Annotated in this window: 41 protein-coding genes (2 of these 41 cut by a window edge); 11 read left to right on the top strand and 30 right to left on the bottom strand. The window is 70.8% G+C overall.

Translation table 11 applies throughout. From position 1 onward, the window contains the following. The 9 genes from HNR07_RS23050 to HNR07_RS23010 all read right to left on the bottom strand — a co-directional run. Positions 1–1,475, bottom strand: the 5' portion of a protein-coding gene (locus tag HNR07_RS23050) for a WD40 repeat domain-containing serine/threonine protein kinase (RefSeq protein WP_184366762.1). Its footprint begins 628 nt before the window's first position; only the first 1,475 of its 2,103 coding nucleotides appear in the window; it begins with the start codon at positions 1,473–1,475; its stop codon lies beyond the left edge, outside the window. A 107-nt stretch (positions 1,476–1,582) separates the two neighbouring features. After that, entirely contained in the window at positions 1,583–3,688 is a 2,106-nt protein-coding gene (locus HNR07_RS23045; RefSeq protein ID WP_184366761.1) for a WD40 repeat domain-containing serine/threonine protein kinase, read from the bottom strand. A gap of 39 nt (positions 3,689–3,727) precedes the next feature. Next, a complete protein-coding gene (locus HNR07_RS23040) occupies positions 3,728–5,806 on the bottom strand; it encodes a WD40 repeat domain-containing serine/threonine protein kinase (protein ID WP_184366760.1) in 2,079 nt (692 codons plus the stop codon). A 64-nt stretch (positions 5,807–5,870) separates the two neighbouring features. Beyond that, positions 5,871–7,988 carry a WD40 repeat domain-containing serine/threonine protein kinase gene (locus tag HNR07_RS23035; protein WP_184366759.1) on the bottom strand — a complete coding sequence of 706 codons (2,118 nt, stop codon included), beginning with the start codon at positions 7,986–7,988 and terminating at the stop codon, positions 5,871–5,873. Between the two features lie 191 nt (positions 7,989–8,179). Next, a complete protein-coding gene (locus HNR07_RS23030; protein ID WP_184366758.1) occupies positions 8,180–10,225 on the bottom strand; it encodes a protein kinase family protein in 2,046 nt (681 codons plus the stop codon). A gap of 175 nt (positions 10,226–10,400) precedes the next feature. Continuing rightward, a complete protein-coding gene (locus HNR07_RS23025) occupies positions 10,401–12,455 on the bottom strand; it encodes a WD40 repeat domain-containing serine/threonine protein kinase (protein ID WP_184366757.1) in 2,055 nt (684 codons plus the stop codon). Positions 12,456–12,471: 16 nt separating this feature from the next. Continuing rightward, positions 12,472–14,613, bottom strand: coding sequence for a WD40 repeat domain-containing serine/threonine protein kinase (locus HNR07_RS23020; RefSeq protein WP_184366756.1), 2,142 nt, complete (start codon positions 14,611–14,613; stop codon positions 12,472–12,474). Positions 14,614–14,824: 211 nt separating this feature from the next. Beyond that, positions 14,825–16,030, bottom strand: coding sequence for an N-methyl-L-tryptophan oxidase (gene solA, locus HNR07_RS23015; protein WP_184366755.1), 1,206 nt, complete (start codon positions 16,028–16,030; stop codon positions 14,825–14,827). 32 nt (positions 16,031–16,062) lie between these two features. After that, a complete protein-coding gene (locus tag HNR07_RS23010) occupies positions 16,063–16,434 on the bottom strand; it encodes a hypothetical protein (RefSeq protein WP_184366754.1) in 372 nt (123 codons plus the stop codon). 703 nt (positions 16,435–17,137) lie between these two features. Here HNR07_RS23010 and HNR07_RS23005 point away from each other — a divergent pair. After that, positions 17,138–18,349, top strand: a complete 1,212-nt coding sequence (locus HNR07_RS23005) for an MFS transporter (RefSeq protein WP_312894075.1) — start codon at positions 17,138–17,140, stop codon at positions 18,347–18,349. A gap of 71 nt (positions 18,350–18,420) precedes the next feature. Then, entirely contained in the window at positions 18,421–18,597 is a 177-nt protein-coding gene (locus HNR07_RS23000) for a hypothetical protein (RefSeq protein WP_184366753.1), read from the top strand. Between the two features lie 8 nt (positions 18,598–18,605). On the opposite strand, the gene HNR07_RS22995 is transcribed toward HNR07_RS23000, so the two are convergent. Next, positions 18,606–19,037 carry a winged helix-turn-helix transcriptional regulator gene (locus HNR07_RS22995; protein WP_184366752.1) on the bottom strand — a complete coding sequence of 144 codons (432 nt, stop codon included), beginning with the start codon at positions 19,035–19,037 and terminating at the stop codon, positions 18,606–18,608. Between the two features lie 86 nt (positions 19,038–19,123). Here HNR07_RS22995 and HNR07_RS22990 point away from each other — a divergent pair, with 86 nt between their 5' ends. The 3 genes from HNR07_RS22990 (at position 19,124) to HNR07_RS22980 (ending at position 20,835) form a co-directional block, all read left to right on the top strand. Then, entirely contained in the window at positions 19,124–19,948 is an 825-nt protein-coding gene (locus tag HNR07_RS22990; RefSeq protein WP_184366751.1) for an NAD(P)H-binding protein, read from the top strand. Between the two features lie 264 nt (positions 19,949–20,212). Further along, positions 20,213–20,434, top strand: coding sequence for a type II toxin-antitoxin system VapB family antitoxin (gene vapB, locus HNR07_RS22985; RefSeq protein ID WP_184366750.1), 222 nt, complete (start codon positions 20,213–20,215; stop codon positions 20,432–20,434). Beyond that, a complete protein-coding gene (locus tag HNR07_RS22980; RefSeq protein ID WP_184372511.1) occupies positions 20,431–20,835 on the top strand; it encodes a PIN domain nuclease in 405 nt (134 codons plus the stop codon). The genes vapB and HNR07_RS22980 overlap by 4 nt, the downstream gene beginning before the upstream one ends. Positions 20,836–20,991: 156 nt before the next feature. Here the strand turns inward: HNR07_RS22980 and HNR07_RS22975 are convergent, their stop codons facing one another. From HNR07_RS22975 to HNR07_RS22925, 11 genes are all read right to left on the bottom strand, one after another. Beyond that, on the bottom strand, positions 20,992–22,809 hold the full coding sequence (locus HNR07_RS22975; RefSeq protein WP_184366749.1) for an acyl-CoA dehydrogenase: 1,818 nt from the start codon (positions 22,807–22,809) through the stop codon (positions 20,992–20,994). Between the two features lie 233 nt (positions 22,810–23,042). After that, entirely contained in the window at positions 23,043–24,773 is a 1,731-nt protein-coding gene (locus tag HNR07_RS22970) for a thiopeptide-type bacteriocin biosynthesis protein (protein ID WP_184366748.1), read from the bottom strand. After that, positions 24,770–26,164, bottom strand: a complete 1,395-nt coding sequence (locus HNR07_RS22965) for a hypothetical protein (protein ID WP_184366747.1) — start codon at positions 26,162–26,164, stop codon at positions 24,770–24,772. The genes HNR07_RS22970 and HNR07_RS22965 overlap by 4 nt, the downstream gene beginning before the upstream one ends. Further along, the gene (locus HNR07_RS22960) at positions 26,116–27,921 is read right to left on the bottom strand and encodes a TOMM precursor leader peptide-binding protein (RefSeq protein WP_184366746.1); all 1,806 of its coding nucleotides are present in this window, start codon (positions 27,919–27,921) and stop codon (positions 26,116–26,118) included. Before HNR07_RS22960 ends, HNR07_RS22965 begins: the two co-directional genes overlap by 49 nt. Beyond that, positions 27,912–29,540 (bottom strand): hypothetical protein, encoded by a 1,629-nt coding sequence (locus HNR07_RS22955; RefSeq protein ID WP_184366745.1) that lies wholly within the window; start codon positions 29,538–29,540, stop codon positions 27,912–27,914. Before HNR07_RS22955 ends, HNR07_RS22960 begins: the two co-directional genes overlap by 10 nt. Next, entirely contained in the window at positions 29,533–30,681 is a 1,149-nt protein-coding gene (locus HNR07_RS22950) for a lantibiotic dehydratase C-terminal domain-containing protein (RefSeq protein WP_184366744.1), read from the bottom strand. The genes HNR07_RS22955 and HNR07_RS22950 overlap by 8 nt, the downstream gene beginning before the upstream one ends. Before the next feature lie 4 nt (positions 30,682–30,685). Continuing rightward, the gene (locus HNR07_RS22945; RefSeq protein WP_221318905.1) at positions 30,686–33,370 is read right to left on the bottom strand and encodes a lantibiotic dehydratase family protein; all 2,685 of its coding nucleotides are present in this window, start codon (positions 33,368–33,370) and stop codon (positions 30,686–30,688) included. Next, complete coding sequence (locus HNR07_RS22940) at positions 33,367–34,272, bottom strand: ABC transporter permease (RefSeq protein ID WP_184366743.1); 906 nt, start codon at positions 34,270–34,272, stop codon at positions 33,367–33,369. The genes HNR07_RS22945 and HNR07_RS22940 overlap by 4 nt, the downstream gene beginning before the upstream one ends. Further along, positions 34,269–35,237, bottom strand: coding sequence for an ABC transporter ATP-binding protein (locus tag HNR07_RS22935; RefSeq protein ID WP_312893947.1), 969 nt, complete (start codon positions 35,235–35,237; stop codon positions 34,269–34,271). Before HNR07_RS22935 ends, HNR07_RS22940 begins: the two co-directional genes overlap by 4 nt. Positions 35,238–35,323: 86 nt before the next feature. Then, positions 35,324–35,506 carry a thiazolylpeptide-type bacteriocin gene (locus tag HNR07_RS22930; RefSeq protein ID WP_184366742.1) on the bottom strand — a complete coding sequence of 61 codons (183 nt, stop codon included), beginning with the start codon at positions 35,504–35,506 and terminating at the stop codon, positions 35,324–35,326. Positions 35,507–35,700: 194 nt separating this feature from the next. Continuing rightward, complete coding sequence (locus tag HNR07_RS22925) at positions 35,701–35,883, bottom strand: thiazolylpeptide-type bacteriocin (protein WP_017590578.1); 183 nt, start codon at positions 35,881–35,883, stop codon at positions 35,701–35,703. Positions 35,884–36,202: 319 nt separating this feature from the next. On the opposite strand from HNR07_RS22925, the gene HNR07_RS22920 reads away from it, so the two are divergent. Then, positions 36,203–36,805, top strand: coding sequence for a suppressor of fused domain protein (locus HNR07_RS22920; protein ID WP_184372505.1), 603 nt, complete (start codon positions 36,203–36,205; stop codon positions 36,803–36,805). On the opposite strand, the gene HNR07_RS22915 is transcribed toward HNR07_RS22920, so the two are convergent. The 4 genes from HNR07_RS22915 to HNR07_RS22900 form a co-directional block, all read right to left on the bottom strand. Continuing rightward, positions 36,802–38,037, bottom strand: a complete 1,236-nt coding sequence (locus HNR07_RS22915; RefSeq protein ID WP_184366741.1) for an MFS transporter — start codon at positions 38,035–38,037, stop codon at positions 36,802–36,804. The two genes, HNR07_RS22920 and HNR07_RS22915, sit on opposite strands and share 4 nt — an antisense overlap. A 32-nt stretch (positions 38,038–38,069) precedes the next feature. Beyond that, positions 38,070–39,050, bottom strand: coding sequence for a phosphotransferase (locus tag HNR07_RS22910; RefSeq protein ID WP_246420460.1), 981 nt, complete (start codon positions 39,048–39,050; stop codon positions 38,070–38,072). A gap of 335 nt (positions 39,051–39,385) precedes the next feature. Beyond that, positions 39,386–39,580, bottom strand: a complete 195-nt coding sequence (locus HNR07_RS22905; RefSeq protein ID WP_184366740.1) for a DUF397 domain-containing protein — start codon at positions 39,578–39,580, stop codon at positions 39,386–39,388. Positions 39,581–39,588: 8 nt separating this feature from the next. After that, positions 39,589–40,446, bottom strand: a complete 858-nt coding sequence (locus HNR07_RS22900) for a helix-turn-helix domain-containing protein (protein ID WP_184366739.1) — start codon at positions 40,444–40,446, stop codon at positions 39,589–39,591. Positions 40,447–40,927: 481 nt separating this feature from the next. Here HNR07_RS22900 and HNR07_RS22895 point away from each other — a divergent pair, with 481 nt between their 5' ends. The 4 genes from HNR07_RS22895 to HNR07_RS22875 all read left to right on the top strand — a co-directional run bounded on the left by HNR07_RS22895 (position 40,928) and on the right by HNR07_RS22875 (position 45,634). Further along, complete coding sequence (locus HNR07_RS22895; protein ID WP_184366738.1) at positions 40,928–41,443, top strand: hypothetical protein; 516 nt, start codon at positions 40,928–40,930, stop codon at positions 41,441–41,443. Between the two features lie 164 nt (positions 41,444–41,607). Continuing rightward, on the top strand, positions 41,608–42,120 hold the full coding sequence (locus HNR07_RS22890; protein WP_184366737.1) for an ATP-binding protein: 513 nt from the start codon (positions 41,608–41,610) through the stop codon (positions 42,118–42,120). Positions 42,121–42,651: 531 nt separating this feature from the next. Beyond that, positions 42,652–44,700, top strand: a complete 2,049-nt coding sequence (locus tag HNR07_RS22880; RefSeq protein WP_184366736.1) for an acyltransferase family protein — start codon at positions 42,652–42,654, stop codon at positions 44,698–44,700. A 73-nt stretch (positions 44,701–44,773) separates the two neighbouring features. Continuing rightward, positions 44,774–45,634, top strand: coding sequence for an alpha/beta fold hydrolase (locus HNR07_RS22875; RefSeq protein ID WP_184366735.1), 861 nt, complete (start codon positions 44,774–44,776; stop codon positions 45,632–45,634). 78 nt (positions 45,635–45,712) lie between these two features. Here the strand turns inward: HNR07_RS22875 and HNR07_RS22870 are convergent, their stop codons facing one another. From HNR07_RS22870 to HNR07_RS22855, 4 genes are all read right to left on the bottom strand, one after another. Further along, positions 45,713–50,761, bottom strand: a complete 5,049-nt coding sequence (locus HNR07_RS22870) for a DNA repair ATPase (protein ID WP_184366734.1) — start codon at positions 50,759–50,761, stop codon at positions 45,713–45,715. An 11-nt stretch (positions 50,762–50,772) separates the two neighbouring features. Next, the gene (locus tag HNR07_RS22865; protein WP_184366733.1) at positions 50,773–52,818 is read right to left on the bottom strand and encodes a flotillin family protein; all 2,046 of its coding nucleotides are present in this window, start codon (positions 52,816–52,818) and stop codon (positions 50,773–50,775) included. Positions 52,819–53,081: 263 nt separating this feature from the next. After that, entirely contained in the window at positions 53,082–53,723 is a 642-nt protein-coding gene (locus tag HNR07_RS22860) for an OB-fold-containig protein (protein ID WP_184366732.1), read from the bottom strand. Between the two features lie 272 nt (positions 53,724–53,995). Continuing rightward, positions 53,996–54,379: a nuclear transport factor 2 family protein gene (locus HNR07_RS22855; RefSeq protein ID WP_184366731.1), complete on the bottom strand. Its 384-nt coding sequence runs from the start codon at positions 54,377–54,379 to the stop codon at positions 53,996–53,998. 275 nt (positions 54,380–54,654) lie between these two features. Here HNR07_RS22855 and HNR07_RS22850 point away from each other — a divergent pair, with 275 nt between their 5' ends. Beyond that, positions 54,655–57,498, top strand: a complete 2,844-nt coding sequence (locus HNR07_RS22850) for an AfsR/SARP family transcriptional regulator (RefSeq protein ID WP_246420459.1) — start codon at positions 54,655–54,657, stop codon at positions 57,496–57,498. A gap of 4 nt (positions 57,499–57,502) precedes the next feature. Here HNR07_RS22850 and HNR07_RS22845 read toward each other — a convergent pair whose 3' ends face one another. Continuing rightward, positions 57,503–57,671, bottom strand: partial view of a hypothetical protein gene (locus tag HNR07_RS22845; protein ID WP_184366729.1) — the 3' portion only. The gene runs 77 nt beyond the window's last position; 169 of the gene's 246 nt are visible here — the last part of the coding sequence; its start codon lies beyond the right edge, outside the window — the gene reads right to left on this strand; its stop codon occupies positions 57,503–57,505.

Genomic DNA, 57,671 nt, shown 5'->3' with positions numbered 1-57,671 from the left:
GCCAGGGTCGTGCCGTCTGGGGAGAAGGCCACGGACCGCACGTCACGCCCTTCCAAGTGGACGGTGTGCTCCCCGGTCTCCAGCGAATACACGTATGCCCCGTCCTTGGCCCCGTGGGCGAGGAAACATCCATCCGGGCTGAACTCGATCTCCCGGAAGGGGATGGTGCCGGCCAGCCGGATCGCCGCGAGGGCGACCCCGTTCTCCCAGTCCCACAGATGGACGACGTCGGACTTGAGGACTACCGCCAGGACCGTGCCGTCGTTGGAGAAACGGACCGATGCTGGATCTGACGGGAGTGTCGGCTCGGGAGTCGCGGCCTCGACGTACTCGGGGGCCAGATGCACCGAGGGGTCGCACTGCTCACGCCCGGAAACCCCAGTTTCAGTGTCCCCCTCATCTGACGATTCAGCGCCGTTCTCCTCGGCCGCCTCCGTGCTCTCCTCTCCGTCGGCCAGGGAACCGGTCACTGCCCACACCCCGGCACCGGCGATGAGGACGAGGGCGGTCGCCGCAGCACCGATCAGGGCAAGGGTGCGGGCCTTCCCGCTCTTGTGGGGAGGCTGAGGTGCCTCCAGGAAGGGGCGCAGGGCGGCGCGGTGGTCGTGCTCCACCCCGTCCAGGACGGCGACGGCGATTTGTGGGAGCCATGCGCTCGCGGACGCGGCGGGTGCCACGGGGCCGCCGAGGGCCTGGAGGGCCTGGGCGGCGGTGGGCCGACGGGCCGGATCCTTGTCCAAGCATGCGGCGAGAAATCCGCGCAGGGAGGGAGGCACCCCGTCCAGGTCCGGGTCCTGGTGGCTGATCCGGTAGATCACGGCTGAGGGGTGCCCGTCGCCGAACGGCCCTCGGCCGGTGAGGGCGAAGACCAGGACGGCGCCGAGCGCGAACATGTCGACGGGCGGGCCGGAATCCTGCTCCCGTGCGGTCTCCGGGGCCATGTAGCCAGGGGTACCCGCGAACTCTCCGGAGTCGCTACCCGGGGTTTCGTCCATGGCGCGGGAGATACCGAGGTCGATCACCTTGGGGCCCGTGGGGGAGATCAGCACGTTGCCGGGTTTGAGGTCGCGGTGCACCACCCCGGTGGTGTGCAGGTACGAGAGGGTCTGGGCGATCGATCGACCCAGGTGACGAACGGCGGGCTCGGGCAGGGCGCCGATCCGGCGGACCAGTTCCTGGAGGGAGGGGCCTGGGACGAACTCGGTGGCCAACCAGGGGGTGGCGCCGATGGTGTCAGCGTCCAGGATGCGGGGGAGGTCGCCGCCGGTCACCTGCCGGGCGCGGTGGACCTCCCGGGCGAAGCGCTCGCGGAACTCGGGCTCGTAGGAGAACTCCGGGCGCACCACCTTGACCGCGACGGGTTGGTCGGCGGTGCCCAACGCCAGGTGCACGTGGCCCATGCCGCCGGAGCCCAGAGGGGCGACGATCCGGTAGGGGCCGATCCGCTCCGGAGGCTCGGTGAGGGAGGAGGACATGTCAACACTCGCGTTTTCGGTACGGGGTTCTCGCGAAGCCTACTGGGTGGATTCGGGCGTTTACGAGGGGGTTCGGCGGTCGGCTGATGATGCGATCACCGGTTGCCTCAGCTGATCTCGTGGACGATGTCGAAGGTCTCGGTGTCAAGGAAGAGCAGGTCCTGGTCGTCGGCGGTGAGGAGGAGTTCGCCGCCGGGGTGAACGGCGATGCCGTTGTTGAGCAGTGTGGTACCGGAGGTCAGTTCCTCTCCGGTGGTCAGGTCCCAGGCGCGGCCGCCGCTTTCGGATTGGGTCGAGGTGGGGGAACCGCCCGAGTAGAGGGTGTTGCCGTCGGGGGAAAAGGCCAGATCGTAGATGGACGTGGGGGACTGGATCTCCTGAACGACTTCGTTTTCCTCCAGGTCGTACAGGACGATGCCGTTGTCCAGCACGCTCACCGCGATCAGGGGCTCGGTCGGGGAGAAGGCGTACCGGTAGACCTGGAAGTCGAACTCTTCGTCAGGCCCTTCCTCAGGCATCCCCACGACCTCGTCCCAGGTCTGCGTCTCGTGCACCACGGTCCGCGGGTACTGGTCGCGGTAGGAGACGGCCAGGTGGGAGCCGTCATGGCTGAACCGGGTACTGGACGGCATCTCCGGGAGTTCGGCGGTGTGCACGATCGTGTCCTCCTCCCAGTCCCACAGGTAGAGCCGGGAGGTCTCGTCCTGGGACGCGATGGTGAGGGCGACCAGGGAGCCGTCGGGGCTGATCGAGGGGGTGTCGTGGAACAGGATGTCCTGGGGGTTCTCCTCCGCGTGTTCGAAGATGGCGAGGGGTTCGCGGTCGGCGTTCAGGACCGCGGCGGTGTCGGTGTAGGTGGTGACGATGTTTCCGCTGGCGGACAGCGCGATCGAACCGGGGTAGGGGCTGAGCCGCTCCAGCATCTCCCCGTTCTCCCAGTCCCAGAAGGTGGACGCGGTCGCGGTGTGGACGTACAGCCCGCTGCCGTCCGGGGTGAACTGGAGGTCGTAGACGGCTCCCTCGATACCCGCTGCGGTGTCCCCGGGCTCGGCCATGTCGTCCTGGTCGCCGAGGGTCTCGGGGTCGGCTTCCCCGGCTGCTTCGTTGGGCTCGTCCGAATCGGAGCCGGGGGCGGCCGTGCCCTCGCCGCCCTCCCCGTTCTCCCAGGGGGCGACGGCGGCCAGGCCGATACCCGCGGCCAGGACCAGCACCGCCGCCCCTGCCCCGGCGGCGATGAGGCCGGTGCGTCGCTTCCCCTTCCCGGAGCCGCCCGGGGGCTGGTTGAGGGGAGCGGTGGTGTTCTGGAGTGGCCCGCTGGGGGAGGCCTGGATGACCTGGTGCGCCTCGTGTTGGTGGGCGTTGATGGACTGGTTGACCTGGGCGGGGAGCCAGCCGTGTTCGGCGGAGGGGAGGGGTTCGGCGGACAGGCCCCGGACGATCTCGTCGGAGGTGGGGCGCTCAGTGGGGTCCTTGGCCAGGCAACGGGCGAGGAAGGGGCGCAGGGACTCCGGGACGCCGTCCAGGTTCGGGTCCTGGCTGACGACCCGGGGCAGGACCTCGGCTGCCTTGCCGCTGCCGAAGGGCGGTCGGCCGGTAGCGGCGTAGACCACGACCCCGGAGAGGGAGAACACGTCGCTGGCCGGGCTGGTCTCCTGGCCCATGACCTGCTCGGGTGAGGTGTAGGAGGGAGTGCCGAAGGCCTGCCCCGTCTTGGTGAGGACGGTGCCCTCGACGGCGCGGGCGATACCGAAGTCGATGACCTGGGGTCCGCGCGGGGACAGCAGGACGTTGTCCGGTTTGAGGTCGCGGTGCATGAGGCCAGCGGCGTGGATCGCCTGGAGGGCGCGGGCCAGGCCGATGGTCAGGACGCGGAGCGAGGCCTCCGGGAAGGGGCCGTTCTCGCGGACGGCTTCCTTGAGGGTGGGGCCAGGGACGTATTCGGTGGCCATCCAGGGCAGGTCCGCGTGCGGGTCGGCGTCCACCACGTCGGGGGTGAAGGGGCCCTCGACCATCTGGGCGGTGCGGACCTCGCGGGCGAAGCGGGAGCGGAACTCCTGGTCCCGGGCCAGGTCCTCCTTGACCACCTTGAGCGCGGCCAGGCGGCCCTGCGGGCTGCGGGCCAGGTAGACCTCGCCCATGCCGCCCGCGCCGAGGCGGGCCAGGAGCCGGTGGGGGCCGATGTGGGCGGGGTCGCCGGAGGTCAGCGGATGCACGGGACGTGGGTTCCTTCCAGGGGTTTCTGTCGGGCGGGGCTAGTGGGGGTACTCGTGCAGGACCTCGAAGGTCTCGGCGTCCACGATGAGCAGGTTCTCGTCGTCGGCGAGCGGGGTGACGGTCGCGATCACCCCGCCTTGGGGGTGGTGGTCCAGCAGGTAGTAGAGCGGGACGCCTTCTTCGGTGAGCAGTTCTCCGGTGGCGGTGTCCCACACCCGGCCGCCCCGGAAGGAGGCACTGCCGCTGCCGCTGCCGACCAGTTGGGAGCCGTCCGGGGAGAAGTGGAGTTCGAGGAGTTCCTGGCCGCGGGTCTCGGGTGCTTCGAAGGCGGTGGTCTCACCGGTGTCGAGGTCGTACAGGACGGTGTCCTCTGGGCCGGTGGAGACCGCGAGCACCGAGGGGTCCGTGGGGTGGAAGGTCAGGTGCTTCATGTGCGGATCCGCGTCCGAACCCTCGCGCGGTACCGGGGGGAAGTCCTCGTTGGGGAACTCGGCCACGGTCTCCTGGGTGGTCAGGTCCCACACCGCGCTCGTCCCGTCGCCCGTGTAGTCGCTGACGAGCAGGAGGGATTCGTCGGCGTTGAAGGCGAGCTTGCGCCTGATGGAGTCGGTCTCCACCTCGAACTCGACCTCTTCGTCGTCCAGGTCCCACAGCTGGACCAGGGTGTTCTCCTCGGCGTCGTCGACCGCGACCGCCATGCGGGTGCCGTCCTCGCTCAGCACGGGGCGGGACCATCCCCGCAGGTCCGGGTCCTCCAGGCGCAGGGAGATGCCGTGGTCGGGTCCCCGGAGCACGACGGCGTTGGCGAAGGCGCTCACGAGGGTGCCGTCGACGCCCACGGTCAGGTCGTTGGGGCGGTCGTCGAAGCGGGCCAGCTCCTCACCGGTCTCCCAGTCCACCTCGACCAGGTGGTCGACGCCGGAGACGTACAGGCTCTCTCCGTGGGGTGCGAAAGCGATCCCGAGGACCCTGTCGTCGAAGACCCGGGACGGTTCAGCCGGGGGAACGGTCCGGGGAGGTTCGGTTGCCGGGTCATCGTCCGCGGCGGCGTCCGGCCAGGGGGAGGCGGCCAGGAGGCCGACCGTGCCGATCATGGTTACTACTGCCAGCGCGGCGGATCCGGCGATGAGTGCGGTGCGGCCCCGGGTGTGCGGGGGGACGGCCCGGGTGCCCTCGGATGCTGTCCTCGCCGCCTCCGCCAGCCCGGTAGCGGTGGTGGGCGGTGTCGCGTCGAGCGCCGCTCGGGTGTGTGAGTGGTGGGCCTCGATGGACTGGTTGACCTGGGCGGGGAGCCAGCCGTGTTCGGCGGAGGGCAGGGGTTCGGTGGAAAGGGTCTGGACGATCTCGTCGGCGGTGGGGCGCTCGGCGGGGTCCTTGGCCAGGCAGCGTTCCAGGAGCGGGCGCAGGTGTTCGGGGGCGCCTTTCAGGTCGGCCTGATCGCTCACGACCCTGGCCAGGAGTTCGGCCGCCTTGCCGTGGCCGAAGGGCGGTTGGCCGGTGGCGGCGTGGACCACCACCCCGGCGAGGGAGAACACGTCGCTGGCCGGGCCGACCTCCCTACCGGTGATTTGTTCGGGTGAGGTGTAGGCGGGGGTGCCGAAGGTTTGGCCGGTGCGGGTGAGGACGGTGCCTTCGACGGCGCGGGCGATGCCGAAGTCGATGACTTGGGGGCCGCGTGGGGAGAGGAGGATGTTGCTGGGTTTGAGGTCGCGGTGCATGAGCCCGGCGGTGTGGATGGTGTGGAGGGCTCGGGCCATGCCCAGGGTGAGGACGCGCAGTGATGGTTCGGGGAAGGGGCCGTTTGCGCGGACGGCTTCCTTGAGGGTGGGGCCGGGGACGTATTCGGTGGCCATCCAGGGGGCGGGGGCTTCGGGGTCGGCGTCTACGACGGCGGGGGTGAAGGGTCCGTGTACGCGTTGGGCGGTGCGGACCTCGCGGGCGAAGCGGGCGCGGAACTGGTGGTCGTGGGCCAGGTCTTCCTTGACGACTTTGAGGGCGGCCAGGTGTCCGTGGGGGGTGCGGGCGAGGTAGACCTTGCCCATGCCGCCCGAACCGAGGCGCGCGAGGAGGCGGTGCGGCCCGATGGCGTGCGGGTCGTCGGAGCACAGCGGGAGCACGGGTCAGGATTCCTTCCTTGGGATCGGTGAAGGGCGCGGGTGAGGGCCGAGGACGCGGGGCGGGTTACCCGGGGAACTCGTGGCGGATCTCGAAGGTTTTGCCGTCCAGGACGATGAAGCGCTCGTTGTCGGGGCGGGGCGTGATGCTCACGATCACCTCGCCGTCCGGGGGGAAGGCCAGTTGGGAGTAGAGCTCGACCGGCTCGCCGGTCAGCAGCTCTCCGGTGTCGGTGTCCCAGACGTGGCCCCCGTGGGGTTCGCTCTCCGTCCCTCCGCTGGCGGCCAGTAGCGATCCGTCGGCGGAGAAGTGGATCTCGTACGTTTCCTGCTCGGGTTCGGGGACCTCCAGACGGAGGATTTCTCCGGTGGAGAAGTCGTACAGGGCGAGGTCGTTGTTGCTGGTCTTGAGTGCCAGTACGGACGGGTCCGTGGGGTGGAAGTCCGTGTATCTCAGGTCGGGCCAGTCACTGCCCTCCTCCATCGGGACGTCGGGGAAGTCGTCGTTGGGGAACTCCATGACGACCTCCTCGGTGGTCAGGTCCCACACGGTCGCGGTCGAGTCGTTCGTGGTTTCGTCGGCGTACAGGAGGGTGCCGTCGGCGTTGATGACGGGATTGCTGCCGTAGCCGGCGGTTGCGAACTCGAACGCCACCTCTTCCGTCTCCAGGTCCCACACCTGGACCATGGGGTCGTTCTCGGCGTCGTTGACCGAAACCGACAGTCGGCTGCCGTCGGCGGTCAGTGTGGGGTGGGTCCACGACTGGAGAGCGGACGAGTCCAACGAGTGGGTGGGGTTCAGCTCGGGATCCCAGACGATGAGCCCGTCCTGGTAGGTGCCCGCGACGGTGCCTTCGGCGCTCACGGTCAGGTTGTTGGGCTCACTCATGAAGCTGCCCAATTCCTCGCCGGTCTCCCAGTCCACCTGGACCAGTCGGCCGCCTCCGGCGAGGTAGACGCTGTTCCCGTCGGCGGCGAACGCTACGGCGAAGAGGCCTTGGCCGAAGACGTCCGAGGTCTCGGCTGAAGCGACCTCAGCGGTGCTCTCCGGGGCTCCGGTCGCATCGGCCTCCCCGCCCGCGGCGGCCCCACCAGGCCAGGGGGAGGCCGCCAGGAGGCCGACCGTGCCGACCATCGTCACCACGGCCAGCGCGGCCGCTCCGGCGATGAGCAGGGTGCGGCCCCGGCCGCCCGGGGGCGGGGTGAGCGGTGCCGGATCGGTGCCCTGTGGCCTGGTACCCCCCGGCCCGGCGGTTCCTTCGGACCCAGGTCCGTTAGCGGTGGCGGGCGGTGTCGCGTCGAGCGCCGCACGGGTGTGTGAGTGGTGGGCCTCGATGGACTGGTTGACCTGGGCGGGGAGCCAGCCGTGTTCGGCGGAGGGCAGGGGTTCGGCCGACAGGACCCGGACGATCTCGTCGGCGGAGGGGCGTTCGGCGGGGTCCTTGGCCAGGCAGCGTTCCAGGAGCGGGCGCAGGCGCTCGGGCACCCCGTCCAGGTCGGCCCGGCCGCCCACGACCCTGGCCAGGAGTTCGGCCGCCTTGCCGCTGCCGAAGGGCGGTCGGCCGGTGGCGGCGTAGACCACCACTCCGGCGAGGGAGAACACGTCGCTGGCCGGGCCGACCTCCTTGCCGATGACCTGTTCGGGCGAGGTGTAGGCGGGGGTGCCGAAGCTCTGGCCGGTCTTGGTGAGCACGGTGCCCTCGACGGCGCGGGCGATGCCGAAGTCGATGACCTGGGGGCCGCGCGGGGACAGCAGCACGTTGCCGGGTTTGAGGTCGCGGTGCATCAGCCCGGTGGCGTGGACCGCCTGGAGGGCGCGGGCCAGGCCCAGGGCGAGGACCCGCAGTGAGTCCTCCGGGAAGGGGCCGTTCTCGCGGACGGCTTCCTTGAGGGTGGGGCCGGGGACGTACTCGGTGGCCATCCACGGCACTGCGGCGTCGGGGTCGGCGCTGAGTACCGCGGGGGTGTGCGGTCCGCGCACGCGCTGGGCGGCGCGGACCTCGCGGGCGAACCGGGCCCGGAACTCGGGGTCGTGCGCGAGTTCGTCGCGGACCACCTTGAGCGCGGCCAGCCCGTCGTCGGGGGTGCGCACGAGCAGGACCTCGCCCATGCCGCCCGCGCCGAGGCGGGCCAGGACCTCGTGGGGGCCGACACGGACGGGGTCGGCGGGGGTCAGGGGACGCACTGCTGCTCAGCTCCTCAGGGGCGGGGATCGGGTACCAGTCTGCCCGGTTTGGTGCGCTTTCCGTCCTTCCGGGGTCTGCCTGCGTCACTCTGGGTCCCCCGTGGATGTCTCTGAGCTGTCACACCCGCGTCCTCGCCTGGCCCCTGGCTCCGGAGGCCCCTCCGCTACCGCTACCGCTACCGCTGTCGCGGTCAGCTGAGCCGTTCGACGATCTCGAAGGTGTCGGGGTCGATCAGGACCAGGTCGCTGTCCTGCACCGTGACGGCGGCCAGGACCTCGCCGTCCGGGTGCGGGACGACGGTCCTGTAGTTCCCGCTCGCCTCGATGCCCTCGGTGACGTCCTCGCCGGTCGACAGGTTCCAGACCTGGTTGCGGTAGTACCAGCCGCCCCCGGCCGACTCCACCTGCCAGGTCGTGTACACGCGGTCGTGCCCGGAGTCCACGAAGAGGTGGATGAACAGGGGGTCGTCGTCGGTCTCGAACTCGTCCCGGGTGAACGAGGCGATCTCGTCCCCGGTGGTGTAGTCGCTGATGAGGACCCGGTTCTCGTGGAGGTAGGCCACCTGTGTCTCGCCGGGTACGGCCGCCAGCCTGGTGGTGCTGTCCCCCCGGAGCACGTTGACCTCCTCGCCGGTGTCGGCGTTCCAGACGCGGACCTCTCTCAGGTCCTTGGTGGCGAAGTGCTCGTCGTCCACGAACACGGCCCCGTAGTGCAGCCCTTCGGCCATCGGCTCGCCCTGCTCACCGGTGGCGGTGTCGATCACCACCGTGCTCATCTCGCCGTAGGAGGCGGTCAGGGACACCACCAGCCGACTGCCGTCAGGGGAGAAGCCCGCGGAGTTCACCTCCAACGGCTTCAGCAGCCACCGGTCGTTGTCGTCCGGCCCGTTCTGCGCTCCGAGGTGCTGGGTGGAGGTGCCCGCGGGCAGGTCGTAGGTGTACGCCAGGCGTACGGGGAACTCGCGGTCCTCGTAGCTGACGGCCTCGGCGGCGACCACGGTGCAGCCGGTCGGTGCGAACACCGGGTCGACGGTGAAGGTCGCCTCCGACGTCGGCCGGGCGATCTCCTCGCCCGCCGCCCAGTCCCAGACGGTGAGCCCCGCGGACGAGGTAGCGACGAGGACGTCCCCGTCCGGGGAGAACGCGGGGTCCCAGAAGTTGGTGTCCTCGGGCAGCGGCTCGTCGGGCGCGGGGAACCCCAGGTCGTCCAGGCACGCGCCCTCGGTGATCAGGCTGTTGCCCTCGTCCCCGTCCGCGCCGCTGCTCCGCGGGCCCTGCTCCGGGTCGTCACCGATCCGGCCGTAGGCGAACACCGCCCCGGCGGTCGCGAGCACCGCCAGGGCCAGGGCACCCGCGCCCGCCGCCATGAGGCGGCCGCGCCTGCGGGCGGGCGGTCCGCCGTCCCCGGCGGGCTCTCGCGGGGTGAGGGCGGCGGTGCTCAGCATCGACCGCTGCGCGTCGGCGATCGCGTCGATCGCCGACTGGACCTGGGGCGACCAGGCCGGGGGCACCGCTGGCCCGCCCAGCATCTGGACCAGGTCGTGTGCGCTGGGCCGTAGCCGGGGGTCGCGTTTGAGGCAGGTGTCGATCAGCCCGCGCAACTGGAGGGGGACCTTGGCGAGGCCGTCGGGCCCCTCCACGCCGCTGGCGGCGAAACACAGGGTGGAGGCCCAGGAGAACACGTCCGTGGCCGGGGTGGCACCGCCCTCGGGCGCGGCGAACGCGGGGTGCGGCGCGCGCTGCTCGGTGCCGCTGATCGCCCACTCCAGGCCGGGGTCGGCCAGCAGCGCGGTCCGGCTGGACAGCAGCACCCCGTCCGGCCACAGCGAACCGTGCGTGCGGCGGGTGGCGTGCAGGTCGGCCAGCCCCTGGGCGAGGGCCAGGGCGAGCGGGTGCAGGGCCTCGGTCGGCAGGGGGCCGTTGCGGTGGATCAGCTCGGCCAGGCTGGGGCCGAGCGGTCGTGACACCGCGACCCACGGCACGGCCCCGCTCAGGTCGGCGTCACGGATCAGGCACACGTGGGAGCTGTTCAGCCCGTGGGCGGCCTCCACCTCGTGGGTGAAGGAGGACCGGAAGGCCGGATCGGTGGCGTACTCCGGCCGGACGATCTTCACCGCGACCGGATCCTCTACCCCGGCGGCGCCCAGGTAGATCCGTGCGTAGGCGTCCTCGCCCAGACGGGCGTACAGGCGGTGGGGGCCGGCGGAGGGCGGGTCGTGCGGGTGGAGGGGGAACATGGGCCTTCCCGGTTCGGGGGTGGTGGGGCGGGGAGTCCGGGTGAACGGGGCGCTGACGGGCGCGCCGGGGCGACGCGGGGCTGAGCCGGAGCGGCTGGGCAGCTGGGCGCGGGCGGCCCGCGGCACGGTCCGGGCGGCGGTGCTCCCCGAAGGACGGGGAGCGCCGCGCACCCGGTCAGAAGCGGTCGAGGATGCGCATCTCCACGGAGTCCACGACCCACATGCCGTTGCCGGTGGCCGGGACGCCGATGATGACCTCGCCCTCCGGGTGGACGGCGATCTCCCACAGGTAGCCCTCGTTGGACTCCGCGGTCAGTTCCTCACCGGTGGAGTACTCCCAGACCTTCATGAACCCGTTCTCGGGCTCGCGGATCGAGGTGAGGTAGGTGGCGTAGACCCGGTCGGCCTCCACGCTGTACCTGTAGTCGTACATCGACATGCCCTCATCCAGGTCCTCGGCGATGAACGAGGTGCTCTGGCTGGTGTCGGAGATGACGTTCTGGCTGTGCAGGCCGTTGACGTCGGGGTAGACCAGGGTCTCCTCGTCGGCGAAGCTCAGCGCCCGGGGGTTGGTCCTCGGGATGTCCTCGGCCGAGGCGACCTCCTCCCCGGTCTCGGTGTCCCACACCGACACGCGGTCGAGGCCGCCCTGAGCCGCGATGTACCCGCCCTCCGGGGAGACGGCGACCGCGTCGATGCTGCTCCCGACCTCGCTGTAGGCGGCGGTCACCTCTCCGGTCCCCAGGTCGTACACCAGCACGCCGGAGTCCAACTGGAAGTCGCGGTTACCGACGACCAGCTGGGTGTTGTCGGGGGTGAAGGCGACCGCACCGACCTCGTGCCCCTCGGAGAGCACGGTCACCTCCCCGCTCTCCAGCGAGTACACGTACGCGCCGTCGTCGGAGGCGTAGGCCAGGAGGCAGTCGTTGGAGCTGAAGACGGGGTGCCCGGCCAGTGGCGCGATCTCGGCCTCGATGAGGGCGAGCTCCTCCTGCTCGCGCCAGTCCCACAGGGCGACCCCGCCGGTCCCGGCCACCGCCAGGACCTCGCCGTCGCTGGAGAACCCGGTGACGAAGACCCCGTCGTCGTTGTTGGGCGGGGTCATCTCCTCGTTGGCGGCCTCGGTGTACTCGGGTGCCAGGTGCTCGGAGGGGTCGCACACGTCCCGCTCCGGGATCCCCGCCTCCTCTTCGGAGGCGGCGTCGCCGGAGCCGATCAGTCCGGCGTCCCGCGCGGCCCACGCACCGATCCCGGCCACCATGACCAGGGCGAGGGCAGCGGCACCGACGATCATCAGGCGGCGGCCCAGGGTGCCCTTCCCGGTGGGCACGGGCGTCGACCGCACCACGGTCTCGTACTCCCGGGCGACCCCGTCGATCCGCGCGGCGGCGGCCGGGGGCAGCCATTCGGCCGTGGACGCGGCGGGTGCGGTGGGGCCGCCGAGCGCCTGGAGGACCTGGGCGGCGTTGGGCCGCCGGGAGGGGTCCTTCTCCAGGCAGGCGGTGATGACGCCGCGCAGCGACGCCGGGACGCCGTCGAGGTCGGGCTCCAGGTTGCTGATCCGGTAGAGCACCGCCGAGGGGTGGCCGTCACCGAACGGGCCGCTGCCGGTGAGCGCGTGCACCAGGACCCCGCCGAGCGCGAAGACGTCGGCGGCCGGGCCGCTCTCCTCCCCGTTCACGGCTTCGGGGGCCATGTACCCCGGTGTGCCGATGACCCGCTCCTCCTCGGCGCCCCGGGAGTCCTCCATCGCGCGGGCGATACCGAAGTCGATCACCTGGGGGCCCGCGGCGGAGACCATGACGTTGCCGGGCTTGAGGTCGCGGTGGACCAGGCCGGTGGCGTGCACCCGCTCCAGGGCCTGGGCGATCCCGCGGCCCATGAAGCGCACGGAGTCCTCGGGCAGGGCACCGGTGTCCTGGACCAGGTCCTGGAGGGAGGGGCCCATGACGTACTCGGTGGCCAGCCACGGGGTCTGGTCGGAGGTGTCGGCGGCCAGCACCCGGGGCGTGTAGTTGCCGTAGACCCGCTGGGCGAGTTCGAGTTCGCGGGCGAAGCGTTCACGGAAACCGGGGTCGTAGGCGTACTCGGCGCGGACGACCTTCACCGCGGCCGGGAAGCCCGAGGGGTCCAGTCCGAGGTAGACGCGGCCCATACCGCCGGAGCCCAACAGGGCGACGACACGGTAGTGGCCGACCTGTACGGGGTCGTTGGGGGCGGGTTGCTGCATGGTGCCTTCCGGGAGGTCAGTTCACTTCGGCGACGATGTTGAAGTCGGAGTCCAGGATGCGGATGGTGTAGGCGCCGCCTTCGGAGACGGCCGTGGCGATGTGCTCGCCGTCGGGGTGGACGCCGACCGGGACGTTGAGGGTCAGCCCGTCCGTGGGGACGAGGCCGCCGCTCTCGGCGTCCCACACCAGCCCCGGCACGTCGCTGAACTCCGAGGTGGCGCCGTAGACCAGGGAGCCGTCGGCGGAGAACTCGACCTCGGTGAGCTCGTTGTACGTCAGGCCGGCGGATTCCAGATCGCGGACCTCACCGGTCCCGATGTCCGCGATGTGGGCCTCGGTGCGGTCGGTGACCATGGCCAGGCTCGTGCCGTCCGGGGACAGCGAGACGGCGTAGTACTCGGCGCCGTCGAAGCGCTGGAGCTCCTCGCCGGTCTCGGGGTCCCAGACGACCGCGGCGATGTGGGGGGAGTAGCCGGGTTCGGTGACCACACCTACCAGCGCGGAATCGTCGGGCGTGTAGAAGAGCTCGGTCAGGCGGCCCTCGACGGCGAACTCGCTCTGCAGCTCACGGGTCTGGACGTCCCACACATGGATGTTCGGTTCGCCGTCGACGGTGCCGTCGTCCGAGCCGATGGTGGCGACCAGCGTGCTGTCGGAGTTCAGCGCGGGCATGTCGAACTGGCCGCGTTCCTCGCCGTCGTCATTGCCGATCACGGCGATCCGGTTGTCGCTGCCGCCCTCCCACACCGCGATGTGGTTGAGGGCGGTGCCCGCGACGAAACCGTCCGGGGTCATCACGGCTCCGGTCGGGGTGGGGGTGTAGTGGTCGAGTGGGACCCCCTCCCGCCAGTTCCAGGAGGAGAGGGTGTTGGAACCGAAGACATGGAGTTCCTCCCCGTCCTCGGAGAATCCGAGGCTGTAGAGGAAGCCCTGTAGGGCGCTGTCGTCGAGTTCGCTTCGTTCGCCCGCCGCCTCGCCCCCGCCTTCCCCCGCTTCGCTGTGGCTGCCGTCGCTTTCGGGACCGTCCCCGGTCTCGTCACCGCCCGCGGCGTCCTCGGGGGAGCCGTCGGAGCCGAGGGGCAGGGCGTTCAGGGCCAGCGCACCGCCGCCCAACAGGATGAGGGCGGCGGTTGCGGCGGCCGCGACCACCATGGTCCGGCTCCGCCACCAGGGGCGGGTGCCCTGCTCGCCGCCGGGGCCCCCGGGAGCGGCGAACGCCGTCCGCGGACCGCTGCCGGCGGTCATGGGGGCGGTGGTGTGCTCGGCCGCCTCCGCCCGTCGGGTCTGGCCCGCCTTGACGTTGATCTGCTGGTTGACCTGCGAGGGCAGCCATCCGTGTTCGGCCGACGGCAGCGGCAGCCCGGAGAGCTCCTGGAGGACGGCGTCGGCGTCCGGGCGCTGGTCGGGGTCCTTGGCGAAGCAGCGGGCGAGCAGATCGCGCAGCGGCCCTTCGGGGACGGACTCCAGGAGGGGATCGCCCTTCATCACCTTGGTGAGGGTGCTGATCGGGGTGCCCTCACCGAACGGAGGCTTCCCGCTGGCCGCGAAGAGTACGGCTCCTGCCATGGAGAAGACGTCGGCGCGGGGTGTGACGTTCTGCCCGGTGATTTGTTCGGGTGAGGTGTAGGCGGGGGTGCCGAAGGTTTGGCCGGTTCTGGTGAGGACGGTGCCTTCGACGGCGCGGGCGATGCCGAAGTCGATGACTTGGGGGCCGCGTGGGGAGAGGAGGATGTTGCTGGGTTTGAGGTCGCGGTGCATGAGCCCGGCGGTGTGGATGGTGTGGAGGGCTTGGGCCATGCCCAGGGTGAGGACGCGCAGTGATGGTTCGGGGAAGGGGCCGTTTGCGCGGACGGCTTCCTTGAGGGTGGGGCCGGGGACGTATTCGGTGGCCATCCAGGGGGCGGGGGCTTGGGGGTCGGCGTCTACGACGGCGGGGGTGAAGGGTCCGTGTACGCGTTGGGCGGTGTGGACCTCGCGGGCGAAGCGGGCGCGGAACTGGTGGTCGTGGGCCAGGTCCTCTTTGACGACTTTGAGGGCGCACAGGTGTCCGTGGGGGGTGCGGGCGAGGTAGACCTTGCCCATGCCGCCCGCGCCGAGGCGCGCGAGGAGGCGGTGCGGCCCGATGGCGTGCGGGTCGTCGGAGGAGAGGGGTTGCACGGCGGTGGGGATCCTTACTGCGTGCGGACGCGGGAGGGCGCGACTGTGTTCCGGCAGGTCCAGAGGGTAACCGAGGGGAGACGTCCTACCCCGCCAATGTAGCTGGTTGGTGACAAAGCACCCAGATGTGTGTCCTGATCCGGCCGGTTCCGGGGTGAACCGCCGCGCCGCGGGGCGCGATAGGAGCGGTGTGAGCGGCGGACCGGTGGATCTAGGGGCGTGCGGGCCCGGCGTCCCAGCGGTGGGGGTCGAACATGCCGACGGGGAGGTCGGTGTGTCCGTCGCGAGCCAGCTCCGCCACGGCCCGGCCGACCGCGGACGCGAACTTGAAGCCGTGCCCGGAGAAGCCCCCGGCCAGGACCAGCCCGGGGAGCTCGTCGCGGCGGCCGATGAGGAAGTGCTCGTCGGGGGTCGTCGTGTACATGCAGGAGGCCATGCGTTCGGGCAGCGGCGCCACCCCGCGCAGCCCGGCGGCGAGTTCGCCCAGCCGGTGCGCGTCGGCCGCGTCCGGGGGCCGGGGGCCGGTGTCGGGGTCGACCGGCTCGCCCCACTGGGCGCCGGGCGGGCGGATGCCGGCCGATCGGACCTCGGGGGACTCCGCGTGCACGCCGATCTTCACGGTGCGGCCGCCGTCCATGCTGGGGAAGCCGTACCAGAGGGTGCCGTCGGGCTCGTCCCGGGCGAAGACGGGTTCGGGGCGCGCGGTTCGGGGAGCGGGTTCGGTGATGCGGAACCAGCCGAGTACCCGGCGTTCCACCCGGACCCCGCCGCCCAGTCCGGCGACGCCCGGCAGGAGCTTGGGCAGCCAGGCCCCGGCGGTGACGATGACGCGCCGGGCGCGGATCTCGGTGTCACCGACCCGCACTCGGGGGCTGTCGGGGTCGGGTTCGACGCGGGTGACGGCCTGGTGGGTCCACACGCGGGCTCCGGCCTGCCGGGCCAGGCGGACGGCGGCCAGGATCGAGGCCTCGGGCAGGACCACACCGGCGGCGTCCTCGAAGACGCCCACCTCGTCGGGGCGCGTGACGTGCCGGGGGTGGCGCTCGGCCAGAGCGGTGGGGGAGAGGTGTTCGTGGGCCAGGCCGTGGTGTTCGGCGGCGGCGATGGAACCGCTGATCGCGCCGGAGTCGGGTCTGCCGAGCATCAGCGCCCCGGAGCGGATGACCAGCGGGGAGCCGGCGGCCTCCTCCAGCTCGGCCCAGGCGCGCCAGGCGGCCTGGACGAAGGGAACGTACTCCGCGCCCTCGAGGTAGGCGGTCCGGATGATGCGGGACTCGCCGTGGCTGGAGCCGCGGTCGTGTCCGGGAGAGAACTGCTCGACCCCGATGACGTCGACCCCGTCCCGGGCCAGTCGCCACAGCGCCTGGGAACCCATCGCGCCCAGACCGACCACGACAGTGTCGGCGTACGCGGTCATGGGGCGGGCACGGGGGACGGCGCGGGCACTTCTCAGGCGGCGACCGGCTGGCGGTGCGTGTAGTAGTGCGGGGGCTCCGGGACCTGAGCGAACGGGTTCAGCAGAGCGGCGGCACCGGCGGGGTCGTTCGCGGGGTGGGAGACCGTGCTGCCCTGGAAGAGGTCGTTCCAGAAGAAGCGGCCGTCACGGCACCAGACGTTGACGTCGCGCATGACGGAGGCGACGGCCATCTCGGAGGTGCCGGACCAGTACAGGGGTCGGGAGGCGACCGGGGCCAGCTCGCCCAGCAGCGCCGTGATCGCGCGCTCGGCGCAGAAGGCGTGGCGGGGCTTGTGCTTGATTCGTCTGGCGAGAGCCGACTTCGCCCGGGAGGCCCGGGGGTTGTTCAGGCGCCAGTGACTCAAGGTCGTCTCCAGTGTGTGTTGGGGTACCGCGGGTGTGCTGACCGTGTGTGCTTGTTGCGGCCACGTCGCCGCGGTGCGAGTTCTGTTCACTGCGCCGTTGCCGGTCGTTGGTGACGTCCCTCCGCGAAGTTGGCGAGGAGCGAACTATGTCGTTACCTCGTAGTTATTCTTCGCGTTCCGGATGCTAGCAGCAACTGACCCCCCGTAGTCGAGGCTTCAAAGTGTGACGCATGTCACAACTAACAAATGCGCATCGACTTGTTTGGGTCAAGAACTCGCAGCTCATAATGCCTTTTTCGAACACCAGTCTACGTTGTGATTTCGAGATAAAGGGACTGCAGTCCCGTGTTGGCTGTCGTGAGTCTCACCCGCTTTGGCGACCCTTGGCGTATCTGTGCTGACTCATAGTGAGTTTGCGCAGGTTGCTGGGTCTTTACCTGTGTGAGGTGGATCTTTGTCGGTTGCGCACCCACTGCCATCAGGGGTATTCCCGTCCGTTTTGCGTGCCGGGTCACCCCGGTGTATGGGGTGCTCGCTGCTCTGGAGGACACTGGAGGGCGGCGCAGACAAGGGAAGAAGCGGTGAAGTGACACAAACATCCGGTGACTGGACATCTGTGCGTGGTTCCGCGGAGCCCCCGCGGCGCGCCGAGCGGACGCGGACCGGCCCCACGGAGCCGGGCGGTGGCGCTCGCGCCTGGCTGGTGTGGGGCGTCGCGGTGGGCGGCTACTTCCTCGCCATGCTGCACCGCAACGGCCTGGGCGTCGCGGCCCTGGAGGCGCAGAGCAGGTTCGACGTCGGCCCCGCCCTCCTGACACTGCTGCCGATGCTCCAGCTCCTGGTGTACGTCCTGCTCCAGGTGCCCGCAGGACTGCTCGCCGACCGCCTCGGCCCCCGGTTCACGCTGGTCATCGGCATGGTCGCGATGACCCTGGGCTCCTGCCTGTTCGCCCTGGCCCCGGGGATCGAGCTCGCGGTGGCCGGACGCTTCCTCATCGGCCTCGGCGACGCGCTGGTCTTCCTCAACGTCATCCGACTCGCCGCCCTGTGGTTCCCCCGCGCACGCTACGCGCTGGTCAGCGGCCTGACCGGGGTGGTCGGCGGCGCCGGCCAGGTGGCCAGTGCCGCACCCCTGGCCTGGGCCCTCACCGGCGTCGGCTGGGTGGCGGCCTTCCTCGCCACCACGGGGATCACCGTCCTGATGGCGCTCCTCGTCCTCCTGGTGGTCCGAGACCGCCCCTCCGGCGCCGCGGGGCGCTCCACCGTCGCCGACCCCATCCCCCTCTGGTCGGCTCTCAGAGAGGCGGTGAGGGCGGACGGGCCCCGAATCGGCATGGCGCACCACGCGGCCGTCATGGCGCCGTTCACGATGATGATGGTGCTGTGGGGCTACCCGTTCCTCGTGGGCGGTCTGGGGCTGCCTGAGCACACCGCCGCCCTCACCCTCACCGGACTCGCGGCCGGGGCCCTCTGGATGGCCCCCGTCGCTGGCGCCCTGATCGGCCGCTGGCCGGGCATCCGGGTGTACTTCGCGCTCGTCCTGGGCGGTTCCCTGAGCCTGGGATGGCTCCTGCTGGTCGTATGGCCGGGCGGGGTGCCGCTCCCGCTCGGCGTCACGGTGCTGGCGGCGAGCGCGCTCGGCCAGACCATGGCGCCCACCATCTCCTTCGACTTCGCCCGCGACGGCATCCCCGCCAGCCGCACCGGCGTGGCCTCGGGCCTGGTCAACATGACCGGCTTCACCACCGCCGTCGTGTGCACGGTGGCGGCCGGGGCCATCCTCCAGGTCGTTCCCGACTACCAGCTGGCCTTCATCCCGATGGCGGTCACCACGATCCTCTCCACCGGCGTGCTCGCCCTCTTCATCCGGCGGCGGGTCCAGGTCGGCTCCGGGCCGGTCCCGGGTAGAACCTAGGCAAGCCCGGAGGTTGAGAAGCTCGGGGTAGGAGCATCGCGGGACTCTTCCTTCAGACCTGGGGAGGACACGTGTTCGGGTTCGGTCTGTTGCTGGCCCTGCTCGGAGTGGGCCTGGCCGTCGTCTGGTCCCAGAGCCCCAAGACGCCGGAGACGGAGGAGGCCAGAGCCCTGCTCCGGTCGTTCATGGTCGCGGCCTTCGCCCTCGCCTGGTTCTTCATCGTCCTGGCCCTCTTCTTCGAGAGTTGAGGACCGGCTCAGCGGACGCCGTTGCCGGGGTGCTCGCGATCGTAGGACTGGCGGGCCTGGGCGATGGTGTCCCGGTTCTCCAGCGACCACTCGGCCAGCGCCTTGACCAGGTGGGTCAGGCTCGCCCCCGTCTCTGTGAGCCGGTAGTCGACCTGTGCGGGCACGGTCGGGTAGACGGTGCGCAGGACCAGGCCGTCCCGTTCCAGTCGGCGCACGGTGAGGGTGAGCATGCGCTGGGAGATTCCGTCGATGGCGCGCTGGAGCCGGCGGAAGCGGCGCGGGCCGTTGGACAGTTCGACGATGACGAGCACCGACCACTTGTCGCCGACCCGGTCCAGGACCTCGCGGATTCCGCAGTCGGGATGCTCCGCCCGGCCGCACGGTTCGAGCTCGGCTGCCCCGGCTGCCCCGGTGGTTACCTCGGTGTGCCCGGGTGACATTGAAGTGCCTCCTTGTGCGCTGGTCGCGCACGGCTCAGGATCGGTTGGTGGTTACTGAAGAGAACCACGACAGGGAGTGTGCCGCAATGATCATGGTGACCGGGGCGAACGGGCAGCTGTCCGCCCTCACGGTGCGGGAGCTGGCCGGGCGGAGGGCGCATGTGGTGGGTGGGAGCCGCACCCCCGCGACCGGACAGCGGTATCTGGACTTCGACCGGCCGGACAGCCTCGATCTGGGCGGCGTCTCGACACTGGTGCTCGTCTCGGCCGGATACGCGGAGGACGACCAGGTGATCGCCCGGCACCGGGCCGTGGTCGACGCCGCGATCCGGGACGGGGTGAACCATGTGGTCTACACGAGCCTGACCGGAGCCGGGGACCACCTCGGGTTCGCGCTCGCCCACCGGGCCACGGAGCGGCTCGTCAGGGACAGCGGGTTGGCCTGGACCATCCTGCGCAACGGCCTCTACGCCGAACTGTTCGGTGCTCTGCTGACCTGGACCCCCGAGGGGCTGGAGTCCGCCTTCGGTTCCGGTGCCGTGGCCGCGGTCGCGCGCGCTGACCTGGCGGCCGCCGCGGCGGTGGTCGCCGCTGAGCCCGGGGCGCACGCGGGGAGGGTCTACGAGCTCGTCGGGGAACCGATCACCGCGACCGGGGTCGCCGAGCGGATCGGGGCCGCCCACCGCACCATCGGTCTGGGTGAGTACCGTTCCCGGATGCTGCGGGAGACCGCTCTGCTGCCCTTCCAGCCGCCGATGCTGGCCTCGATCGCCAGCGGGATCCGGCACGGCTTCCTCGGGGGCACCGGCCCGGAGCTACGGGACCTGCTGGGCCGACCGGTCACCGATCCGTTGACGGTCGCGGTCGAGGCCGCCAGCGCGCTGCGTCCGGCCGCGACTGCCGTCACGTGAAACGCGCGAGGGGCGGGACGACGGATCGCCCCGCCCCTCGGCGGTGGTTTCTCAGTACCGTGCGGCTCTGGGCGGCACGGCGGGCCTCAGCGGCCCCGGAAGGCTTAGAAGGCCTCCTCGGGGACCTCCATGACGCCCGGGTTCACGGTCTGGGCGATCTTCAGCTCGGAACCGTGCTCCATGCCGGGCAGTGGCTACCGGCGGGAACCCCCCCCCGAGGCCGACCCGGGTTGATATCATGGGATATCACCTGGAGGTGGTTCCATGGCAGACATCTTGATTCGCGACGTTCCGGACAGCGTCCTGCGAGCTATCGACGCGGACGCCAAGAGACAGGGGTTGTCCCGGAGCGAGTATCTGAGACGCTCCCTCGAGCGCACAGCTCGTGCTTCTGACACCTCGGTCACCGTCGGTGACCTGGAGCTCTTCGCGGAAGCCTTCTCCGATCTCAAGGATCCGGACGTTATGGAACGGGCATGGGAATGATCTGGTTGGTCGACAAGTCCGCGTTCGTGCGCTTGGCCTCCAGCCCAGACGCCGCGGAGTGGGCCAAGCGTATCGAGCGCGGGCTCGTGCGCGTCTCGACGGTCACACGGCTCGAGATCGGCTTTTCGGCCAGATCCGGTGGGGAACTGAGGAACTTCATGTCCCGCCCTCCGCTCTCGGTGATGCCCGTTGAGTACGCCACACCCGCGATGGAGGATCGCGCGGTCGAGGTTCAGTCGATGCTCGCGGACAGAGGGCAGCACCGCGCGCCCGGGGTGCCCGACCTGCTCATCGCGGCGATCGCCGAGCTCTCCGGGCTCACCGTTCTCCACCTGGACAAGGACTTCGAGCTGATCGGTGAGATCACCGGGCAGTCGATGGAGCGGCTGCGGGTGACCTGAGGAGAGCTCGTCGCTCAGGCTGCGCCCGGCTGCGACTCCTGTCGTCACGTGAAACGCGCGAGGGGCGGGACGACGGATCGTCCCGCCCCTCGGCGGTGGTTTCTCAGTACCGTGCGGCTCTGGGCGGCACGGCGGGCCTCAGCGGCCCCGGAAGGCTTAGAAGGCCTCCTCGGGGACCTCCATGACGCCCAGGTTCACGGTCTGGGCGATCTTCAGCTCGGACTCCACGCGCGGCAGGAACTGCTCGGCGAAGAAGCGCGCGGCGGCGATCTTGCCGGTGTAGAAGTTCTTGTCGTCGTCGCTGGCGCCGTCGATGCTGTTCAGCGCGATCTCGGCCTGGCGAAGGAGCAGCCAGGCCAGGACCACGTCGCCGAAGGCGAAGAGCAGGCGGACGGAGTTCAGGCCGACCTTGTACAGCTCGCGGGAGTCCTCGGCGGAACCCATGGCGTGGCCGACCATGATCTCGACGATCTTCTCGGTCTGGCCCAGAGCGGTCAGCAGGAGCGCGCGCTCCTCCTTGAGCTGGCCGTTGCCGGCGTCGCTCTCGGCGAAGGCCCTGATCTCGGCGGACAGCTTGCCGATGGCGGCGCCACCGTTCTTCACGATCTTGCGGAAGAAGAAGTCCTGGGCCTGGATCGCCGTGGTGCCCTCGTACAGGGTGTCGATCTTGGCGTCACGGATGTACTGCTCGATCGGGTACTCCTGCAGGAACCCGGAGCCGCCCAGGGTCTGCAGGGACTCGGCGAGCAGAGCGTAGGAGCGCTCCGATCCCACACCCTTGACGATCGGCAGCAGGAGGTCGTTCATGGCCTCCAGCTCGGTGACGTCCTCACCCTTGGAGTGCGCGATCTGGATCGCGTCCTGCTGGGTGGCGGTGTAGATGACCAGCGAACGCATGGCCTCCACGTACGCCTTCTGCGTCATGAGGCTGCGACGCACGTCCGGGTGGTGGGTGATGGTGACCTTCGGGGAGTCCTTCGCCCCGGCGAGGTCGTTGCCCTGCACGCGGTTCTTGGCGTACTCGAGGGCGTTCAGGTAACCCGTGGACAGGGTGGCGATCGCCTTCGTCCCGACCATCATGCGCGCGTACTCGATGATGAGGAACATCTGGCGGATGCCGTCGTGCTTGTCACCGACGAGGTAACCGATGGCGGGGTGCTTGTCGCCGAAGGTCAGCTCACAGGTGGTGGAGGCCTTGAGGCCCATCTTGTGCTCGACGTTGGTGACGTAGGCGCCGTTGCGCTCGCCGAGCGAGCCGTCCTCGTTGACCAGGTACTTGGGCACCAGGAAGAGCGAGAGGCCCTTGGTGCCGGGGCCGGCGCCCTCGGGGCGGGCCAGCACCAGGTGGAAGATGTTCTCGGTCATGTCCTGCTCGGCCGAGGTGATGAAGCGCTTCACGCCCTCGATGTGCCAGGTGCCGTCACCCTGGTCGGTGGCCTTGGTGCGGCCGGCGCCGACGTCCGAGCCGGCGTCGGGCTCGGTCAGCACCATGGTGGCGCCCCAGCCCTTCTCGATGGCCTGCTCGGCGAACTTCTTCTGCGCCGCGTTGCCCTCGGCGTGCAGGATGCTCGCGAAGCCGGGACCGGCGGAGTACATGTGGATGGAGGGGTTCGAGCCCAGGATCAGCTCGGCCGCGGACCACACCAGCGAGCGGGGGGCGCCGAGGCCGCCGAGCTCCTGGGGAAGGTCGAGGTTGTACCAGCCGGCGTCCATGTAGGCGTTGTAGGACTTCTTCAGGCTCTCGGGGAGCGCGACCGTGTTGGTCTTGGGGTCGAAGACCGGGGGGTTGCGGTCCGCGTCCTCGAAGGACTCGGCGACGACACCGGTCGCGAGGCGGTTGATCTCGTCCAGGATGGTGCGAGCGGTCTCCTCGTCCAGCTCCTCGAACGGGCCCTCGCCCAGTACGTCCTGGCGCTTGAACAGCTCGAAGAGGTTGAACTCGATGTCGCGCAGGTTGCTCTTGTAATGCGTCATGGACAGCTCCGCTTTGTGTCCCCGGCCGCGGTGTCTGTACACGCGGATCTACCGACTAGTAACAAGTCAATGTTACTACCCAGTAGCCCAAGATGCCAGTGACGATAGACACTTGTGTCCCCAAGGTCAGGACAAGAGTGTGAACACCCTGGTCAAGCCGGATGCGTGGGAGGTGAGAGACCGGGAGGGCGGGACGGGTCGAGGGTCGGGGAGAGGCGGAGAGGGCCGAAGGACTACCCGTCGACCATCTCACCCTCACCCGCGCCGACCGGAAGCAGGGTCAGCACCGTCCGGTCCACCCCGTCCAGGTGCAGCAGCGCGTTGGCGGCGTCGTCGGCGAACCCCGACACCACCAGGGAGCGCAGCCCCAGCGCCGCCGCGCACAGCGACAGGTTCTGCGCCACGTGCCCGCACTCCTGGAGCAGCAGCCGCAGCGCGCGCTGGCCGTATCCCTCCCGGAGCCGGCCCAGGTCACCCACCAGGAACACCGTCGCGCCCACCGTCTGCGCCACCACCCCGGGGCGGCCGTCGGCCCGCTCCCGCAGGAACGGTGAGAGTTCGGTCAGCCGTTCCGCCTCCGTGGGGCCGTCCGCGCGCAGCAGCCGGTGCCCGTCGGCCCGGTACCGGTACGTGCCCGGCTCCAGCCCCCTCACGTGCCGCGCCACCACCCACACCTGGGTGGCGTAGGCCGCCCCCGGCGAGGGGTAGGTGCGCGGCGGCGCGTGCCGCCCGGGCTGGTCGGCCCGGCGGTGACTGACCCCCGCCCCGTGGCCGAGCAGCGCCGAGAGCTCTCCCAGGCCCAGTCGCGAGCCGTAGCCGCCGTGCCCGCTCTCCCGCCGGGCCAGGGCCTCGCCCAGGGACATGGTGAGCGGAGCCGGTTCGGGAAGGGTGACCACAGGGGCCAGCGCCGCGCCCTCCCGGTCCGGTTCCGGCGCCACCGGGCGCGGCAGGTGCGCGCCCGCCATCGTGTCCGGGAGGTACTTGCTGGTCTCCGCGTACTGCCGGTCCGGGGCGCTCACCCCGGGGTCGAAGTAGTCGCCCGGCGGTTCCCACCGGGGATAGGACAGCGAGAGCAGCCAGGCGATCCGGCGTTCGTCGTCGATGTCCAGGCCGAGCCGGTTGTGCGTCATGTGCAGCAGCGACCACACGATCCGCTCCAGGCCGTTGGCCAGCCCCTGTCCGCCCCGCTGCCGTTCCTCGGCGTCGATGCGCCGCAGCCGCCCGACCACCTCTCGCAGCCCCCGGTCCCACAGGTGGTGCGTGGACTCGCCCTCGCCCGCGACCAACCGCTCCACCTGGGGCCGCCGCTGCAACCAGCGCGCGGGCGCCGAGTGGAAGAGCCGCTCGGCCTCGGCCCGCGCCCGGGTGCCGCCGCGCGCGACCTCCGCCGAGTAGTCCCAGGTCGCGTAGTACCCGCGTGCTTGCCGGACCGCCTCCACGTCGTCGAAACCGAGCACCCCGAAGGCCAGGGTGGTCAGGTCGGCCGCCACCGCCTGGCGCTGGTGCTGCCGCGGGGCCGAACGCAGGACGGCGAGTGCGATCCGCGTGCTCACGGCGAAGAAGTCCTCGCAGGCCTCCAGCGCGCGCGGGCCGCCGTAGCGCTCCGTCTCGGGCTCGTACACCGCGTCCACCACCTCGCCGTCGGCGTGCCAGCGCGAGGGGTCGGCCCGGGGGAGGTGCGCGTAGTAGGAACCGCTGTCCAGGTCCAGGGCGGCGGCCGAGGTCTCCTCGGCCAGGGCGCGCATCCGGTCGGCGAACCCCGCGACCGCGTCGCCGTCGGCGTCCAGGAACCGGGCGCGCAGGTGTGGGCCGCCGTCCCAGTAACGCAGGTAGAACCAGGCCTCGGCGTGTCCGTTCGCGACCAGTTCCTCCGCGTGCGGGGCCAGGTGCTCCAGCAGGAAGGAGTCGATGTCGGCACGGCTGCGGTGCAGGTACACGTACACGGCGGACCAGGTGCGGGTCATGGGGTCTCCGGGGCGGCGTCGACGGGGATGTCCAGGTAGGTGCCGCGTTCGGCGCGCACCCACAGCTGGTAGGCGGGGGTCTGCTCGGGGGCCAGGCCCAGGACGCAGGCCCAGTCCTCCTCCGCGTAGTTGCGCATGGGCCGTGCGCACAGGCCGGTGGCGGCTGCGCCGAGGCAGCCCCACTGGGCGATCCACCCGAGCAGGGTGTGCAGGACCGTCTCCGCGTGCTCGGCCCCGTGGGCCCGGGCCCAGGCGGGGAAGTCCACGGCGAAGGTGTAGCCGAGCGTGGCGGAGAAGTTGGTCTCCCCGGTGCGCGGCACCGGGCGTGCGGGCCCTTCGGAACCGTCCGGAAGGAGCTCGCGCACGACCCGGCCGTCCACCCGGTCGCCTTCCAGAACGTGTCGGTAGAGCCGCAGGGCATCCGGTTCGTACAGGACCGCGCGGACTTCGGCAAAGGCCATGACCAGTCCGGACGTCACCCTCGAACCCTGCTCCGGGCTCACGTGGGCGCTCGTCACCAGGTTGGCGGTGGACACCCCGCTGGTCCGCTCGTCCAACCACGCGCGCAGCGAACGCCCCGAGGGGGAGACGCGGGCCGCCACCTCCGCCGCGGCCTCGGGGGACAGGGCCGTCGCGCCGTGGGAACCAGGGCCCGGGGTGATGGCTGCTATCGGGACCATCCCCTCGGGCAGGAGCGGGGCGGCCTCGGCGCACGCGGGGTGGTCCGGGTTCGGATGGGTTCGGGGGTTCAGGCCCGCCCGAGTGAGGGTCAGGGCGAGGCAGGCCAGGAGGTGTCCGCCTTCCAACCTGGCCAGGGAGGGGCGTAGCCTTCCGTACCCGGGCGGGTAGCGGTGCCGGTCCGCGGCCACCACCAGGCGGGCCTCGGAGAGGGCTTTCTCCAGGTCCGAGGGGGCGTCCCGCCCCCCGAACGGTTGGAGGGCGTGCGACTGCGGGTCCACCCGAAGGCACCACGCGGCCCCCTCGGCGGGCAGCAGGAACAGGTCCGCGCCGAACAGGCCCCTGGGTGACGGGTAGGCGCGGTGCACCGGGTAGCGGTCCGCCGCCGAGATCCGGCGCACCCGGACCGCCTCCACACACGCGGCGAGCAGGCGCTGCGCGGGCGACCACGGTCCGCCCAGAGCAGGGCCGGCGGCGTCGAGTCCGCGCAGCGGATTCAGGGCGTTCAGGTGCGGTCGGATCTGGCCCCGGACCGGCCGGGCCAGGCCGTTGGACGGTTCGGAACCGAAGAACAGCGTCTCGACCTGGGACACGTCCTTGTCGTAGGACTGCGCGTGGAAGTGCGCGAGCGCGTCCCCGAGTTCGCCGCGCGGCACCCCGCCGCTCACGGGAACGGGTGCGGTGCCGGGTACGTCCTGCCGGGTGCCTCCCATGGAACCCCTCCCTCGAAGAGCGTCGACGCGCGGGTCAGCCGCTCCAGCGAGCGGGTCCGGCGGTGGGCGTGGCCGAAGGTCATCGGCAGGGCGCCGGGAACGATCACCTTGACCGCGCGGGTTCCGGACGCCTCCGTGTACGGTGCGCTGCTCTGGTCCACGACCACCACGTCCAGCCCCCGCTCGTGCACGGCGGCCAGCCTCGCGCGTAGCACCGAGGCCAGGTCGGTCCCGGCGAAGGAGGGCGGCCGACCCGCGGTGAGCCGGTCCAGGCCCACGCTCCCGCTCGGGTGGTCCAGGAACTCCCACAGCGGGCGGGCCTCCCACAGACCGTGCAGGCCGGTGTGGTCCTCCAGGGTCCGCACCAGGGTGAAGTCGTCGAGCATCGGACGGCACCGCTCCACCGAGACCGACGGCCGCATGCGCACCCACTTGGGGTACATCAGCGCGTTGGTCGCGGTCTCCTCGACCGCCGCCATCAGCGCGCGGCGCGGGTCCGGGTGGGTGCCGGTGGCCAGGCTGAGGGCGGGCGCCCGGCCCTCGCGGACCGCCTCCTCGGTGGCGGTGACCGTGGCCAGCACGGTCGGTACCGCCAGGTCGGAGGTGAGGTCGAACAACCGCAGCCGGAGCCCGCGCTCGGCCAGCAGGTCGGTGAGATGCAGCAGGTCGGGGTCGTCGGCGCCCTCGATCAGCCGCAGCCGGGTGCGCGAGTACCAGGCGAGCAGGAAGGCGTCCCGTTCCACCACCTCGAACAGCCCGTACAGCACGGCCTCGGCGAGCGTGCCGCCCACGGCGCAACCGTTGGACGACTCGTACAGGAACCGTTCGTCGGCCCGGCCCGCGTGCCAGTACGCCACGTGCTCGGGCACCAGGACCCGGCGCCGTTCCCGGGTGGACCACCCCCACACCCAGGTGGTGGGGGTGTCCGGGGTGTAGGGGACCGGCTCGAACGAGGGGTGCCCGTACCACTCGGGTTCGTGCAGGCCCAGGCAGGCGGGGTCGACGGCGTCGTCGGCCACGTCGGCGTAGGAGCCGTGCACGGTGGCGGCGCCGGACAGACGTCGCCCGCCGGTCACCCGCTCCACGCCTTCGAGGAAGGCCGGTACCTCGCTGGCCGTGAAGCGGGTGGAACGCCCGTAGCCGCCCTCCCGTCCCGCGTGGCCGGGGGCGACGGTCTCACAGGTCATCAGGGCCAGCGGGGACTCCTCGTCCCGGTAGACGTGCGCGACGGGACCGAATCGGAAGTCGAGCAGCCGCGCCCGCAGGCCGTTCCGGTCCATGGCGCGGGTGCGCAGGGCGTCGCCGACCACCGGCAGCGGGGTTTCGAGGTCGAGGCTGTCGGAGGCCGGTACTGCCAGCCCTCGGCCGTCGGTGAAGCAGTGGCCGCAGTGGGGATGGGGGACGAAGCCGTGCCGGGTGACCTCGCCGGTGCGGCAGTCCAGGGCCAGCAGACGCAGGCGCAGGTCAGCGGGGTCGGCGGCGGCGACCAGTTGAGTGAAGGCGTCCTCCCAGAGGGTGAACAGGTCGCCTGGCGTGGAGCGGTCGGGGACCGGTTCGCCCTCCACGTCGAAGCGCCAGAGCCCGGCGCAGCGGGAGCAGCCCGTGGCGCCGTCGGGGGTCCAGGGGCCGAGCACGGCCAGCGCCCCGCTCATCGCCGTGTGCAGGATCCCGCCCGAAACCCGGGTCGTGCGCGGGTGGTCCAGGGTCGCGCCGACGGGGGAGCGCCGGTCGCTGACCGGGGGAGTGGTCAGGTCCACGCGGCCACCGCCGCATGCACCCCGCGCGAGCGCCAGCCGTCAGCCCCTCCGGGCGCGGTCACCCGCACCCTCCCCGTCTCGAAGGCCCAGCGCGCCAGCGCCGAGGCCACCGCTTCGGTGCCGGTCGAGGCCGTCGGCAGGACCGCGTCGGGGGCCTCCTCGGCCAGCCGGGCCTTGGCGACCGCTCGGAGAAGCGCCTCCTGAACACAGGCGTCAGGCTCGGGCGCCGCACTCGCTCCCCGTAGTTCGCCGTGTCCCGAAACCACCTGCGCCCGCCGGATTCCGGATCCGTCGAGCTCCTGAAGGCGGAGCTCGGCGGTGACCCCGAGCCGCAGGGTCAGGGCGGTCCACAGCCGTCGTGCCGCCGGGGACGGGGAAGGAAGGTCGACGTCCTTCCAGCGCTCCTCGGGCGCTCGCAGGACAAGATCGCCCACGGCCGCCCCGATCGCGGCAACGGGCGTCAGCCCCAGCCCCGTGCCGGCCTGGGGAACGTGCTCCGGAGCGCGCCACACCACCTGTTGTAATGCGTTGACCAGGGCGTTCTCCCTCGCCTGGGCGGTGGTGAAGCCGCATCCGGCATACCGCCCCGACCGGGCCAGGCCGACCGGTAGCTGGGACAGGTCCTCGGGGGCGGGCGGGGACACCGGGCCGAAGACGCGGTCCCACAGGTGGGTGACCGCGTCCAGGCGGTCGGGGACTTCCAACGGCTCGGCCGGTGCGGTGTCCCGGGGGGCCGGGGCGGGTAGCGGCCAGGACGCAGCCGGGTCCAGGGGGTCCGGGACGAGGAGGGTGTGCGGTTCGCTGACCAGCTCGTCCGTGGTCACCATGAACTCGGGGTCGTCGGGGACGGCGGTGTCCGAAACACTGCGCGCCACATGTCCGACCAGGGCCAGGGCCAGCTGGGCGGCGACCAGGGTGCGGGTGATCCGCAGCGCCGAATCATCCGGTTCCCGATGGGCCGGGTCGGTCTCCCGACCGGTGAACCAGGCGCGCAACCGCCCGGACAGGTCCGGGGTGCCCGGACGGTTGCGCGGTCCGGTCAACCAGAGGCCGCCGTCGGCGGCGACCACGTACTCGGCCCCTCCACCTGCCTCCCCCGGCCTCGCGGTCAGCAGGATCGGACCCTGCGGAGCGGGTTCGGTGTCGGCCTGGACCTCACCGAACCCCGCCCGCGCCAGCGCCCGCCGCACCTCCGCCTCCAGCAGCGGGCACGACGAACGCACCCGGACCACGCTGGCGCGCAGCGCCGCCAGTGCTGCGTAGGGCCGGCGGGTCGCCGACTCCAGGTGCGGGTAGGCGGCCCGTTCGGCCTCGGTGAGGGAGTCGGGTTCGGGTTCGAGATCGCGGAGGAAACCGTGTTCCGCCAGTTGGTCGAGGATGCCCGCCAGGAACGGACGACCCCGTGCGGGGAAGCGTTCCAGCAGGGCGGAGCGCTGGAAGCCGGCGCGCAGGGTGGGCTCCAGCGCCCGCCACACGGTGTCGGCCTGGGCTCCCCGGACGACGACGGCGGTGGAGCCCATGCTCAGCGCCACCCCCTCGGCGGCCAGGGACCGGGCGCGGACGGCGCTCTTGAGCCGCACCGCGGTCGGGGACTCGGGGGATCCGCTGGTCTCAGGCATCGCCCACCCACGGCAGGGTCGGCTTCAGCCCCGGGTCGCCCTGCTGGTGGTCGACGACCCTGCGGACCGTCTCCTCCCAGCTCTCGCCCACGACCTCCTGCGCGGCCTCGGTGAACAGGTACGCCACCGAGTAGCGCTGGATCGGGGCGACGCCCATCAGCGGCAGCAGGTCGAAGAAGCAGTTGATCAGGAAGCGGAACGCCGCGAACCCGTACCCGTCGCCGAGCCGGGTGAAGTCCAGTTTGCGGAACTCCCGGTGGAAGTCGCTGTAGGAGCGCTCGTCGGAGCCGCTCCAGCGCACCCGCACGTCGTCACCGAACTTCGCCGCCCGCTCCTGCCGTTCCGGGTGCGGGAACGGCAGGATGTGGTCCTGTCTGGCCAGGGTGATCGCCTCGGGCAGCCAGCGGTCGGCCCACTCGCCCCAGGCCAGGGCGAACGGGTCCTGGCCGGTGCCCTCGTGCACCGCGCGCAGGGACTCCACCAGGCCTTCGCGCTGCGCCCGGTAGGAGGAGGCCAGCTGTGCCTGGGCCCGGCCTTCCGGGTCCGACCAGTGGAAGTACTCCTTCCAGTGGGAGAGGAAGGCCTGGTAACCGGATCTGAGCCCCCACTCGGGGTAGCGCGCGGCGATCGCGCCCATCCCGGCGAAGACGTTCGCGAACACCGCGCGTTCACCGCCGCGACCGCCCACCTGACCGGCCACCCGGGAGATGCCGTCGGTGAGCACCCGGCCCTTGAGCGCGATCGCCTCGGGTCCGCGCAGGAACGTGTCCACCGGGTCGCCGCGCAACCGCTGGGTGGTGTTGTCCGCCTCGATCGGGGCGTAGGGGCCCTCCACCAGTTCCAGGCGCCCCATGCGCTGGGAGAACACCTCGTACTGGTCGGGGTCCAGCACGCGCCGCGAGGGGTGGCGCTCCAGGAAGGCACGGACGCTCTCGCGGGCCTCGGCCACCGCGGCCTCGACCGCGGCCGGCTCGCCGTCCGCGTAGAGCACGCAGTGCGGGCCGCGCCGCCAGTGCAGGTGCAGCCAGGCGGAGGTGATCCCCGCGCGGGCGGCTGCCGTGCGAGCCGCGGGGACGAGACAGTCGCCGAGCAGGGCGCTCTTGTCGCTGTCGTGGTAGTTGACTCTGATTCCGACGGTCAAGGGGTCAGCCTCGCTTCGACTGGGGGATGGGGGAAGCCGGAGAGGAGGTGGCGCCAGCAGGTGCGCGCGGCACCGTGGAGAGTTCGAGGAAGAGCTCACCGGCGTGCGAACCGGCCGGGCTGCGCACCCGGTGGTGGTCCGGCCCCGGCAGCATCTCCTCCACCAGCAGCGTCGGACCCAGGTGGGCCAGGCGCTTGGCGGCGGTCCCGGTGTGCAGCCTGCTCAGGAAGTCCACGTGTTGGGGCTTGGGCGCCATGGCGCGCTCCAGCGGACCGAGCCGGGCGCCCTGGAGCGGACGCACGAACACCTGCTCGGGGATGCCGCGCCGCTCGCGCGCCACGTTCAACCGCCGGTACAGGTCGGCGGAAGACTCCTCGGGGCCCGCCGTGAACTCGGCCGCGTCCATGCCCCACCTGCGGCGGAACAGCGTGAGCGAACCGAAACCGATCCTGGGCGCCGCGCCCCGGTAACCCTGTCCGGTCCAGCGTTCGTGCAGGTCGATGGCGAGGTCGCCGAAGGAGAAGAACGGCGAGTCCGCGACCATCGCCACCAGCATCTCGTCGTAGGGCAGCGCGTGCGGCACCAGGAAACCGGTGTAGACGGGGTCGATCTCGCGGCCCTCCTCCCGGACCAGGCGCAGCCCGTGCGGGGTGTGCACCAGGGTGAGGTCCCGGGCGGCGGGGCCGGGCAGCAGTGTGGGTTCGTCGCGCAGCGCCAGTTCCTCGGCGGCCAGCGCGGGCGAGAGGTTCGCGTTGAAACCCAGAGCCGACCGCATGTGCACGGTGTCGGCACCTGCCGGGCCGAGCCGCCGCACGTGTTCGGCGACGCGTTCGCGGAACTCCCCGGGCATCTGGTTCAGGAACCGGCTGAAGTAGCGGGCCCGGCCGCCGTAGAGGTGGTTGACCACCAGGCCGGACTCCCCGCTCTGTCCGGGGACGACCTGGCCGAACACCGCGAAGGAGCGCCGGGCGGTGAACTCCCGGTCCGGCAGCATCGCCGCGACCTCGTCCACCACCCCCGGGTCCACCTCCGCGTGTTCCCCGCCGGAGCGGCCGAGCTCCACCAGGTGGTCCACGGCCCGTCGACGCGCGGCCAGGAGCCGGGTGAGCTCCTCGTCCGCCCCGGCCAGGGCGGCGGGGTCGCCGCCCATCAGCGCCTGCGTCATGGGGAAGGCCGCCCGCGCGTGCTGGGCGAAACCCTCCAGGTCCGAGCAGCGTCCGCCCCGTCCGTACCGGCCCACGAACACCTGCTCCAGTGCGCCCGAGAGCACCCGCTGGTCGTCCAGCGCGAACAGCAGCGGCATCAGCCGCCCCAGGTCCGCCGACCAGCCGCGGGTCTGGCCGCGTGTCACCGGGAGGCCCCGGGAGACCAGACAGTCCTCCACCACCGGTGAGGTGGCCGAACCCGGCACGCCCACCGCCTTTGACCACACCTGTTGCAGCCGCAGCACGCCGCTGGCGCGCCCGGCTCCGTCGGATCCGGCGAAACCGGACAGCGTCCGTTCCGTCTCCCCGAAGGCCGCCGCCACCCGGGCCGCGGCCTCGCCCGGCATCGCGCTGGCCAGCCGGTGCCAGTGGCGGCTGAAGTCCGGGGACTGTTCGGGCACGGGTGACCAGGGGACCAGGACACCCACCCCGATCAACTGGTCCAGCACGCCCAGCGCCCGTTCGGGACCGCAGCCGAGGTCGGCGGCGACCGCGTCGCGCAGCCCGTCCAACCGCACCGGCGCGGCCGCCCGCTTCTCCAGGACCGTGACGAGGCGGTCCCAGCTCCCGGTCAGCGGCAGCCGGACCTCCTCCTCACCGAAGGCCTCGGCGCGCAGACCGGGGGAGGGCGGCGCCCAGCGGCGACGGCGCACCACCAGGCGCTCGCCCCGGTCGGTGACCTCCCGGCGGGCGCCGCCGGTGAGCACCCACTCCAGGCCCAGCCGCGCCTGGGGGTCGGCGGCCAGGGCGCGGGCGGCCTGCCGGGGGAGCAGCCTGCGGAGTTCGGCGCGCGAGGTGAGGCGGAGGGTGCGGTCTGCCCCCGTGAGCCCTTCGGCGTCCAGTTCTTCCAGCGGAGCGAAGTGCACCGCCGTGTACATCGAGTACGGGCTGACCTTCACCGTGGACCGGGAGAAGTAGCGGACCAGGGCGGCCTCGGCCTTGCGCATCCGCTTGTTCGGGGGCTCGTCGGTGGCGGCGCGGGCGGCCACCGCCCGGTGCAGGTCGGGGCTGGACAGCGCGGTGGAGCGGTCCACCGCGGGGTCGCGGGCCCACGCGGCCAGGATCGCGCGCTCGGCGCTGAGCCCCGCTTCGTGCCCGGCGTCCACGAGGGCCGCCGCGGCCTGGGCTTCGTGCCAGTTGGCCGTCCACGCGCCCAGCAGCGGGACCTTGCGGGTGATGGGGTGGTCGTGCAGGTCGGCGCGGGGCGGTCGCCCGTTGAACACCGCGCGCTTGGCGGCCAGCGCCGCACCCCGGGGCTCGCCTAGCTCCGGGGCGGCCTGGTGCAGCGCTTCGAGGAGCGGTTCGCGCAGGTCCTCGCGGTCGCGCTCCAGCTCGGCGAGGGTACGCAGCAGCGAGGCGGTGGGGTCCCCGCCGCGCAGTTGTCGGAAGGGATACGGATTGATCCGGGAGACCAGGTAGGGGCCCTCGACGACCTCGAAGGACCGTCCGGGTTCGGCGGGTTCGGGTTCGGCAGGTGTCGTCAAGCTCGGGTCCCCTCCCGCGCCTTGTCCCCGTTCTCGGCCCCGTTCTTGTCCTTGGTCTTGGCCGAACCGAAGCCGCGCGGCTCCCGCTCCGACGCCCAACGGAACCAGCGCAGCGCCACCACGGTTCCCAGCAGCGACCACGCCAGCAGCAGGCCCACCGCCGACCAGTCCCACACGGGACCGGACTCGGACAGCGCGCCCTGGACCAGCAGGGTGAGCGGTCGGCCCGGCAGCAGGTCCACGACCGCGCTGACCGCGTCGCCCAGCGGCAGGATGATGAACCCGCCGGCCAGGAACGCGGCCGGGAAGAAGATGCCGTTCACCATGGGCACGGCGGCGTCGGCGTTGGGTGGCAGCAGCGAGACGGCCGCGCCGAGCGGGGCCATGCACACGAAGCCCAGCAGCAGCGCCGTCAGGAGCTGGGGCAGGCGTGCCGGGTCGATGGTCACGCCCATGCCGAGCAGGCCGATCGCGGTCACCACGCCCAGCACGATGACCGTGGTGAGGAGCGTGTTCATCAGGTAGGCGCCCATCACGGTGACCGGGCGGACCGGGGTGGTGCGGAAGCGTTTGAACAGCCCGTGGTGGCGGCGGATCGCCAGGCCGATCGCCACGTTCGCGAAGGCGACGGACATCAGCGCGAAACCGAGGATGCCGCCGAAACTCAGGTTGGCCTGGGTGATCTCGTACTCGCCCACGAGCCGGATCTCCTCCGCCTGGGAGCGGAAGGCCAGCCCGAAGCCCACGTAGAACATCACCGGCATGAGCACGATGAACGCCAGGGTGATGGGGGAGCGCCAGAACTCCTTGAGCTCTCCGTCCACGTGCAGCCAGAAGGAGGAGGGACGGCGGGCGCGCTGGGCGCGGTCGGTGGCTCCGGGACCGGTGCTGGTGGTGCTCATTCGCTCTTGCCCGCCTTGCTCGTGGCTGCTTCGTTCGGGGCCGCGCCGTTCGTGCTCGCGCTGTTCGAGGCCGGGCCGTTCTCCAACATCGCCACGTAGGCGTCGTCCAGGCTGGGCGGCACGATCGTCAGGCCGCTGATCCGGGTGCCCTCGTCCCGGGCCCAGGCCTGCACCCGCTCGACCACCGCGTCCTGGTCGTCGGTGAGGATGCGCGCCCGCCCGTTGACCAGTTCCGCGCCCTCGGGCAGTCGGCCGTCGACCCCCTCGGGCGCGGCGAACTCCACCACCGTGAACGCCGCCGAGCCCCGGACCAGGTCGTCCGGGGTGCCGGAGGCGATGAAGGCGCCGTCGCGGATGACGTCCACGCGGTCGGCGAGCTCCTGCACTTCGGTGAGGTCGTGCGAGGTCAGCACGACGGTCGTGCCGCACTCGCGCAGACCGGAGACCAGGGCGCGGATCCGGCGGCGCGAGACGGGGTCCAGTCCGGTGGTGGGCTCGTCGAGGAAGAGGAGTTCCGGTCGGCCGGTCAGCGCCAGGGCCAGGTCCAGTCGGCGTCGCTGACCGTCGGAGAGCGATTTGACCAGGGCGGACCTCTTCTCGGTGAGCTCCACCTGTTCCAGGGCCTCGTCCACACCGAGCGGGTCCGGGTAGTAGGAGGCGTGGCGGCGCAGGATGTCGCGGACCGACAGGCCCGGCTCCAGCATGGTCTGCTGCAGGACCACGCTCATGCGCGTGCGGAGTTCGGCGAAGTCGCGGCGGTTGCCGGGGTCGAGGCCGAGCACCTCCACCTGTCCCGAGGTGCGTCCCCGGTGGCCCTCCAGGATCTCGATCAGCGTCGTCTTGCCCGCCCCGTTGGGGCCGAGCAGAGCGGCGATCTGTCCGGTGGGCACTCGGTAGGAGATGCCGTGGAGCACCTCTCCCTTCCCGTAGTCCTTGGTGATGTCCGTGGCGTTGATCGCGTACACGTGCGGCCCTCGTCGTGCTTCTTCGGGGGGTAGGGCAGGGGGTGGGGAGGACGGCCCCGGCGAGAGGGCCGCCCTCGATCAGCGCGTCAGCCGCACGAACCCGACGAGCAGCAGCTGCTGGAGCCGCAGCACGAGGTGGAGGTGCAGGAGCTGGAGCCGCTGGTGGCTCCGGTCTCCGGGACGGCGACCGCCTCGCGGACGCTCATCACCTCCATGTCGTCGAAGTTGAGGTCGGGGAGTTCGATCGTGGGGGATTCCTGGACCGCCATGGGGCACCTTCTTTTCAGTTTGTCGGGGGATTCCTGTGCGAAACGCTCCATCGCACAGCCGGGGAATTCGCGCCATGCCCTGGGGGTTATGCGCGAGTTCCGATTTCGGGGTTTGGGGGATGGTGGATCGGGGATGAAGTGTGGCTTGGTCCCGTGCTGGCGAGGGACTCGTACGGAGTCCGCGGAGAACTCCGTCAGCCGCAGGAGCCGCCGGAGCAGCAGCTGCTGGAGCCGCAGCACGAGGTGGAGGTGCAGGAGCTGGAGCCGCTGGTGGCTCCGGTCTCCGGGACGGCGACCGCCTCGCGGACGCTCATCACCTCCATGTCGTCGAAGTTCAGCTCGGGCAGGTCGATCTCGGGTGCCGTCGAATGGGGCATGGTGGCCTCTTCGTTTGTATCTTCCAATCGGATCCCCCGGGCGGGAAGAAAATAACATGTGACCGCGCAGGTCGATAGAGGTTGTATTGAACCTTTTTGCTGGTGTGGCCTCCGGTTCTCTTCCGTTTAACACGATGAACATCGGGAAACCCGTGTGGGTCCTGATGCCAAAAGGAACCAGAGCCCGAACTCATCCGCTGCTCTCCGTCACCTGCGGGCCCGTCTGGAATCCCGCGGTCACCGGCCGCATATCCTCTGAGGTGTACTGACTGAGGTGCGCCGGTCAGGGCGCACCGACGCCGAACCTGGAGAGCGCACGATGCTGGAACTGCTGCCCGGACTCACCCAGATCTACGAGGGGTGGGCGCAGCACTACCCGGACGTGCAGCCGCTGACCATCCAGTTCCCGCCGAGCGACTCCGAGCAGGGCATCGACGGCGTGCTCGCCTACCCGATGGAGGGGCACTGGCTGCTGGTCACCTTCGGCCTCACCGAGCTGGGGGAGAAGACCAGCGAGGAGAAGCGCGTCTCCGGAGCCGGGTTCGAGTTCTCCTGCCGCATCCCGCGCGAGGACGGCGACGAGACCGTGCCCGCGTGGATCCTCCGCGTCCTGCACGCCCTGGCCGGACAGTACGTCGCCGGTGCCCAGCTCGACGTCGGGCACTGGATCATCACCCCGTCCCCGCTGGGCGGTGAGAAGTCGAACGGCGACATGACCTCACTCGCGATCGTCCCCGACGCGGACATGCGCATCCTGGACACCGACAACGGCCTCGTGCTGTTCTTCCAGGTGGTGGGGCTCATGGCCGAGGAGGGCGAGTACGCCCAGCAGGCCGACACGGTCGCGCCGATCATCGCCCTGCTGCGCGACCGCGACCCGAAGATGCTCACCGATCCGAACCGCGAGACCATCCGCCTCTAGCGTTCCTCGCCCTCCGCGGCTGGCTCCCCCGACTCCTGCTCCGCCTCCCACGCCCGGAACCGCGGCCCCGCAAGCACGCACACCGCCACCGCGACCAGGAACAGGGCGCCTGCCACCAGGAACGGCGGCCGCAGCCCGAACACCGAGGCCAGCGTGCCGCCCATGAGTGCGCCGAGCGCCAGCCCGGACATCCCCAACAGACGGTTCACCGACCCGGCCCGGCCCATCAACCGGGCCGGGGTGGCCTTCTGCCGTACCGAGGCGGCCAGCACGTTCCACACCACCGCATGGCCGACGTAGACGGCGAGCAGCACCGCGACCACCCCCGCGTGGTCGGTCAGCGGCACCGCCGCGAACGCCAGGGCTCCGGTGAGCAGCGCGCCGGTGATCGAGCGGTGGTAGCCCCACCGCGCGCGGACCCTCTCCGCGATCCACGCACCCACCAGCCCGCCCACCGCCGAGGCCGACAGGAGCAGCCCGTACCCGGTGGGTCCCAGCCCCAGTACCTGTCCCGAGTACAGCACCAGGTACGAGAAGGGGATCATGTACGCCACACTCGCGAGGGCGCTGATCACCACCAGCGTCCGGACCACCGGGCTGCGCCACACCCACACCGCGCCCTCGCGCACCTCGGAGAGAACGCTCTCCCGTGGGCCTTCAGCCTGCCGGTAGTCACCCCGCAGCGAGTAGTAGGCGACGCCCGCCGCGAGGAAGGCGAGCGTGTTCACCGCACTCGGCGCCAAAGCGGCGGCCGCGAAAAGGAAGCCGCCCAGCGGTGGCCCCACGAACTCGTCCACCACGATCTGTGTTCCGGCGATCCGTGAGTTCGCCCTGTCCAGCCCCTGCGGACGCACGGCCTGCGGCAGCACCGCGAAGGCCGAACTGTCCGAGACCGTCTCGACCACGCCCATCACGGCGAACACCAGGTACAGCACGACCAGCGAGGCCAGGTCCAACGCGACCAGAACGGTGAGCAGACCGAAGACCACGGCCCGCGAGAAGTTCGACAGGTACAGGAGCCGCCGCCGGTCCGCCCGGTCCACGAGCACCCCGATCCCCAGCACGGCCAGCACCCGGGGAACGGTGTAGGCCACGGTCAGCCCGGCCACGGCCAGCGGGTTCTGCGTGACCATCGCGGCCAGCAGTGGCAGCGCGACGAAGGTGACGCCGTCCGCCAGGTTCGAGGAGGCGTTCCCCAACCAGATCCGTCCGAACTCCGGCCCCAGCCGCATAGGGCGCACCTTCCGTTGGCGTCGCCGGAACCCTAGACCTCTCGACGCCCGCCCCGCACCCCGTTTTGGAGCGCTGCGACAGCCGTTGCGGTAGGTCGCCGGTCTCGCGGGGCAGCGGCTCGTTCAAGCACCCGGTCGAGCGCCGCCCGCCCCGCCGGGCCCCACGCCGGTTTGCCGCCGGGCAGGCCGCGGTCCCCGTTCTGGCCCATCAGCATCAGGAAGAGGCTCTTCATTGCGGCCAGCCCTCGGGCGCGCCGGACCGTCGCCTCATCGGCCTCCGCATACGCGGCGAAGAAGCGTGCGGCCACGCCCGCGGGCAGCAGCACCCAGGCGGCCGACAGGTCCACCGCCGGGTCGCCGACGAACAGGTCGCCGAAGTCGACGACACCCGCCAGCGTCCCGTCCGCGACGACGACGTTCGCGGGATGCAGGTCGCCGTGTACCCAGACCGGAGACCCCTCCCATGCTGGGGCCGCGACGGCGTCGTCCCAGACGGCCCGGACGTCGGCGGCGTCGGAGCCGATCGCGTCAGCGTCGACGGAGTGGAAGAAATGCTCGAAGCCTTCCGTGCAGTCCTTGGGATGCGTGCCGCGGCCCGTGTCGACCGGGGCGTCGGCGGGCGCCGCCACGTGCAGCGCCCGGAGGAACGCCGCCAGGGTGGCGGCCGCGTGCTCGCCGCGGGCGATGGACCCGCGGTCCAGCGGCAGGCCCGGCACCCACGTCATGACCGTCCACAACTTGGGGAAGCGCTCGGAGGGTGCGCCATTACGCACGGGGACGGGGACCGGTAGCGGCAGGCGCGGAGCGAGCGGAGGGAGCCACCGGCGCTCCTTGAGCTGGGGGGCGGGGTCGGTGTCCATGCGCTGGATCCGCACGGCCAGCTCGTCCCCGAGGCGCCACATCTGGTTACCCCACCCGCCCTCGACTTCTCGGAGGGGAAACCCGGCCAGGTCCGGGTGCTGGTCCTGCAGCAGGTCGCGGATGAGATCCGCGGTGATCTCGATCTCGGTCATGCGGAGGAACGATACCGGGATCGACCAGGGTAGGGCCGAGCCCTGTGAGAAAGCCTCGTCCGGCGGGAAGCTGTGTCGCTGGTTCTCCTGGGTTCCCTGCGTTGTGTGGGGAACCCGAGGAATCCACACAACGCAGGGAGCCCGGCCGCGAGCGAGGGCTCCGGTGTCACCTGGCAGCCGATCCGGTAAGGGATCTGTGCGAGTTCACCGACGGCGCTCTGGGGGATCAGTCATGCCCCGGGCAGCCCGGGGTACAGTGACGCCGGGATAATGCTTCTGGTGAGCATTGCAAAGGCCCCGACCCATTTGCCGGTCGGGGCCTTCTGCGTCTCCGCCTAGCGAGCGCTCGTGCGCAGAAGCGCAGCCCACTCCGTCGAGGGGAATGCCAAGTGCCCGGCCTCCCTGTTCTGGGTATCGCGAACCGCAGACACTCCGGGGGCATCGGCGACCTCGACACAGTCCTGGCCGCGGGCGCTGCTGTAGGACGACTTGCGGAAGTGCAGGTGGGATTCGCTGCTGCTGGTGAACATGGTGTCCTCTAGTCGAGCTGGCTGAGCCGATCCTCAAGCCATGTCCGGGAGTCCGCAACACTGAGGGCCGAGGCCTGGACATGGTCGAGGACGGTCTCGTAGATCGTAATCTGCTCGGGGTCCTCAACAAGCAGGCCGCCTCCGCCTACCTGCTCGGCGTACACCGCAGATGGGTCCGACTCGAAATCTAGGACCACGAAGCTGCCATCCATCCCTGCGTGTGGCCCTACCTCATCCGGGAGCACCTGCACCCGAAGCGATGGCTTCTGTACAGCGACGAGATGACGGATCTGGTCAGCGGCCACTTCCCGAGGGAGTTTACGGAAAGCGGTCTCGTCGATGATCGCCCACAACCGCGGGGCATCAGAGCGGGACAGTAGGTGCTGGCGCATGATGCGCACCTCGACCCGGCGGTCGATTTCCTCTTCGGAGGTCACCCCGCCCGCCCGGATCATGGCACGGGCGTAGGACTCGGTCTGAAGTAGGCCGGGCAGGTGTTGAACCTGGTAGGTGCGAATGCGGCTTGCTTCGCTCTCCAAGTCGATGTAGGTGCCAGCGCCAAGGATGTCCCGGTACCCGTACCACCAGCCACTGTTGGCCGCCTCACGGGCGAGACGGCGGTAGGCCTCGCGTTGCTCCAGGTCGGTAACCCCGTATACGTCAAGGAGGACTTGGAGGTCGGCGTCCCGGACCTTCAGGATCTTCCTGGTTTCGATTCGGGTGATCTTCGCTTCGAACCACGACTTGTCCGGGGCTTTCCTCTTCGCCTCGGCCGCGGCCTGCTTGGCGGTGAGCCCGGCCTCCTCCCGGAGTCGGAGAAGCTGCCGGGCCAGTCGGCGTCGGCGGAGTGTGGGACTGGAGGCCACCTCGTCACCCTCCTTGTGTCGATGCTGACCTGCTGAGCTTACGCTCCGTGGCGAATTTCCAGACATTCCACGCACCTTGCCTCCTGGATAGCTACTAGCGCTAGAAATTGTCGCATGCTTTTTAGAACGCATCTTGCGTTTCTGTGCGCAGTGGGTGACCATGGTGTCTCACCAGGAGCGCTGGATCTCCCATCCGGCACACGAACACCAGGAGCCGCGCTATGCCGCGTTGCTTGAACCTGTCTGAGCTGGCCTATGTGCGCTACCGCGCTACCGAGATCCTGCGCGGCCGTCGCCGCCCCCGTAGGGCCGGGCGTGTGCGTGCCTTCGCCGCCAACCCTCGCATCCACTCTGAGACGCGACCCTTCCGCACAGCTCGGCCTCCGCTGATCCCGTCGCCTCGGCGGCCGTTGGATACCGCACCCTTGGACGTGCTCCAGGCTGTGCTCGCTGGATTGCGGCGGTTGGGGGTGGCGGCCTGATGCCGGACATCTACACCGATGACCTGCTCACCGTCATCGACGAAGCCCTTCAATCGCCCGCGTACTTGAACCCCTCCCAGCTGGCCGAGTGGCACTCCCACACCCTGCGTGGTCGACTGCCTCTGATCCGGGAAGCGTTGCGCCTGGCCCGTGAAGAGAACGACGCGGAGTTGGCGACCCTGCTGATCGACGAGGCCATCTCCGAGTACCCCAACCCGCCCCGTGCGGTCCGGGCGGTGGGCGGTGACGGGGCGAGCCTGCCAGTGGCCCCACAGGAGAGCCCGCCTGTGGAGGCAGAGCTGCCGGTCCCGGAGCACGTCCTGTGTCCGCTGCTCTACAAGCACTGGAACCTGACCATCGAGGGCGTCGCTCCCCACGAGATCTACGTGGCCCGGCGCCCCTTCAACTGGGCGGGCGAGGGCGACCGTTGGGAGCGCATCACCGCACCCACCCGCCGTGAACTCCTGCGGCTGCTCGGCCACCGCATCCAGGGAACCGACCCGACCGACACCTAGAACCCGGACCACCCTCAAAACCCCGCGTGCCCGCTGCGGCACCGGGTCCCTCAAGTCCGGCGGGCGCGCAGTCCATCAGCAGTACTCATGAGAAAGCTCTGGCGGGTGCGGCAAACACCCCCAGAGCAGGCCGACAAACAAGACTGAAGAGAAGAGTTGTCGACATGGCTATTGTGCCAAACACCTTCACACCCACGCTCCCGCTCGCGGTGCGGCGTTGGGCCTCGCGGATCTATCCGGGGGACCTGGCCCAGACCAGCGGGGTGCGTGCGGAACTGGCGTCTGACCTGGTCGGGCTGACCGGGCTGAGTGAGGAGACCGGCGAGAACATGGTGCTCTGCCTGAGCGAGATGTTCGCCAACGCCTGCGCGCACTCGCGTTCGGGGCAGGACGTCGAGGGCCGGGTGGTCCGCACGCTGTACATGCCCACCGCGAGCAGCATTCAGGTCGCGGTCGTGGACGACGGGATGCGCACGGACACCGTCGAGTTCCAGGGGCCGGAGACCCCGGACTGGTCGGTGGAGGAGTGGGGCGAGGCTGAGCGCGGTCGGGGTCTGTTGCTGATCCAGCATCTGGCGACCCGGTGGGGCACGCGGTCGGTGGTCGACTTCCCGTTCTGTGCGGGGCTGGGGACGGTCATCTGGGCGGAGTTCGCGCTGGGCGGTGGCCAGGGATGACGAACGTGGACCGCAGGGTGCGGTCGGTGTTGGCGGCACCCCGGGGACGTAGGTTCTCCCGGCAGGGGGCCGCGTTGAGCCAGCCCGTGACCCGGCAGCCGGTTCCGGAGCCGTGGGAGACCTGGGAGGAGCGCAGGGAACGGTTGTTGCGGCAGATGGAGGTGAACCCCGGGGTCACCTCCTTGTTGGGACGCGGTGAGGTGTCGCGGCGGGTGGTCGTGGATCGGCCCCGGAGGGAGCCAGCCACGCGGGAAGCTCGGCAGAAGGCAGTGCCCCGGAGCCGGAGGGGACGGCATCGGGCTCCGTGTCGGTGGTGGGCCCGGCCCGCGATGCTGGTCAGCGCGGTACTGCTGTTCGGGCAGGCGGTGGGGCAGTCCCTCGGGGAAGTGGCGGGTGACGAAGCCGTCCTGACCGCCGAACTCCTGGTCTAGCCGCTCCGGCTCGCCCCGCGCTCCGTTTTCCTGCGGGTTCTCGTGGGCGCCAACTCGCGTATCCCGGGTGGACACGTGGGGCCGGGAGCGTGGGGGACCCGTGAGTAAGACCAGCGCTCCCGCGCGCCCCGGCCCCCGCCCGGGTCCACACCCCGGCCCCGGCGGCGGTCACCGGCAGGAGATCGACGGCCTGCGCGCCGTCGCCGTCCTCCTGGTGGCCGCCTATCACGTGTGGTTCGGCCGGGTCTCCGGTGGCGTCGACGTCTTCCTACTGCTCACCGGCTTCCTCGTCACCGGTTCCCTGGTGCGGTCGGCCGGGCGCGGCACGTTCAGGTACGGCGCCTTCCTCGGGCGGCTCGCGGTGCGGCTGGTTCCGGCCGCTGTCCTGGTGATCGTGCTCTCCCTGGCGGGCGCGCGTCTGCTTCTGCCCGAGGCGCGTTGGCGGGACACGATCGCCGAAGCCGTGGCCGCCGCGTTCTACTACCAGAACTGGCACCTGGCCCTCGGGTCGGTCGACTACCTCGCCCGTGACGACGGAATGAGCCTCTTCCAGCACTTCTGGTCGTTGTCCGTCCAGGGCCAGTTCTATCTGCTGTGGCCGGTGGTGATCGGCCTGGCCGTGTGGTGGGCGGGCCGGAAGGGAGTGTCCCGGCGGCGGGTGCTGGTCGGGGTGCTGGGGGCGGTGTTCGTCCTCTCGCTGGCGTACTCGGTGCTGATGACCCGGGCGGACCAGCCGTGGGCCTACTTCGACACCGGCGCCCGCCTGTGGGAGTTCGCGCTCGGCGGGCTGCTCGCACTCCTCCTGCCGCACATCAACACCCCGAAGGCCCTCCGAATCCCGCTGGGCTGGCTCGGCCTGACCGCCCTGGTCCTGTGCGGGGTACTCCTCCAGGTGTCCACGGTCTTCCCCGGCTACGCGGCCCTGTGGCCGACCCTGGCGGCGGTCGCGATCGTCGTCGCTGGGACCACCGGTTCCCCGTGGGCCGCCGACCGCTGGCTGACCCTGCGTCCGGTGCGCTACCTGGGTTCGATCTCCTACGCCCTCTACCTGTGGCACTGGCCGGTCCTGGTGTTCTACCTGGCGGTCACCGGCCGCGATTCGGCCACGCCGGTCGGTGGCGCCGCTATCCTCGCCCTTTCGACCGCCCTGGCCGCGGTCACCACCCGGCTCTCCGAGCGGGTCGTCGAGGCCGGTCGCGGAACGGTCCGGGCTCCGGTGGTCGCCGCCGCTTGCCTGGTTCCCCTCCTGTTGTCCACAAGCCTGTGGACGGCTCGGCTGGACACCCAGCAGCGCCAGCTGGAGGAGCTGCTCGCCGACCCGGCCCGCTACCCCGGCGCGGCCGCCCTGCTCAGCGATGATTCCGGCGGCCACGGCGATTACCCGGACCCGGTGCACCCGCCCCCGGCCTCCGCCGCCCAGGACGTTCCAGTCACCTACGAGGACGGCTGCAACCAGTCCACGGCCGGAACCGAGGCGATCACCTGTGTCTACGGCTCGGACGACCCGGCCCGCACCGTCGCCCTGGTCGGCGGCTCGCACGCCGCGCACTGGTTCCCCGCCCTGGAGGTGATCGCCGAGCGCCGCGACTGGCGGCTGGTCAACATCACCAAGGGCGCCTGCCTGTTCACCGACGCACCCCAGCTCTACCAGGGCGAGCCCTACACCGCGTGCGCCGAGTGGAACCGCGACGCCATGACCGAACTCCGCTCCCTGCGGCCCGACGCGGTGTTCACCACCGGCACCACCACCAGCCTGGACACCACCGCGGGCTTCGGTGAGGAGGTCCTGGTGGACGGCTACGTCGAGCGCTGGCGGGAGCTGGGAGCCCTGGGCATCGACGTCATCGCGGTCCGCGACACCCCGCGGCTGCCCTTCGACGCCGTCGACTGCCTCTCCGGAGCCGCCCAGGACGAGTGCGCGGTCCCGCCCACGGAGTCGATGGCCGAGGAGTCACCCCTGGAGGACGTCGAACTCCCCGGCAACGTCACCCCGCTCGACCTCACCGACCTCCTGTGCGAGCCCGACCTGTGCCACCCGGTCGTCGGCAACGTTCTCGTCTACTGGGACGCCAGCCACATCACCACCACCTACATGCGCACCCTCGCCTCCGAGCTGGAGAGGCGACTGCTCGTCAGCACCTCCTTGTGACGTGCCCGTGTGACGCACGGGACTGGTGGGTAGCCTCACCGACCACCACACCGTGCCGAACCTGGGAGTGCCGATGCCGTCCGACGAGCGACTGGTCCGGGTCGGCGACGTGGAACTGTGCGTCCAGTCCTTCGGGCGGGAGGGGCATCCGCCGATCCTGCTGATCGCCGGGAACCAGTCCTCGATGGACTGGTGGGAGGACGGGTTCTGTGAACGCCTGGCCGCCACCGGACGCTTCGTCGTGCGCTACGACAGCAGGGACACCGGGCGCTCGACCCGGTTCCCGGTGGGGGATCCGGGCTACTCCGGAGACGCGCTCGTCCACGACGCCGTCGGTGTGCTGGACGGCCTGCGCCTGCCCAGAGCCCACGTCGTGGGCATCTCCTCCGGTGGCGGCATCGCCCAGTACCTCGGAGTGCGCGACCCCGACCGGGTCGCGTCGCTGACCCTGATGTCCACCACGCCGGTGAGCCCCGGGGCGCAGCATCCGGACCTGCCGCCGCCGACCGAGGCCGTCTCGCGGTCGTTCGCCGAACCCCTGCCCGACCCCGACTGGAGCGACCGCGACGCGGTGGTGGACTACATGGTCGCTTTGGAGCGCGTCTTCGCCGGAGGCGCCCCGGTCGACCCGGACCGCATCCGGAGTGTCGTGACCCGGTCGATGGAACGCGGCGGTGACATGGCCTCGGCCGTCAACCACTGGCTGGCCGCCGCGACACCCCTGGGCGCCCGGCTCGGCGAGATCACCGCGCCCACCCTGGTGCTGCACGGCAGGCAGGACCCACTCTTCCCGTACGCGCACGCCGAAGCCCTCGCCGAGGAGATCCCCGGCGCCCGCCTGCACCCGCTCTCCGGGGTGGGCCACCAGCACCCTCCCCCTGAGCTGTGGGACGAGGTGGTCGGCGCGATCGCTGCACACACCGCCTCCGACTGAACACGGCCCGGACACACGAAAGGGCCGCCGCACCCCCTCCGGATGCGGCGGCCCCAGGCCTTCGAACGAGCTCCCCGGTTACTTCCCGGAGCCCCGTTCGATCGCTGTGCCGATCTCGCCGACGCGGTCGGCGAGCAGGCCCATCGCGCCGATGGCCCTGGTCATCGGGTCGTCGTCGGACCCGCCCAGCGCCCGGCCGCGGCGGAAGCCCTCCTTGACCTCCTGCCAGCGCCGCTCCTGTTCGGGGGTCATCACCCCGCGCAGCTCGGCGAGCTTGAGCAGGTTGGCCTCCGCGCCGGAGGTGAGGGTCTGGGCCTCGCCCAGGTAGTGGTCGTCGATGACGGCCTCCACCTCGGCGTCGTTCATGACCGGGACGATCTTCTCCGACAGCCGGTTCATGTTCCGGTACGAGCCCTGGAGCTGGAACGGCGGTTCGGTGCGGGCGTCCTCGGACTGCGCCGCCGAGGCGATGTAGGCCTGGTTGTTGGCCAGTACCACCTCCTGCACCCGCAGCATCTTCTGCAGGACCGACACGATCCGGTCCACCTCGGCCGCCGAGTACGGGTGCTTCAGGCGGTCCGTGCCGACCGAGTCGTCACCCTGGGCCATCCGCACGAACGTGTACACGTCCTCGCGGTCCCGGGTGGACAGCGGCGACAGGGTCTGATTGGAGGTGAGCGCGTTCTCGATGTAGCTGAGCGCGAACAGCTCCTCCTTGCCGGACAGCACGTCGCCCAGGTTGTACACGTCGGCACGGTTGGCCAGCATGTCCGGGATCCGGAACCGCTTGCCCTGCTCGGTGTACGGGTTACCGGCCATACAGACCGCGAACCGCTTGCCGCGCAGGTCGTAGGTGCGCGTGCGCCCCTCCCACACCCCTTCCATGCGGCGCTGGCCGTCACAGAGGGAGATGAACTTCTGCAGGAGCTCCGGGTTGGTGTGCTGGATGTCGTCCAGGTACAGCATGGTGTTGCTGCCCATCTCCAGCGCGAAGGAGATCTTCTCGATCTCCTGGCGGGAGGTGGCGTCGGGGGCCTCGGACGGGTCCAGCGAGGTGACCGCGTGGCCCAGGGCGGGCCCGTTGACCTTCACGAACACCAGACCCAGACGGCTCGCCACGTACTCCATCAGCGTGGTCTTGCCGTAACCGGGCGGGGAGATGAGCAGCAGCAGGCCGCTCTGGTCGGTGCGCTTGTCGTCTCCGGCCGCCCCCAGCTGCTTGGCGAGGTTGTCACCGATCAGCGGCAGGTACGACTCGTCCAGCAGCCGGTTGCGGACGAACCCGCTCATCACCTTCGGCTTGTACTCCTCCAATCGCAGGCGCTCGCGCTCGTTCACCACCAGTGCGTTGCGCCGGCGCTGGAAGTCCCGGTAGGCGGGCACCTCGACGGTACGGAAGTGCCGGGTGCGCGGCAGGATCTCGTCCAGCCGCACCTCCAGGGAGCGCTCGCTGATCCGCGGGTGCGAACCCAGCAGACCGGACACGCGCTCGTCCACCGCGGCCGAGGACTCGTACCGGTCCACCGCAGTCCCGGTGAGCTCGATCGCCGCCGCCTCGGGCAGGTCGCCCGGGGCGGGCGGCTCCTCCAGGGTGGTGGCGTACGCCTCCAGCCACGCCGTCACCAGCTGGTGCCGGGCGGCCACGTCACCGTCGAGCCTGCGCAGGTCCTCCTCGAAGGCCTTGCGCGTGGTCTCCCGGGTGCTGCCCAGAGCCCGGTGGAACCGGTCCAGCAGCTGGCGGGCACCGGCACCGGAGACGAACCCGCGCTCGGCGGGGGCGTCCGCGGCCAGCTCCTCGAACAGGTAGTCGCCCACCAGTTCGAGGTCGGCGTCCTGGTGCAGGCCGGTGTCGGTGAGGAAGGTGTCCACACCCTCGGCGAGCTCCGCGCGCAGACCGTCGATCGCCGCCGACCTGCGGGCCCCGAACACGCTCCGGGCCCGCGCCAGCGAGCCCGCCCGGGTCTTCCAGGCCTCCCGCTGTCCCTTCTCGGTGCCGTGCGCCCAGAACAGCTGCGCCACCGCCCTGGCCTGCCCGGGATAGCGCAGCAGACCCGCGCCGGCGCGCAGCCGCAGCAGCGCGGAGAGGATGCGGGCGGCGTCGTGGTCGTGCACGCCCCGCTCGTAGCCCTCGTCGTACCGGGACTCGGCGACCCCGCGCACCAGGGACTGCAGGGAGTCCCCGTTCTCGGCGTGCAGCTCGGCGTCGTACAGGGCGTCGAGGGTGAGGCCCTCGGCGCCCTCCTCGGCCGCGGTCAGGATCGACGTGGCCAGGTACTCGGCCCGGTACACCTGGGGGCTCTCGGAGACCAGCAGCCGGTCCCACAGGTGCTTGGTCTCCTGGAACGCCTCGTCGGTGACGGGCGCCCGGAAGTCGGTGCCGGTGATGGCCACCGACATGTGCCCGTCGTGCGGGGTGAGGGTGAGGTCGATCGGCTGGGTGTTGACCGCGAAGCGGTGCTTGCCCAGTCGGATGGTCTCCCCGCCCGCGCCGCCCTCGAACAGGTCGGTGCGGTCCTGGAGGGCCCGTCCCGCCTCCTGCCGGGCGGCCAGGATCTGGCCGTCCAGCTCCTCGGCGCGCACGGTGTCGCCGAGCTCGCGCATCTCCTCGGATGTGCGGCGCAACCGCGTCACCATCGCGTCCGAGGCGAAGTAGGTGTTGATGTCCTCCAGCGTGGTCAGTGCCGCGACCCGCCGGTGCACGCCCTCCAGGACCCGGGCGGCCGACGACGCCAGCCGGTCGGCCCGGCGGGCGCGCTCGTCCACCAGCGCCTGCTTGCGGGTGGAGAACGCCTCGTAGACGTCCTCGCGCTTGTCCGAGAGCTCGGCGAGGAAGTCGTCGAACTCCGCGAAGCGCGACTCCAGGTTCTCCAGCTGGAGCATGATCCGGCCGAGCTGCTCGTCGCAGCGGTCCGGGGTGTCCGCGGCGGCGATCGCCCCGGTGATGGCCTGCCCCAGCAGGGCGAACTCGGCGGCGAACTCGGCCCGGCCCTCCAGGGCGAGCAGCTCCTTGCGCCGCGACTCCAGCGTGGCGCGGGCCCGGTTGACCCCGGCCATCACCTCGCTGATCCGCTCCAGGATGCGGGTGCGCACCTGGGCGTCACCGATGTCGAGGGAGCCGATCACCTCGGTGACGACCTGCAGGCCCTCGGTCTGCTCGGCGATGCGCTCGCCGACCGCGGTGGCCGCGCTGACCGCCTCCAGGGCCTCGGCCTCCTCGACCAGCCGCTCCACCTCGGAGTGGTAGCCCTCGAAGGCGTCTTCCTGTTCGAGGAAGGAGACGGTGCGGCGCCCGGCGGAGGCGATCTCCTCACCGAGGCCCTCCTCCACCGCGTCGATGCGGCCGGTGTCCGCGTAGCGCATCTCGCGCAGCGTGGCCGCCTGCCCCTGGGCGCGGCGCAGTTCGGTCAGCCGGGTGACCCACCCCTCGGCCGAGCGCGGGGTCTCGCCCCGGGACCGGCGGATGAGCGCGGTGACCTTCTCCTCGGTAGCGCGCAGGTTCTCCGCGGCCTGTCGGGTGAGCTCCTGGACGGTCTCGAACTCGTCCAGGACCCTTTCGGCCGTGGCGCGCACCTCGCCGAGCGGACCGGCCAGGTCGCCCAGCTCGTCCTCGCCGAGCCAGTGGAACCGGTCCAGGACCCGGCGGCAGGAGGCGATGAGCGCCTCGAACACCTCGGTGGAGGGCCGCATGTCCTCGGCGATCCGCGCCACCGACAGGCACTCGGACACACCCTGGACCAGTTCGGCGTTGCCGATCCGCTCCAGCGGCCCGGTGCCGACCGGCTGCGCCGCCGCGTACACGTCGGACACGTACGGGGTCTGCCACACCTGCATGGGGTGCACCCGGGTGGGTTCACCGGAGGTGTCGCGGAAGACCGTCATGGTCCCGTCGTCGAACAGCGAGTAGCCGTGGCAGACGATCGGGTTGGCGACCTCCTTGCGGATGGTGTTGTACGACAGCAGCAGGCTGCGGCCGTCCGCCCGCGAGTGGAAGACGTACAGCACGTCCTCACCGTTGGGCGAGCGCACCACGCGCTCGAACTCCAGGTCGGTGACGTCGGTGTCGAAGGTCCGCGCCACCCCGGTGGACAGGTAGTAACCACCGGGGAAGATGAGCCCCTGGTCGTCGGGCAGGCGCTGGCAGGACTGGCCGATGCCGTCGAGGCGCTCGACCTCCTTGGTGCGCGTGTTGAAGACCAGGTAGCGCCACGCGGTCTCGTTGTACGGCTGGATCTTCAGCAGGATCAGCGCGCCGACCCGCGCGTGGAAGACCGACGCGTCGGCCAGGCTCTGCGTCGGCTCGTCGACGGGTTCGCTGTAGACGCCCTCGCCGACCTCGGTGTTGTTCTCCACCTTGATCGTGAGGTCGCCGCCGACGGTTTCCACGAACAGCGCGTCACGGATCGAGATGTGCGGGTGCCGCCCCTGGACGTGGTCCTCGCGGGTGGCCTCCGTCCACTCGAAGTCGTGCGCGCGCGGGAACACGTGGTCGCGTTCGCCGCGGTCGTCGAGGTAGGCGATCTCGCCGGTGGGCGAGACCGTCCACCGCAGCACCCGCACGTCCTCGGTGCGCGGGCCGGTCTGGAACACGGCGAGCAGCCGGTCCTCGACCCTGCGCAGCTGGAGCAGCCGGGCGTCGCGGTAGTAGCGGTAGAGCTGATCGAACTCCTGCCGGAACTTCTCGTCGGCGATCAGGCCGGGGACGGCGTCCGCGGCCGCGTCGGCGAACTCGAAGGAGTCGCCGCCGTGCTCGTACCGGTGCAGGGAGAACACGTCGGAGACGTGCGTCTGGCTCTGCATGCCGATGTAGACGTTGTAGCCGAAGAGGATCATGTCCCCGTCGGCGCCGTCCCCGACGGAACGCCCCACGCTGACGATGTCGCGCGGCACGCAGTTGTGCTCGGTGCGGATGCGCTCGGTACCGCGCAGGGAGAGCTCGGTGCCGCCGAACACCTCGAGACGGCGGTTGTTGAGTTCCTCGGTCCGCCGGGCCAGCTCACCGGTCTGTTCGCGGAGCCGGGCGCGGAGCACCTCGTAGGTGCCCGCGTCCAGCGACCGCGCGTCCTCGGTGTCGGGTCCGGGGCCGTCGGTCTCCTGGGACTGTGTCTCCTGGGAGTGGGCCTCGGTCACGGAGGACTACCTCACTGCTTCACGGGGGCGAGAGCGTTCACGGGAAGCTGGTCCAGGCCCATGGAACGGGCGGTGTTGAGCAGGCTGTCGAGCTTGCCCGCGTCGGGGCCGCCAGCCGCGATGAGCTTGAGTAGCAGGGCGGAGACGGTGAGGTTCTTGACGTCCTCGGTGTCGGCCTCGGCCAGGATCTTCTTGATGTCACCTGCGAAGTTGCCCTCGCCGCTCAGCCAGCCGCTGCCCAGCGCCTGCACGGTCTCGGAACCGTTGACGAAGCCGTCGACGGCCTTGCCCATGCCGATGGAGTTGACCATGCGGTCGAAGAAGGCGCCGTCGCCGCCGACGATGTTGATGTCGGCGCTCTCCAGACCGGCGGCCATGGCCGTGGCCTGGGCCTCGGCGATCTGGCGGTTGACGTCGATCCCGGCCAGGCGGACCTCCTTCTCGGCCTCCAGGCGCAGGCGGTACTCCTCGTGCTCGCGGCTGACCTCGTCCAGGGCGGCCATGGCGGCGGCCTTGTCGGTCAGACCGGCGGCCTCGGCGCGCAGCTTCTTCTCGACGGCGTCGGCCTCGACCTGGGCCTTCTCGGCGGCCACGACGGCCTCGGCGCGGCCGAGCTTCTCGATGGCCTCGGCGTCCTGCTCGCGGACCTGGACCTCGGCCAGACCGGCGGCCGCGGCCTCGGCCTGCAGACCCTCGGCCAGGCGGATCTTGGCGCGGGTGTCCAGCTCGGCGGCCTGCTGGCGGGCCTCGGCGAGCGTGAGCTCCTCCTGGGCCTTGTGCTTGGCGGCGGCCTCGGCTGCCTCGGCGGCCTTGATGTCCTTGACCAGGGCTTCCTGAGCTTCGGCCTCGGCGTGGATGATGATGGACTGGCGCTGGCGCTCGGCCTCCTCGACGGCGCGCAGCTTCTTGATCGCCTCTTCCTGCTCGGCGACGGTGCGGTCGACGGCCACGCGCTCGCGGACGACGTCGGCGACCTCGCGCTTCTCGGCCTCGACCTCCTTGTCCTTGGCGATGCGGCTCAGCTCGGTCTCGCGCTCGCGGCCGATGACCTCCAGGAGGCGGTCCTTCTCGATCCGCTCGCTCTCGATGGCGATGACGCGCTCGCGGTTCTTCTCGGCGACCGCGATCTCACGCTGCTGGTTCTGGTGCTGGACGCCGAGCTGCTCGTTGGTGCGCAGGTTGGCTGTCTCGGCCTTGAGGCGCTCCTCGGCTTGGACGCGGGCGGTCTCGGCCTCCTCCTGGGCGCGGATGATCTCGATCTCGCGCTTGGCCTTGGCGGCGGCCTCCTCGCGGCGCTTCTCCAGTTCGGCGAGGGTCTCGGCGGTCTCGGTGTTCTGGCGGTCGAGTTCCTTCTTGCGGTCGTTCTCGAACTCGTTGGTGCGCTTGTGCTCCTTGGCGGTGCGCTCCGTGATCTTCGAGATGCCCTGCGCGTCGAGGATGTTGTTGGCGTCGTGCTGGCTGAGCGGGGTCTGCTCCAGCTCGTCGATGGCGACGTCCTCGAGGATGTAGCCGTTCAGGTCGGTGCCGATCAGCGACACGATCGCCTGGCGGAACTCCTCGCGGTGGGTGAACAGCTCCTCGAAGTCGAACTGCTTGCCGACCGTCTTGAGGGCCTCGGAGAACTTGGAGTTGAAGAGCTCCTGGAGGGTGTCCTGGTCACTGGCGCGCGCGGTGCCGATCGCCTTCGCGACCTTCTTGACGTCCTCGGCGGTCTCGTTGACGCGGACGTAGAAGAACACCTTGATGTCCGCGCGGATGTTGTCCTTGCAGGTCAGGCCGTCACGGCCGCCCCGCTCCAGGGTCAGGCTCTTGAGCGAGATATCCATGACCTCGGCCTTGTGCAGGACCGGGAGGACGATGGCGCCGGTGAAGGTGACGTGGACGTCCCGGACCTTGGAGATGATCAGGGCCTTGCCCTGCTCGACCTTGCGGAACAGTCTCGTCACCATCAGCAGGAGGGCGAGGAGGACGACGATACCGACGGCGAGGGCGACGCCGACGGTGATGAAGGCCGCGTCAGCCGCCTCCTGCCCGGTGGAGGGAGCACTCAGGAACACGTAGGGGTCTCTTTCTGCGCAGTGAACGGGGTCCGCTCGGCACCGCGGCGGGGGCGGCGGGTGGAGGGTCACCGACCCGGAGGTGAGGAGCGTTCGTTGTGGGTTGTGACGCGCCCGGAGGGCGAACGGTTCCGAAACCGGACAAGATCATCCCTGCTCACCTTGGGTGAACGGGGAGGTGCTCGACCAGCGGGGATGTTTCGGCTGGAGGTGCCAAGGAATTACGGTCAGGCGGCTCTTGCCGGTCAGGCAGTGCTCGCCGGTTAGGAGGGCCCGGGGTCGAGCGCGGCGTCGAAGGCGGTCACCAGGAAGACGTCGTCGTCTGGGCTGTGGTCGAAGATCAGCGCGGTGCTGCCCAGGGGAAGGACCTCACCGCTGGTGGTGCGTACGGGGATGGAGATGGCGGCGCCGCCCGCGGTGGTGATCTCGGCCTGACCGAAGTCCTCGCGGGCCTCACCGATCCGGATCACGCAGGTGCGCCCGACCAGTTCGTGCTTGGAGTCGCCCTTGCGCTTGGGCAGGAAGCGCTGGAAGCCCATGACCACACCGCTGGTGACCGCCCACGCGGCGACCAGCGCGATCAGCAGGACCACGGCGCCGAGCGCGTACAGCAGCGGCGTGGAGGTGGTCTCGATGAGGGTGGTCAAGATGCTTCCCATCATGCTCACGAACCAGGCCACACAGATCAGCATGGTCAGTGCGACGGTCACGGGGACCCGTCCGAGCCCCGCCTTGCTGAACACCGCGCTCAGCCCGGCCGCGTCACCGTCGGCGTCCACGCTGTCCAGCATCTCGGTGTCGGCGGCGCCCACGATCACGAAGATCCAGTAGCCCAGCACGACGATGAGCATCGGCGTGAACAGGACCGTGGGGAACCCGAAGGCGGTACTCAGGAAAACACCCATCCCGCGCACCCACTCCTTCACTTCTCGCCCCGCACCGGTGCCGGAACTCTACCGAACACCCCAGTTCAGCACCTTCTCCGGGGTGCGCCCTGACCGGATGTGGCCAGGGCTGCCCGGCGCCCGGTCCGAACGGGGTCGCTAACCTGAAATGGCGGCGGGGACGGGGTTGTTCGGCCTTCTACCGCTTTGTGAGCCGTACTCATGTTCTGCCGGTGCGGAACTGGTGCCCGAGCGTTCACGCATTGTTCGAATGTGGCTTTCTGTGATTGCTGTTATGCGGAAAGAAATCTCCGCCAGGAGAGGAGGAGGCCGTGATCGGAAATGCTGAAGAAGTCCACGAAATCGTGCCCCGTCGAGTCCGCCGTCGTGAGAGTTCCGGAGACGGCCGCCTGGTCGTCCTCGATGACGATCCTGTGCAGGGTGTGGGTGGAGGTCTCCGGTAGCAGGCCGATCAGGAGCTCGGCTGCCGCCTGCGGCCCCCGGGCCAGGCGCGGACCCGGGCCGCGAAACCGGGCCACGGGGTCTACCAGTGAGGCGTAGCCCTCGACGTCCCGGCGGTTGAGGTACTCGTAGGAGAGGCGGATGTGCTCGCGCCCGATCGTCGAGGCGAGAGCGCTGACCGTGAGGTCCCGCTGTCGTTCTGCTGGGTAGCCCATGGTCGCTCCGGGGTTTGTGGGTGGCGTAGGTGCCCCCATCGTGAAACACTCGGTAATTTGCTCACTATCTGGCGGCTATCTCTCTGTCGGGGCAGGGTTGGCCGCAGCTTGGAAGGTGAAAACCGGGGGCCGGGAAAAGAGGTCTTGTGGTATATGTTTGACAACCATGGCGCGCCTATTTCGGGTGGGCATGTTTGTGAATGGGGGCCGTGATCGACGCCGTTCAGACCGCAGGAGCGGGTCGGCCTTCACCGCGTTTCCGTATCCTCGGACCGTTGGAGGTCATCGGGGATCAGGGGCCCGTTCGAGTTCCGCCCGGGCGGCAGCAGGTGGTGCTCTGCTTGCTGCTCCTGGAGATCAACCGTGTGGTGCCCACCCATCGGATCGTCGACGTCCTGTGGAGGCACGACCCGCCCGAGACGGCACGTACCCAGGTCCAGATCTGTGTCTCCCGGCTGCGCAAACTGCTCGGCCCGACGGGTGCCGTCATCGAGACCGTACCGCCCGGCTACCAGCTGATCTCAGCTCCTGAGACCGTGGACGCCCAACTCCACTCCCTCCAGGTAAAGGACGCCGCGATCCTGCTCCGCGAAGGTCGGCGGGAGGAGGCCGCGGCTCTTCTTCGAGACACCGTCGGCCTCTGGCGGGGCGCCGCACTGAGCGGGGCCGACAACATGAGCCTGGCTTCCGAAGCGGCGCACCTGGAGGAGGAGAGGGTCGACGCCACCGAGGCCTACCTCAACATCGAGCTCGAGCTGGGGCGCCACACGGAGCTGGTCTCGGAGATCAACGCGCTGGTCGAGGCCCACCCGCTCCGGGAGAACCTTCGGGCCCAGCTCATGCTCGCGCTGTACCGGTCCGGCAGACAGGCCGAGGCCCTGGAGGTCTACCGCGTCGGTCGTGACCTCCTTGTCGAGGAGCTGGGCCTGGAACCCGGCCGCCGCCTGCGCGACATGGAGAGAGCGGTACTGGCGGGCGACCCCGCACTCAGCTTCTCGGAGGAGGAGCCAGGGTCGGCCCCGCCTGCCCCGGTCACCACTCCGACCGCCGTGGAACCGACCGCCGTGGAACCGGTCGCCGAAGCAGTCCCCGTCACGGTCGCGAACGCCATCACCCCGTTCCAGCTGCCGACGGCCACAGCGGACTTCGTGGGCCGAAGGGACGTTGTCGACGCTGTCGAGTCGACCCTGGAAGACGGTGCGGGCACGGTGGGTGTGGCCGTCCTGCTGGGCCGGGCCGGGGTCGGCAAGAGCTCCACCGCCGTGCGGATCGCCCATGACCTAGCGGACCGCAGTTTCCCGGACGGGCAGTTGTACTGCGACATGCGCGGCAGCCGGGAGGTCCCCCTCGGCCCCGCCGACGTCCTGGCCCGGTTCCTGCGCGCTCTTGGTGTTCCCGGGCAGGGGATACCCGAGGACACCGATGAGCGCTCCGCCATGTACCGGGGTCTCCTGGCCGGGCGCCGACTCCTGATCCTGCTGGACGACGCCGCCGACGAGAGCCAACTGCGTCCGCTCATCCCCGGTGACGCGGGCTGCGGCGTGATCATCACGTCCAGGGCCCGGCTCACCGGTCTGCCCGGAGCCGTCCGGGTGGAGATGGGAACCCTGTCCGAGAGCACCTCCCTGGAGCTACTGGGCCGCGTTCTGGGCCCGGACCGGGTCCGCTCCGAACCCGAGGCCGCCCAAGCGCTGGTCCAGGCGGTCGGCCGTCTGCCACTGGCCCTGCGGATCGTCGCGGCCCGGTTGGCGGCCCGCCCGCACTGGCCGATGGCGGCGATGGTGGAGCGCCTCTCCGACGAGCGGCGCCGCCTGGACGAGCTGGCCCACGGTGACATGACGGTGCGCGCGAGCCTGTCTCTCACCCACGACGGTCTCGATGACCGCAGCGCCCGGGTGTTCTCCCTGTTCGGGCTGGCCGAAGGGCCGACCGTCCCGGCCTGGGCGGCGGGCGCGGTCCTCGACGACGACCGCCCCTTCCCCTCGGACATGGCCGAGCCCCTGGTAGACGCGCACATGCTCGACGTGGTGGGGGCGGACCCGGCCGGAGAGCCCGTCTACCGCTTCCACGAACTGGTCCGTGACTACGCTCGGGAAAAACTCGACCAGTGCGAGGACCCGCAGGCGCGGGCGCAGGCCCTGGAACGCCTGTTGGGCGGTTGGCTTTCCTTGCTGGAGGAGGCCAACCACCGGCTGTCGGGGGCCGAGACCTTCCAGGTGCGGGGAGAAGCCCCGCGCTGGAGCCCGCCCCGCAGGTACGTGGACCGGCTCCTGGCCGACCCCTACGTCTGGCTGGAGGCCGAACGCGCCAATCTGCGCCACGCGGTGGCCCAGGCCGCGAAGGAGGGTCTGAGCGGACTGTGCTGGGAGCTGGCAGTGGCACTGTCCGGCTTCCTGGACCGGCGCGGCTACATGGACGACCTCACGGAGGTGTACGACACGGCCATGCCGCTGATGCTGGAGAGCGGTGACCGGCTGGGCGCCGCCGCCCTCGACACGGAGGTGGGGTTCCTGCTGCGGGACCGGCACGGGCCCTCCGTACGGCAGCGTTTCACGGAGAACGCCCTGGCCGAGTTCGTCGACCTCGGCCACGAGCAGGGAGAGATGCTGGCGTTGACGCACCTGGCCTTCCGGTGCAGGGCGGAAGGGGACTACAAGGGCGCGATCGGGTACGGGGAGCGGGCACTGGAGGGCCTGGTCCGCCTCGGTAACCGGGTCGGACAGCGGCGCTGCCTCCTACTGCTGGGCTATCTGCGGGTCCTCACCGGGGAGACCGTGCGGGGCTGGGCGGAGTTGGAGGAGGCCCTGGCCCTGGCCGAAAGGATCGGTGACGTTCGGGGGCGGGCCCAGGCCTACTGGTGGATCGGCCGGTCCCACCTGCATCTGGCCGAGTACGGGTCGGCGGTGGAGAAGCTGACCACGGCCCTGGAACTGGTCCGGCGGATCAACGACCCGAATGGCGAGGCCGCCCTGCTCAAGAGCCTGGGTAAGGCGTATCTAGCCCAGGGGCAGCTGGAGAGCGGTCGCTCGACCCTGCTCCAGGCGCGCTCCCTCTACGAGGAGCTCCGGGACCAGGAGGCCCACGCCATGGTCGAGAGAATGCTGGCGGAACAGGCCTGACGGCTCAGCTGTCCTTCCAGGGGTCGCCGTTCGCCCGCTCGCACGGGCCCAGCTTGATGACGCCGCAGACACCGGTCACGACCTCGTCCACGATGCGGACCGGGGTGCCGGTCGTGGGGAGTCCGGGGAGAGCGTTCGAGGCGGCGGACTGAGTCACTGGGGCTTCAGCGGCC

This window comes from Nocardiopsis metallicus (assembly GCF_014201115.1).
GTDB lineage: Bacteria > Actinomycetota > Actinomycetes > Streptosporangiales > Streptosporangiaceae > Nocardiopsis > Nocardiopsis metallicus.
This window is presented reverse-complemented; position numbering and strand designations above follow the sequence as displayed.

Coding starts and splice junctions, on each gene's coding strand:
- HNR07_RS23030 (WP_184366758.1), bottom strand. CDS start 10,225: ATGTTCCCCCTCCACCCGCACGACCCGCCCTCCGCCGGCCCCCACCGC.
- HNR07_RS23025 (WP_184366757.1), bottom strand. CDS start 12,455: ATGCAGCAACCCGCCCCCAACGACCCCGTACAGGTCGGCCACTACCGT.
- solA (WP_184366755.1), bottom strand. CDS start 16,030: ATGACCGCGTACGCCGACACTGTCGTGGTCGGTCTGGGCGCGATGGGT.
- HNR07_RS22995 (WP_184366752.1), bottom strand. CDS start 19,037: ATGTCACCCGGGCACACCGAGGTAACCACCGGGGCAGCCGGGGCAGCC.
- HNR07_RS22990 (WP_184366751.1), top strand. CDS start 19,124: ATGATCATGGTGACCGGGGCGAACGGGCAGCTGTCCGCCCTCACGGTG.
- vapB (WP_184366750.1), top strand. CDS start 20,213: ATGGCAGACATCTTGATTCGCGACGTTCCGGACAGCGTCCTGCGAGCT.
- HNR07_RS22980 (WP_184372511.1), top strand. CDS start 20,431: ATGATCTGGTTGGTCGACAAGTCCGCGTTCGTGCGCTTGGCCTCCAGC.
- HNR07_RS22975 (WP_184366749.1), bottom strand. CDS start 22,809: ATGACGCATTACAAGAGCAACCTGCGCGACATCGAGTTCAACCTCTTC.
- HNR07_RS22970 (WP_184366748.1), bottom strand. CDS start 24,773: ATGACCCGCACCTGGTCCGCCGTGTACGTGTACCTGCACCGCAGCCGT.
- HNR07_RS22965 (WP_184366747.1), bottom strand. CDS start 26,164: ATGGGAGGCACCCGGCAGGACGTACCCGGCACCGCACCCGTTCCCGTG.
- HNR07_RS22955 (WP_184366745.1), bottom strand. CDS start 29,540: ATGCCTGAGACCAGCGGATCCCCCGAGTCCCCGACCGCGGTGCGGCTC.
- HNR07_RS22940 (WP_184366743.1), bottom strand. CDS start 34,272: ATGAGCACCACCAGCACCGGTCCCGGAGCCACCGACCGCGCCCAGCGC.
- HNR07_RS22930 (WP_184366742.1), bottom strand. CDS start 35,506: ATGGCGGTCCAGGAATCCCCCACGATCGAACTCCCCGACCTCAACTTC.
- HNR07_RS22925 (WP_017590578.1), bottom strand. CDS start 35,883: ATGCCCCATTCGACGGCACCCGAGATCGACCTGCCCGAGCTGAACTTC.
- HNR07_RS22920 (WP_184372505.1), top strand. CDS start 36,203: ATGCTGGAACTGCTGCCCGGACTCACCCAGATCTACGAGGGGTGGGCG.
- HNR07_RS22915 (WP_184366741.1), bottom strand. CDS start 38,037: ATGCGGCTGGGGCCGGAGTTCGGACGGATCTGGTTGGGGAACGCCTCC.
- HNR07_RS22910 (WP_246420460.1), bottom strand. CDS start 39,050: ATGACCGAGATCGAGATCACCGCGGATCTCATCCGCGACCTGCTGCAG.
- HNR07_RS22905 (WP_184366740.1), bottom strand. CDS start 39,580: ATGTTCACCAGCAGCAGCGAATCCCACCTGCACTTCCGCAAGTCGTCC.
- HNR07_RS22895 (WP_184366738.1), top strand. CDS start 40,928: ATGCCGGACATCTACACCGATGACCTGCTCACCGTCATCGACGAAGCC.
- HNR07_RS22890 (WP_184366737.1), top strand. CDS start 41,608: ATGGCTATTGTGCCAAACACCTTCACACCCACGCTCCCGCTCGCGGTG.
- HNR07_RS22875 (WP_184366735.1), top strand. CDS start 44,774: ATGCCGTCCGACGAGCGACTGGTCCGGGTCGGCGACGTGGAACTGTGC.
- HNR07_RS22860 (WP_184366732.1), bottom strand. CDS start 53,723: ATGGGTGTTTTCCTGAGTACCGCCTTCGGGTTCCCCACGGTCCTGTTC.
- HNR07_RS22855 (WP_184366731.1), bottom strand. CDS start 54,379: ATGGGCTACCCAGCAGAACGACAGCGGGACCTCACGGTCAGCGCTCTC.